We start from the raw sequence: 57,671 nt of genomic DNA on the forward strand, positions 1-57,671 counted from the left end.
CCCATTGCCAAAAAATCTGATGCCTACTTTGCCGATCCACGGTGGAGACATCTGGATCAGCTGGTGTATGCGGGTCATGAAGAAGCCTATGACCTTACCTTCTCCAGAGGAGAGTGGAGCGCCTGCTGGCTTGTATTCGACGAAGACGACGACTGTCACAGATGGGAGCGTGTAGAATTTTATGAGCCCAAAGATCCCTTTGTGATCGGCTCGGGCAATGGTGGGCTAGATCACAACCCACAAGCTGATCCAGCTGGTGATAGAGGCGAATGGGACCTCGATTTTTCTGGCAAAGGAAACCTATATGTGTCGCCCCTTGACGGGAAAATACACCTGCTAGGTGCAGAAACAGGCTACTGGCGAATCGATCAAAACACACTGAGCTACCAGGGCTGGCAAGGCTGGCGTGGCCCTAATATTCAGCCAGAAGATACTGACAATTTTGAACCTACTCGATTTGCTACGGTGCGCTACCAAGACACAGACGGCAATGGCTTCTTTGACGAAATGAGCTTCGACATGGACGGAGATCAGCAGTATGAAGAAAATATTTCTCTACTTGCACTAGGGCAATCAGACGAATCAGAGATACTAGAAACTGCACAGATGAAGTACGAAGACTATTCGGCATTATTCGAAAAAGTAGCTGCTGCTCAAATGAGTCATGCAAGCGACATGATCGCACGAGCAGCCAAAGAGCATCTCTCTACACAATGGTACAATCACTACAAAAATCCTAAAAGTGTCCGAGAGCAATATCACAATGGCTATTGGCTCTCTTATTATATTTATCAGGATTTGATTAGAAAAAACATCAAAAATGAGGAAAATCAGGCTTTGATCAAAAAGGCATATTTGTATTAAACCACACAACTAACAGCAGCATATGGGAGCAATATTAGGAGTCATTTTTCACGCCATTGGCGGATTCGGAGCAGGCAGTTTTTACATTCCGTTCAAACAGGTCAAGCAATGGAGCTGGGAAAGTTCTTGGTTTATCTTGGGGCTCTCGGCCTGGCTCATCGTGCCTTTCATCACTGCTTGGTTTACCATACCAGACCTCTGGCATGTGATCACACAGGCCGATAGCGCTACGCAGGGCTGGACTTATTTCTTCGGCTTACTTTGGGGCATTGGCGGACTCACTTTTGGACTGTCCATGCGCTATCTGGGCGTGTCTCTAGGTATGACGATCGCACTAGGACTATGCACGGCTTTTGGCACTTTGATACCTCCCATTTTCAAGGGCACATTCGCACAGTTGCTACAAACCGATACAGGTATCATTACCCTTTCAGGAATTCTGATTTGCCTGATCGGTATCGCAGTGGTAGGCTATGCTGGCGCACAAAAAGAAAAGGAAACCGAAATGGCTGCCGACGAGGAGTTTAACCTCACTAAAGGCCTGACCGTGGCCACCTTGTCTGGGTTACTCAGCGCTTGCTTTGCTTTTGGCCTAGAGGCTGGGGCTCCCATCGCCCAACTGGCACTGGCCAGCGGTGCAAGTGACTTGTTTCAAAACAATGCCGTACTCGTATGGATACTATGGGGAGGCATGACTACCAACGGCCTCTACTGCCTCTATCTCAACCGAAAGAATCGCACGACAACCGACTATACCAACCCAGACACACCATTGGTCAAAAATTATATCTGGGCGGCACTGGGTGGTCTCACTTGGTATCTACAGTTTTTCTTCTACGGGATGGGCACTACCTATTTAGGAGAATCTTTAGAGTTTGCCAGCTGGTCTATACACATGGCATTCATTATTTTCTTTAGCAATCTGTGGGGTATCATCTACAAAGAATGGGTAGGCGCCTCTCGCAATACCATGTGGGTACTGGCGCTAGGCCTCGCCATCGTCATGATTTCTATACTGATGATCGGGCTGGCCAATACCATCACTCATTAAACCCCAATTAAGTTCCATTTCAAAAAAACAACAGGATGAAGATTACCTCAAAAATATTATCAACGATAGCCGCTACCTACTTTGGGTCTGCTAGCCTATTCGCACAAGAAATAGATGTACTATCGGTAGACTTCGAATCTGCCGCGTTGGGAGTATATGATGAAGATCAGATCAAAAATGACTTTGATACCGTCAGTTGGGCTATGACCCAAAACAGAGGACTGATCCTGAAGGATGGGAAAAAAGGAAACGTACTACAAGTCATTTACCCAGAAGGAGCTGTAGGCCCTGAGCAAGGCGGTATCCAATTTGTGCGACCGATCCCTCCCGCCACGGACTACTACCTGTCCTACGACGTATATTTTCAGGATGGTTTTGATTTTACCAAAGGTGGCAAGCTGCCTGGCCTCACCAGTGGCGGAGCCAACTATACAGGAGGCAAGCACCCAGAAAATGGCGAAGGCTGGAGTGCACGATACATGTGGACAGGTCAGCAGCAGCCCATCGTCTATCTATACTACATAGACATGAAAGAAAAATATGGTGAAGGTGTCTTTCTGAATGCCACGTTCAAAACTGGACAATGGCACACCATCACCCAGCACATCAGACTCAACACACCAGGCAACAAAGACGCACTCATAGAGGTGTGGTTTGACGGCAACAAGGTAGGATGGAAAAAGAAATTCAGACTGCGTAAAGACGACCTTGGCATGATCGATACTTTTTACTTTTCTACGTTTCATGGCGGCGCCACTCCTGACTGGGCTCCAAAAAACAACAGTTTTGTCAAATTTGACAATATCCGAGTCTACACCAAACCTTCGAAAAAGAAGAAATAAAGAATCCGCTTACCAGCCCAAGCGTGCTTGTTCGCGCTGCACATGCTGGGTCACATTCAAAAAAGTATCGATCCAGAGCTTGTCTTGGTTTTGCTTCAAATAGTCGAGCAACTCACGATGCGCCTCGGCAGAGGTATTGAGATAGCCTCCGCCTACACTGTGAAATAAAAAAGTAATCACCGTGCCGTTGGCTTGTGCTTTTTTCACCTCCGCGATCAGCTGCTCACCAGTCAGCTCTGCAGCACTGGTACTCGGCATCAGATATGGATCTACACCCCGGAGCGACTCAGGCACTGGACTCAATCCCCTAGCTGCCACAAAAATATGCTGAATACTATCAGAAAAATCTACCCCCTGTATGGTGTGATCCACACAAGTGTAAGCAAATGTTCTTTCGGACTTGCCGTCCAATGCATGAAGCAGCGAATTGGCCGTGTTCAGCTCATTGATCAATTGTGGAAAGCTATAGCCATCCAAATCATATTCTGGTCTGATCCAATCGAAATTGCGCTCTCCTGGTATCACTTTTCTACAGGGGTGAAACAGCGTATGATTGGCCAATTCGTGATCATTGGCGGCTATGGCACGCCAAGCCTCGGATCTGTTGGCAACGGACTGAGCACTCCCCGTCAAAAAAAAAGTACCCTTGTACCCGTACTCGTCTAGCGCAGGCACTACGATATCCAAGTGGCAATCTATGGCATCGTCATAGGTCAGTACCACGGCGGCCTTTTTGCCTTTCGGCCAATTGAAACTCTGCTGTGCCTGTGTCCCAAAAACAAGACAGACCAAAAGCAACGCAAAAAAAATACTCATTCTGTTCATAGCTGTATGTGTATTACCACTCGATGTGGTTGTTGATAAATGTAATAAGGCTCTCAGCCAATAGCTCCTGTTCGGCTCTATTGGGATGGCCAGGCGTTTCTTTGAAAGGCACGGCATGAGCATAGATACGGTCATCACCCAAAAGTGCCACAGCCTGTGCCACATACCCAGGCCAAGGAGAACCCGCTTGAGTGACATTCATATTGCCCAATAGGCAAACGATATGCGCCTCAGGATATTCGGCTCTAATCTTCAAAACAAACTCCTGATATGCGGCTACTATTTGAGTTTCTCTAGGTTTCTCTTCGCCAAACCGAGCTTTAAATTCAGGGTGTTCTTGTTTTTCGATGAGCCAAGAGTCATTTTGAAACAAATTGATCACCACCACTGCTGGTGTATACGTAGCAAAATCCCATCGCCTCGTGCTATCCGTAGGCACCACTCGATCGTACATCTCTGGCATGATCATCGGAAACCAGCTCAACATCACACCTATTCCACTCCTACAAATACTATGATATGAGGCGTCGAAATGTCTAGCCACCAGCGAGGCATAGCTCACATAGTGGTTGGTATATACACTGTCGGGAGAATCGGCCCCACTCCCATCGTCTACCGCATAACCCGCCGTGATAGAATTACCATAAAACTCCATTTTTCTACGCTTTGCCGCAGGCTTAGATATTTTAGGTGCTATGCCCGTGACTTCAAAACCGAAGAAAGTAGTTTTCCCCCTGATCCATTCGGTGCGCTTGAATAGCTCTACAGTGTGACTACCAGAGGATAAGCCAGCCGCCAATAGATACTTAGTCTTGGTCGTATCTACAGATAAGAGCCTTACACTATCTTGATCTATGATCACATTGAAGTAATTGTCGCCACGCTCATCCTGAAGGGTAGCAAAGAGCGAATCCCCCTCATAGCTCACTCGCACAGCCGCTCCCGACCAATACAGGTCTACTAAAACCGAAGTGGGTTGATCTATATCTATCCTACTTTGATACGATACAGCCTCGTCTAGGGGAGCTATAGGCAGCCGCTGATAGGACTGCTCACAACTCGCCATAGCTAAGGCTAGAAATAGACCAAAAACTAATTGATAGTTGTTCATTTTATTGCTTTCATATCAAAAACGACTATTCTCCTGGCTCACGAATTCGGTCAACCATGGCTTGCACATCGGCTGGTGGTGCAGCATATAGTCTAGAAATAACCAACGACACCACAAAATTGACAACCATAGCAATGGTACCAAACCCTTCTGGAGACACGCCAAACCACCAATCTTCGGAGCCTCCGCCTCCGAAAGCATTGAGTTTGTATTTCATCATATAAAATAGCATCAGCACCGTACCTGTCACCATGCCTGCTACTGCACCTTCTTTGTTCATTCTCTTATCAAAAATACCGAGTAGTATAGCTGGGAAAAATGAAGCTGCCGCTAACCCGAATGCCAAGGCCACTGTAGCGGCGACAAATCCAGGTGGATTGATGCCAAAATAGCCAGCCACAAGTACAGCCACTCCTGCACCCACTCGTGCCCATATCAATTCTTCTTTGTCAGAAATATTAGGTTTAAACTGTTTTTTGATTAAATCGTGCGACACGCTAGTAGAAATGACCAAAAGCAAGCCTGCTGCTGTAGACAAGGCCGCAGCCAGTCCTCCTGCTGCTACCAAGGCGATCACCCAATTGGGCAAGCGAGCTATCTCTGGATTAGCCAATACGATAATGTCCCGATCTATTTGTAGCTCGTTGGTAGCGGGATCAGCTACATACTGAATGGTACCATTGTTATTTTTATCATCAAACTGGATTAGCCCAGTAGATTCCCAGTTTTTGAACCAATCTGGCACGGAACTATACTCCGCATCAGATACCGTTGTGATTAGATTTGTACGAGCAAATGCCGCTATGGCTGGCGCTGTGGTGTATAAGATAGCGATTAGCACCAGTGAATAGCCTGCTGATATTCTGGCATCTTTCATACTGGGCACAGTAAAAAAACGCACGATCACATGTGGCAACCCGGCAGTACCCGCCATCAATGCAAAGGTAATAGCAAACAGATCGAAGGTAGATTTGCTACCAGAGGTGTACTCAGCAAACCCCAACTCCCGATGCAAGCCATCGAGCTTGTCGAGCAGGTAAGTACCAGAACCATCCGCCAGCTGACTACCAAAACCAATCTGCGGCAACCATTCGCCTGTGAGCTGAATAGAAATAAAAATAGCTGGTACCATGTATGCAAAAATTAAAATACAATACTGGGCTACCTGCGTATAGGTAATACCTTTCATTCCGCCCATGACGGCATAGAAAAATACCATAACCATACCGATGATCACACCGGTATTGATAGGCACTTCGAGAAAGCGCGCAAACACTACTCCTACACCTCGCATCTGACCTGCTACGTAGGTAAAAGAGACAATCAAAGCACACACCACACCAACGGTACGGGCAGCATTAGAATAATACCGATCTCCTATAAAATCGGGCACGGTAAATTTGCCAAACTTTCTCAGGTAGGGTGCAAGAAGCAGCGCCAAAAGTACGTAGCCGCCAGTCCAACCCATCAGATATACAGCTCCATCGAATCCCATAAAAGAGATTAGCCCAGCCATAGAAATAAAAGAAGCAGCGCTCATCCAGTCGGCTGCGGTAGCCATGCCATTGGCCCAGGGAGGCACGTGCCCACCCGCTACATAAAACTCCTCTGTACTACCTGCCCGACTCCAAATGGCAATACCGATATACAGTGCAAAAGATATCCCAACGATGAGATAGGTCCATATTTGAATATCCATAATTATTGCTGTTCTTTATTGCCCGACATGTACTTGGCATCCAATCTATTCATCAGAAATACATAGACGAAGATGATGATGACAAAGGAATATATTGAGCCCTGCTGGGCAAACCAAAAGCCTAATTCGAAGCCTCCGATTCTGAATTGATTCAATTGATCTACCCAAAGGATTCCAAATCCGAAGGAGGTGAGAAACCAAATACTTAAAAGGATGGTGAGATAGCGTATGTTTTGTCGCCAATACGCTCTGCCTCTGTCTTTTTCCATGAAATTGTAGTTTTATTCGTTATAGCAACTCTCAATTTACTATCAATATTTGATTTACAAACTGATCGGCAAATTGAATACGTAGTATATACTGCTGGTTTTTCAATTGACTCAAAGGACTAATCCTGACCACACCTAATCCCATGGGCACTACAGACAAATGAGCCTCCACTTCTCGCCCCATCATATCGCTGAGTTGCACAGACAAGAGTTGACTCGTACCAAGATTTAGATACACTTCTCCGGTCTTGGACGGATTGGGATAGATCCGACTCGCCTCCGATTCGACCGCCAATGCAAGTACTTCTCCAGAGCCGTCTGTGACCGTGAGCGATACCACTTGCTCGTCTGTGGCTTGCCCATCGGACACCACCACCTCGAAAGTATAGCTTCCTTCGTCGCCAGGCAAACTGCTGATCACTAGCTGAGCTGTACCATCCTGATGATCTGTAAGTGTCACAAAATCTGGCGCCTCATGGATCGTAAATGACAAGAGATCTCCGTCGGCATCCGATGCGGAGATATTCACTTGAGTGGCTTCTCCTGCCCTTACTTTTTGTGGTGCGATCAGTCCCATCTCAGGGGCAAGATTGGACGATCCGTCTTGATCGAGCTCGTAGGCTCCTACATCCACCGTGCTACTATTGAGACGAGCTCTACCATCCAGATCTGTAGCTGGTAGATCTTTGTTTATCCCGGCGTCGACAGCTGGACTGCCCACTTTGAGATGAAAGTCATGTCCCAAATAGTCTTTGAAATAGGTCAAATAATTGGCTTCATTGCTTTGGTCAATATCGATATTGCCTTCTACCGTAGAGGTGGCATCGAATGAAGACCAGCTCAGGTTGGTACTCAGGTTGTTTCTAATCACATTACTGAAATTGGTCTGACCTGTCTTGGTCTGATCGGTCACCAAAACCTGTGGATTGGTGGTGTTGCTAAAATAGGTCGTGTTGGGGTGATGAACCACCGTGTTGTTTTGCACTCTGCAGTTGCGGGCACCATAGAGCGAAATGCCATGTGCATTGGCATTTACCACCAGGTTGTTTTCCACTATCCAGCCATCGCTGTACCCATCGGTGATGATGATGGCTTGCATTTTTTCACTCACTACAGGTTGTCCAGCCGTTTTTTGTGCCTCCATAAAAGGGGTGATTTCGTCTTCGAACAACAGAAATTTATTGTTTCTAATCACCACATTTTCAATAATAGGATCGGACGCTAGCGAAAAAAACTGAAGTGCATCATCATGATTGACTTCGTAGTCTTCGATGTAAGCATCTCGAATCAGATTGTTTTCGTAGGTCGAGTTGCTCCCCCTCACCTGTAAGGCATCCGCCCCAAAATTATCAATCACATTGTCATGAAAATAAGTGCCATTGCCCCGTAAGGATACGGCATGATAGACATTGGTAATCGTGCTGTGACTCACGGTGATGTCCGTACCTCTGAAATCCATACCTCCAAATGCCTTGGCGTACCAGTCGGCACGAGTCCAGGTGCTCACGTCCTCAGCAGATTTGATGGTGCAGTTGGTCAGGGTGATGTGATGCGTATTCACGTCGCCCGTAATCAGAAATACCCAGTTTGGGTTGGAGTCTGTACGGCTGGTTCCATCCACGAGCAGTCCGTCAATGGTGAGGTGATGGCTATTGGCCAATTGCAAACCCGACACCCAAGGAGTAGCGTCTGGTGCAGCCACTATTTTCAGGTTCGTATCAAATTGATAGTTAGAAAAATAAGGCTTACCATGAGGGCCAGATAGTAGGATCAATTCATCCCCGTCTTGGAGTACTTTGCCCGTAGAGATCACCTCCTCCAACGAGGGCCACGGAGCAGATGCACTTCCATCGTTGTTTCGATGCCCAGCAATAGGATCTAGGTAATACGTCTTGGATTCTTGGTACTCCACATATGCGTGCGCATGGGCTTGCGCCAAAAAAACACCCAACATACACCCTACCCAAACACTCCAAATATTCTTCATCATAGCTGTCAATCAAATCACCCCGAGACTGTGCTCTAGGTCTTCATTTCTTAAAAATAAAAAATGAACAGGCGATACTATACGCCTGTTCAAATTGCTGCTTCTCATATAAAGCGGATGGCCAAACCTGTTTCATTCACCTTCGAATAGAAGACGAATGAGACGGTGTTATTTAACCAAAAGAGTCATCTTTTTTGTGACCTCACCTGCCGAGAACATCATGAGATAATAGCCTGTCGGCAAACTCTGACTTCCCAATACATCAATTTTGTCTCCGTTGTGCTCCAGTGTGATCGACCTCTTGATCATCTCTTGTCCAAAAGCACTGTATATACTGATGCTTGCCTGCGACACCTGAATACCCGCAGGCACTGTCAAGTAAAAACGACCGTCGACAGATGGATTAGGATATACAGTCACTGCATCCCATTGCTCATCACCAATCACCAATACTTCAGCATCTGGTTCCGTCACTATAAGCGTAATCGTTTCTTCGGCTACAAGTGTACCGTCTGAGACTGCGATCGTGAAGGTGTACGTGCCTGCATCTGTAGCAGTGGGGCTGATTCTTATTTTACCCGTGCCGTCTCCATTGTCCGTCAAGGAAACAAAAGCCGGCTCATCCTTGATGCTATAGCTCAACGCATCACTCTCCGCATCTGTAGCCGATAGTGCTACTTCCAAGGCTTGTCCTGCTTCCAGCGTTTGGTCGCCTATGGCGGCTAGCTCGGGTGCTGTATTATCTACCACTGCAGCTGTGACTGTCACCGTGATTTCTTCCTCATCGGTCAGCGTACCATCAGATACTTTCACTGTCAGGGTATAGGTGCCGGCATCTCCACTTTGAGCATTCACCACCAAATCTGCTGTACCGTCCCCATTGTCTGTCAAAGTAATAAACGCTGGCGCGCCTGATAGGCTAAACATGATCCCATCTCCATCCGCATCTGTAGCCGATAGGTCGATAGACTTAGACTCGCCCTCTACTGCTCCCTGTGCGCCGATCGGATCGAGAACGGGTGCATGAGGCGTGGCTTCTCCTGTACCTGTCAGCGTGACCTGACCATTGTCTGGCACGGCTTTTACCAAGACGTACTTATCAGACTCATGTGTGACCAGTGTGGCCTCTACAGGCACACCGTTTTGTGTGGCACTTGCAGCTCCCCAATCGTTAGCTACTCTCACTTTTACCGTCAGCGGAAAATCAAACCACTCGTCTTTCATGTCATCAGTCAATGTGAATTTGATCTCACTGGCTTCTACCTGATCTATCGTGAGGGTATGAGAATCTCTCTCTTGCCCATACTTTGCTGCTTCGCTAAATCCTGCAATCCATAGTTCATCCGCATGATCGTTGATATAGCTCATGTGGTTTTCCGTATTGGTTTTCAGTACTTCATTGCTTGTCACCGAATGGTAATGAGTAGCATACCACCCTCTATAGTAAGAATTGCCAAACAATTTGACCGTTCTTGTTTCGTCTAGGAGATTGTCTATATCCTCATTGCTATTGGTAGCACTACGGCTATCCAGTGCCAAATAGTTGGTACGATTGGCCTGGTTCATGACACCAAATGTGCCTCTCATGGCGATGTATATATCTCTGGCTATATCTGTATCGAACTCTATTCCACATGGATAAGCATAGGTAGTAGCAGGTGCAGACAAGTTGGTAGCGATGTCGTTTTGAATACTCTCCAATGCCGTACGGTACACTTTGTCGTTGCTCGTGTCATTTTCATCCACGTCACTATTGATGTCACAATCGTCGTGTCCATTTACTTCGTTGCCCGCATCCAAAAGCGCTTGGTACTTGTTCCAATCGGTCACCTGATTGTCTATAATAAACCAAGTGAATTTGAGCTGATCGTAAGTTTCTTGCAGGCCGAGCCAAAAGCTATGATCTGCTTCTATATTATCATCTATGGTAATGGTGGTCGCTGCTACTTTATCCTCGTGCCAGAAGCTCACGGCGGCTTCGCCATGACTTGCTGGCCATACCAAATCAGTCACTGCAAATCGATCTGAAGCCACTTCATCCAGATTCATCTGCTGCGAGGGGTCTATCGCTTCGTAGGTAATACTGATCGTCTCCGAACTGCTTAGGCTCCCGTTAGATGCAGTAATAACAATATCTGCATACGCCTGTGGCACTCCTGCCGAGATGATTTCGATACTACCTGTACCATCTCCATAGTCTGTGAAAGTAGCTTCGCTAGGCAAATTATCAGAAGTACTCAAGGTGATGGGGTCTGAGTTTTGAACCGTAGCTTCGATGTCTATTTTCAGATAGCCATATTGTGTGACTGTCTGATTGCCTATAGGCGCAAGTGTGGGATTGCCAGCAGGCACAGGTTCGTCGAAGGTGATAGACAAGGTAGGAGGTGTTGCACTTCCGTCGCCTTCTACTTTGAAATAATGTGCACCTGCCACAGCAGTATTATCTACACTCAACCTTAAAAACACATAATCACCAGCTACTGCACCCGCATCGTACTGTGCCTTCAGATAGCTTGCCAAGTTGGCATCACCACTAGCACTGGTCTCTTCATAGCGCTCAGTATCTAAAGATCCATTGGCCACGTTTTTGGTAAAGTAATCGTCCTCAATACCAAAATCTGACCCGTTGCCAGTACCGTCTCCATATGCTCCCACAAAATGATCTAAAGAAGAAATATCTGCGGCGGCATTATACTCCAAACCATACAAATCGACATTGGTCGTAACCCATTCCCTACCATAGGACACATATACTTTCAAGTTGGCCTTTCTGATTTCTTTACCTTCTGGTATGGCTGGTAGCTCAAAGGGTATAATGGCTGTGGTCAGGTTAGCATTGCCACCTACATCACTCTTGCCCAGTTTCATAAAACCAGCATAATAGGGATTGTTTTCAGTAACTAACGTAGCATCTGAAACATATCCATCTGCAGTTGATGTGATGTCTACGGTCACGCCATTGGTCACGGTAATCGTGATGATCTCGGTGTCGGTATCTTCTCCGTCGCTTACTATGATTTCTACATTGGGGTATACACCCACATGCTCTTCCAGCGGACTGATAGCCAAATCTGCAGTGCCATCGTCGTTGTTGGTGATCGAAGCAAAGCTTGGTAGATTGTTGGCACTGAATACCAGCGCACTATTCTCTCCATCAAGATCTGACCCTGACAAAACCACTGTAGGGCTCTCTCCTTGCTGCACTTCCTGATCGCCCACCGCAGCCAATACAGGTGCCTTGTTTGCATCAGAATCATCAAATGTAAAGACCAGTTTGGCAGGACTATCCCCAGCACCATCGTCTACATTGAAATACTGAGAACCTGTCATCGACACATTATCTATAGACAATCTTAGAAAAACAAAATCGCCTGCTGCAGCACCTGCATCATATTGTGCTTTGATAAAAGCCAGCAAGTTTGTACCCCCTGTAGCATCTGTAGTTTCATCTCTTTCTGTATCAAGATTTCCCAAGTCTACATTTTTAGAAATAAAATCATCTTGAATACCTGTATCCGATCCATTGCCTGTACCGAAGTCGCCAGCAAAATGATCCGACGATGAAATAGTAGCTGTAGAACTATACCCTAGCCCATACAAATCGACATCCGAATTGGCCCACTGTCTCCCATAAGAAACATGTACCGTAAGACTGACTGCTGTGATTTCTTTGCCATCCGGAATGGTTGGCAATTCAAAAGGAATAATGGCCGATGTCAAATTAGGATTCCCTCCTACGTCGCTAGAGCCAATTTTAAGGTCTCCAAGCACATAGGGATTGTTTGCCGTCACCAATGCTGGATCAGACACAAATCCATCGGCTATAGAAGCCAGCACATCCACAGTGGACTGCGCGAATGCCGATCCTACCACGGCAACCATGATGCACATCATGGATATTTTTCTCAAGTAGTGTTTTTGCTGCATATTCATTTTTTTGTATCTAAGGTGTTATTTAATTAGAACCAGAGAGCAGCCTGCACTTTTCATATCCCAAGCAGGCTGCTTCTAGTACAAATACTCAATTTATTTCCCCCGAAACTATTGAGTCCTTATTTGTTGTTGTAGAAATCCTTTCTAACCATTTTCAATTTAGGCCTTCATGATATTCGATTTGTCCTGTCTTGTCCTGCTCAACCGTCCAATTATAAAAAAAGCCCTTTCTGGATCAGAAAGGGCTTAACCTTATATTAGAAAATAATTTACTGTACTGAAACTTTTGACTGATAAGCAGACTTACCATCGGATAGCTGTAGCACATAAAATCCTGATGTGAGAGACTCTAAGCCTGTCATCCTAAAAGTAGTCTCAGACTTCGCCTGATTCAAATTGATCTGATAGACCCGCTGACCGTAAGTATTGAAAATACTTACGGTTCCTCTGCTCGCATCAAAGTTTGAAGGTAATACCAAATGAAGCTCCCCAGACTGTATAGGATTTGGATATACCACCAACTGAGCCTTTGGTTCGCTTACGTTCATCACGGTATGAGCTACCGTGCGAGCACCGCTACCACTGCCGGACACAAGGGTAAGAGTAGGCTTCTTGCTGTTATTCGTATCATCGGCCGTACTCATATTCCAATAGGAATAATTGGCCTCATCTATATCAGACTGGATTTTGAAAAAGACATAATCACCTGCTACTGCCCCTGCATCATACTGGTCGTTGATGAAGTCGGCCAATTGCTGGTCGTCCGACAAAGACACCACACCCGCAGCTGTAGCACTTGTGATAAAACCCGTCTCTACCAGCGAGCTAGACGCTGAATAATCTGCCACCAACACTGCACTGGTGCTTCTGTATGTCACACCAGCTAGATTCATGTTGCCAGTAGGTGTATTCACTTTGCCTACCAGATTCATGGAAAATGAAGCCTCGGCCACTGCGTGTCCTGCGGGCAAAGCAGGTAGCTGAAACGGAATCACCAAACCTGCATCATAAGCAGAACTGGCTCCTCCTACCCTGGCGGTTGTCTGTCCTACCCACTGCGTCGTGCCATTGGTGCGCACTTCCTGGTCATTGGCATGAGCATAGATCGTATACGACTGCCCCACTACTACTGCATGAACCGTGATACTGATAGTTTCACTATCGGTAGCTGTGCCATCCGTCACGCTAATGACAATGCCTGAATAGGTACCTGCATCTCCCGAAGTAGGACTCATGGCAAGGGTAGACGATCCGTTGCTATTGGGCGTGAGCGTAGCAAAAGAGGGCAAGCCCGTAGCCGTGATTGTCATCGTATCTGCGTCTGCATCAGTGGCAGCTATGCTTACATTCGACGTAGCATCTTCGTCTACGCTTTGGCTACCAATCGCAGCCAATACAGGCGCCGAATTGCTAGCTCCAGTCGTTACGGTCAAATCAAACGAGGTTGAGGCATTGGCCAAACCATCATTTGCCGTAAGGGTGATGTTGCTATACACGCCAGCATCTCCTGATGTAGTCACCACACTCACGGTACCAGTACCATTGCCATGATCCATAAAAGTGGCAAAGCTTGGCAGGTTGCTAGCCGATAGTGTAAGGTTGTCGCCATTGCTATCACTAGCCGACACAGACACGTTTAGGCTATTGCCCTCTACCACGCTTTGTGCAGGGATAGCCGCTACTACAGGTGCCTGATTGGTAGGCGCACTTCCCGATGTGTTGATCTGTACTTCCTGATAGTTGTTCCAGGCAGAAGCGGAGTTGCCACCACCTATGATTTTTACATATCTGGCTTGCGTGTCCGCAAAATCAAAATGCTCTAAGCTCAAAGTAGTGCCGCTGCTGACTCCACTATACACTTGCGTGTAATTCTCTCCATCACTAGACAGCTCAATGCTGAAATTGTACGTGCGCTCGTCTCCCAACCCAAAAGCGATATCTACCGAGGTGACGGTAACTGCACTACAGAAATTTTTCTGCAACCATTCGGTTCCTTCCGAAGCCCATTTGGTATTCAGGTCTGCATCCATCGCGCCTGCAGGAGGATTATATCCCCATTGGTCGTCTTGGAAGCTGCTCGCCCATAGTGTGTCGCAGGTGAATTTGAATGTACCTGTATTGCCACTGGCAATGGTATTGCCAGCGTAGTCTTGTACGTTGCTCACGGTGAGCGTATTTACCTGATTGCCTCCCAGTGTAGATACTTCCATGGTCACTGTGCGATTGTCCGCTTCGAGTGTTGCAGATTGTACGGTCACTCCATTGCTGATCGCATAGTTAGCCGTGTTTTGTGCCGTAGTTGGTGTTACGCTTTCGCTAAAGCTAAAAGTGAAAACATCGTCCAAGTAGGAATTGTTGACCGATACCAAAGTAGGCGCAGTCTGGTCTGCTCCAGCCGAATATTCAAAACACCCTGCATCTGGCGAAGGGCCAAACACTCTGATATTTCCATCCAAATCCAAAGTTGCCATATCGGTATTTACTCCGGCATCGATAGCCAAGCTACCCGCTTTCAGATGAAAATCGTGATTGACATAATCGTTGAAATATGGGAGATAGTTGTTGTAGTTCAACTCATCGATATCAATGTTGCCCTCTACGATAGTAGTAGCATCAAACGTCCAGGTGGTAAACTTACCTGCGATGTTGTTTCTGATCACATTGCTGAAGTTGTCTTGTCCTGTTTTGCTTTGTGCCTGACATGAGATCCAAGGCACCAAGTCGGTATCGGTATAGTAGGGATGCTGAACCACCGTATTGTTTTGTATTCTACAGTTTCGAGCGCCGTATAGTGTAATCCCGTGCGTTTGATCATTCATCACTAGGTTGTTTTCCACTACCCAGCCATCGCCAAATCCATCGGTAATGATGATGCCCTGCATCAGATTACCAATGAGCTCATTGTCAATCACAAACTGCGTAATCGGATCTTCGAAGAGCAAGAACTTGTTGTATCTCAAAGTCACGCTTTCGATCTTCAGATCGCCATCTAGCTTATAGGCCTGAAACCCATCATCGTGCTGGATCGCATAATCGTTGATATAGCAGTCGCGTACGGTGTTGTACTCGTAGGTAGAGAAACTACCCAATCCACGAATTGCATCTCCTGCGAAGTTGTCTATCGTACAATTAGTCACATAAGAATAATCTCCTCGCAAAGACAAGGCATGATATACGTTGGTAATGAGTGTATTTTCGAAGGTGATATTTCCTCCACGGAAATCTGCTCCACCCGTCACGTTGGCATACCAGTCATTTTTAGTCCATGTAGAAATGTCGTCTGCTGCTTTCAAAGTGGAGTTTTTGATCGTGATGTGCGTGGTGTTGGCATTGCCCGTCATCATAAACTCATCTCTACCCAGATTGGCCGTAGCGGCATGGATGGTGATGCCATCGAAAACTAAATGCTGGCTATTGTCGATCGTCAGTTTTGAAAACACTGGCGTATGGCCCGACAAAGCCCTGAAGGTGACGTCTGTAGTTCTAGCCATGTTGCCAATATATACCGCTCCAAAATTGCCACTCAATAGATAAACCAAATCGCCATTTTGAATAGACGTGGGCTGTATAGACGCCCATGGGTTGGCCTGACTACCGTCATTGCTATTGTTGCCATTGACTGGATCTATGTAGTACGTATTGCCTGATACCGTGCCTGGTGCATATACGTTGAATACCACCACTTGCTGGTCGGTAGCTGTGCCGTCGGTAGCTGAGATGGTCACATTGGTGGTGCTGGCATCTCCTGTCTGTGGACTGATCACGATCGTGCCTGTACCATCGCCATGATCTGTAAGGGTGGCAAACGAGGGCAAATTGGTCGCCGACAAGATCAATGCGTCTGCATTGGCATCTGTAGCCGATATCGCCAAAGCAACCGTACTGCCTTCTTCTATATTTTGATTGGTGATAGTTGCCAATACGGGTGCCGCATTGGCTCCTCCTTCGGGATTTACGGTGATGGTGATATCTTCGGTATCTGTATCTGTACCATCGCTGGCTGATATGGTCACGTTGTACGTCCCTTCGTCGCCCGACTGAGGACTCACCTGCAAGCTGCCTGTACCGTCACCATGATCCGTAAGGGTAGCGAACGACGGCAAATTGGATGCTGTAAGGCTAATCGCGTCTGCATCTGCATCCGTGGCGCTCAGGTTTTTGGTCACAGTGGCAAGCTCATCGAGCTGCACATTGCCAATTGCCGCTAATACAGGTCTGGCATTGCCTCCCGTACCTGAGTTGTATTCATATGCGCCGGCATCTACAGTGCCATCGGCTATTCTGGCATTTCCATCTAGGTCTGTGCTTGTCACGCCCGTATTCACCCCTGCGTCTATGGCTGCGCTACCTGCTTTCAGGTGAAAATCGAGGTTGGCATAATCTGCGAAATACGCTGAATAGTTGGCCGTATTAGTCGTGATATCCACATTGTTTTGCACAGTAGAAGTAGCGTCGAATGTCCATGTGGTGAACTGACCAGCGATGTTGTTTCGGATGATGTTGCTAAAGTTGGTCTGTCCAGTTTTGCCCTGATCATCGAGGTAGATCCTGGGTACTGTGGTATCTGTAAAATACGGATGTTGGACTACCGTGTTGTTTTGCACCTTACAGTTTCTCGCACCGTAGAGGGAAATGCCGTGCGCTTGCTGACTCACCACGAGATTGTTTTCTACTATCCAGCCGTCGGCATAGCCATCGGTATTGATCACACCTTGCATGAGGGTACCTATCAAATTGTTGCTAATGACAAACGGAGTAATCGGATCTTCGAAAAGCAAAAATTTGTTATATCTCAATACCATACCTTCGATTTTGGGATCAGACTCCAAATTGTATGACTGAAAACCATCATCGTGCTGAATAGAATAATCATCGATATAACAATCCCTTACGGTGTTGTATTCGAAAGTAGAAAAACTACCCAATCCTCTGATGGCATCGCCTGCAAAGTTGTCGATCAGGTTGCCTGTTGCCGTGGAATAAGCTCCACGCAAAGACAAAGCGTGATAGGTATTTTTGATCGTCGTATTTTCTACCGTAATGTATCCGGCACGCATATCGATCCCGCCTTTCACGTTGTTGTACCAGTCTGTTTTGGTCCAGGTGGCAGAGCTCTCTGCCGACTGTATGGTACAGTTTTTAAAAGTGATATTAGAAGAATTGGCATCTCCGGTCACCAAAAATCCATCTTTGGTGATGGTAGAAGTAGTGCCATCTATGCGTACACCATCGAAAGTCCAATGCTGACAATTGTTGAGACTTAGGCTGGTAATCACAGGGTTATGACCAGGAGCTGGTTTTACATAGATGTCATTTGCAAACACATAATTTTGTATATATGGCGTTCCATGGTTTCCGTCCATGAGATACAGCACATCTCCTGCTTGCAAGGTCTGCCCTACATATGCCAATGACGCTAGCGAAGCCCACGGGCTTCCCTGACTGCCGTTGTTGGCCATGTTTCCATTTACTGGATCTAGGTAATACACATTGTTCGCTAGTGGCGTACTCACGATGATCGAAAAGGATTCTTGTGTACTCACAGTGCCGTCCGATACAGCAACCGCAATAGACGAATAAGTACCAGCAGCACCAGCAGCAGGACTCAACGAGATAGAAGCAGTACCGTTGCCATGGTCTGTCAAAGTAGCGAAAGCAGGTAGATTAGATGCAGAAAAAGTAAGTGCGTCGGCATCGGCATCTGTAGCAGATAGACTCACGGATACCGTGGCACCTTCGCTTACATACTGGCTGCCTATGGCTGCCAATACTGGGGCAGAATTGGTCGACGACTGGATGTCTACTGTGAGTATGGGACGATTGGCCGTAGTGGTATTGTTTTGCGAAGCTATGTCCCAATAATTGTATTGCGACCCAGTATTACCGTCCATATTGAGTCTGATGAATACGTAATCGCCACCGACTGCACCGTTGGCATATTGCGCATTCAAAAAAGCTGCAAGTGAGGTATTGGCAGCGCTATTGGATGTGATCGATCCAGTAGTACTATTGCTATCCAAAAAGCCCTGTTGCAAGGCAGTAGCTCCTGCATCACTACCGTATACTCCTCCAAAGTAATCTGAGCTGGCCACTGCAGATGAGGTTTGGTAAGGCACGGCATATAGGTCTATCGCATCTGAGAGTGTGCCTGATTTGCCGATCAGGTAGGTCGTAAAAGACGCCGAGGCGATTTGCTCACCTGCGGCTAACACAGGTAGTTCAAAAGGGATGACCGCACAAGTATATTTGTTGGTGCCGAGTCGGTGCGTAGCATAACCCACCCATTGCATAGAACCGTTATTGCTCACTGAATTGTCGTCGCCGTGAGCTGGTATTTGAGAGACTCCAGTAAGGAGCATAGTCGTTTTGTTGATACTGGCGATGCTATAGTCTTTGGCCCCTAGTAGCATCGATAGTATCAAAATTAATCGTATCAATTTTGTCATATCGCTTGTTTATAGTTTTACATTAATTTTTCTCTTGCTTGTATTGAAATTAAAAATTTGTAACTGGTTGGTTCGATCTGTGATTTCAGGGGAGTGGTATTTGCACCTAACGATAGTCTACATACTCATAACTCCCTCATTAACAAATATTTGCTTTTTAAACTTCCTATGGAATAGACATTTTGATGAACCTTTTGTACAAAATGCTTTTGAAGTAAGGGAAAATTATAAGTAGTTGAGACTTGTGATCAGATACAAAAAAAGCAAGCCCCTGGGAGGGACTTGCTTCATCATTCTTAACACATAAAAAAACAACAGGGACGGGCTCGAGTATCCCTGTCTTTTAATAAAATTTAAACCTTATTTTGATTTGAATGAGACTGCCAAAACAGCTCCTTTACCAGACTCGCTACTGTCGATATCTATTCTACCATAAGTGGTTGCATCTGCTACATTCACATTCACTCTTAGGAACACATAATCGCCTCCTTTAGCGCCATTGGCCACCTGCTGATTGAGATAATCTACGAGCGCGGTGTTGGCTGCTGAACTGGTAGTAATAGCTCCAATTGGTGTCGTATTTTCTGCCCATTTTTGCTGCAAAGCCGTAGCATTAGGGTCTCCGCCATACACTCCTTGGTAATAATCTGTACCCAAGACCAAAGAGGATGATCGATAGGGCAATGCGTACAAATCGTAATCTTGTATCGCCCAGGTCACCACGTTGTTCAGATTGGCCTGTAGCTCTGCTGTAGCAAATTCCTCACCATCAGGAATATTGGGTAGTTTGAACGGCATGACTGCTGCCATGTCGTAGATGTCGTTTGCATCTGCATAATTGACTCCTCCTCCTACTAGCAATTCGGGAGCTGCCAACCATACGAATGGCTTCGCTGGATCATTGGCATAAGCACCAAAGAATACGTCTACATCTGCTGGATCTACTGGGATATCGGTGATCGCAAAAGGATCGACCACTTCTACATTGATCGTCTGTGTGCTGCTCTCTAGACTATTGGTTGCTACTATCTCTATGGCATAATCGCCTAGATCGCACCCATCACAATCAGCATATGGTGAGAACGTCAAAATACCTTTGCCATTGCCTGTTTCCGCGAAAGTGGCAAATCTTGGGAGATTTTGAGCTTCCATCGTCATTACTCCTTCGAGCGGATCGTTGGCCTCGATAGCCACCGTGACTGTTTCTCCTTCTTTCACGCGTTGATCTTCTACAGCTGCAAATGTTGGCTTCTGATTTTGAGTATGCGTTTCCATTTCGATGTTGTACACTCTGTGCGTACCTGGATCATCGAGCAGATAGTCTCCTGCCACAAGTGCCATACTGGTAAGATTAGTCACCTTGTTTCTGAAAATGTAGGCATCGGCAATCTGCACTTCCACACCGTCTGTTCCAGACACAAAAGCATCGAAAGTCATCTGTGCCGCATCTACTTCTAGGCGAACATGGTACTCATTACCGCTGGCATAGTTCATTACATTTTCTGCTGAATATCCTCCATTGTCATAGGCATCTATCACTCCTGTGCGATCGAATCGGATAATTACCGATAGGTCTGCATAAGTAGTATCTGCAGTGAGCGTGGTAATCCCCGTCACAGCATCTATACCGTCTTTCATAGGTACCATATCAAACTCATAGGTGAAGGTTCCTGTTTGCTTGCCATTGGGCAATTCTACTGTTTGCCAAGTATTGACCTTACTGCTATACCCCTCTAACTCTCCACGAAAATTGAAGATAATGGTATCGGCTACGTCTCCTCTTGTAGCAATGAAATAGGTTCTTTGCTCTCCTTCTTCTGTAGCCACAAATTCATAACTCAACGTTTCGTTGAGGACTTCTCCGTTTTCCAGTTGCCATTTGACAGCTGTACCTTCAGCTGGGCTTACTTGAAGATCCATTTGTAAAGTATCTCCTACAAGCACGCCATACCCTGACCAGGCTTCTCCTCTGATGTTTCCTCCTTCTCCCACTCTATAGATAGTCAAGTCGGTATCCTTTAGCTCTGGGTTCGTAAATTCATCTGTACAAGCCCAAATGAATGAGCTAGCAGCGATGATTCCGTATACTATATTTTTTAATTTCATAATAATCTACTTTTAAATCATCAATTATTTCAGGACTCCTCTGTCTCTACTGCCATCCCACCATACTGGTGCGCCCCAGAAGTTGACTCCATCGTCCAAGTGCGCTTCCAGATTCTCTCTGTTGAAGTTCATCTCGGTATTAGGGTATGGAAGCTTTCTTGGGATCAGTCCATTAAGGTTGGTATCTGTATTGGCATGATCAGCTGGTTTCAAGACAGGGAATCCTGTTCTTCTCCAGTTGGCATAGGCCTCGGTACCATTGTAAAAATTGACCATATACTGCTGCATAGCGATCAACTCCAATCGTGACGTGCCAGTAGCCAAAAGATCATCTACATAATCGCTAACCACACCAGAGACGGGTCTGCTATCCATTACATTTTCTAATTCGTCTATGCTTGCAAAAACAGCGTTTTCGAAGTGAGTAGCTACATCAGATACGCCCGTACCTCCCCAGCCTCTAGCGGCCATTTCAGCTTTGTAGAGTTCTACTTCGGCATACGACATATACATAGATGGCATGTCTAGTGCGGTGAGTTCTCTATTGATTTGTAATGATTTGAAATACTTGGTGAGCGTTACATCTACCCCGTTTTTCTCTACTTTGATCGGCGTCCAGGTGATCCCCTCAGCATCTGTATTGTCGAACAAGTAGTATCCTGGAGGATAAGCGGTAAGCTCTCCCTCTTGTGCCAGATACTCCTCGGTCACCTCTATACTGGTAGGGGTCACAGATTTGAATTTGTCATTCGTAGCCGAATTAGAAGACTCTGCTCCATAGATCCCAAACATCATACGAAGTCTTGGGTCATTATTGGCTTTCATGTAGCCAGCATATGTTTCGCAGGCCACTGTGATCTGCTCAGCAAAGTGCTGCACTTGAGAAAATCCATTGCCTCGGATCTCTACTCCTCCCGTGCTCGACAGGATCACATCGTTGTTGCCATGAGTGACATAAGCGGCATCTGTGTAAGACTCCATGACTCCGCCAGTCAATGCTGCGAGTGCTTCTGTCTGAGCCGTAGCGGCATCCACATTGACCAAACGCAAGGCATACCTCAACCGAAGTGAGTTGGCAAACTTTCTCCACTTCTCTACGTCTCCGTTGAAAATCAAATCTCCTTCGAGTGGCTTGGCGCTGTCCAACTGATCGGCAGCTTCTGTCAATTCTTTGAAGAAATCTGTGTAGATGTCTTGCTGCGCATCGTACTTAGGCTTGATGTTGCCTTCAGAAAACGCATTCAAGGCCTCACTGTATGGAATATCTCCATACGAATCGGTGAGCTGTGCAAAAACCATCACCTTCATGATTCGGGCTACAGAATGGTAGTTGATGTTGACTTCATTTTGAGCCGCCGTCTCTATGGCAATTTCCAAATCATTGGCATTGATATAAGAGGCCTTCCATAGGTATTCGAAATAGCTGGCATCTGGCAAGTACACTTGCCCATGTGCGCCTGTCCACCCATCAGACACCATTTGCATGATGGTCATATGGTAGCCAAAATTAGCTCTCCAAACAGTTTCTCTATCTCCACTAAATCTAGTCTGAACAGTAGATATCAGCGATTTGGCGTCGGGTACTGTAGCGGCTGTCGGATCAGTGTTAAGATCACCGAAGTCGTCACAGCCAGATAGGCTAAGTACCAACGCGAATGCTAGAATTATATAATTATTGCTCTTCATTTTCTTAGAAATTTAATTTGATATTAAAACCTAGACTTCTTCTCTGTGGCAATGAACCATATTCGTACCCTTGACCATTACTGATACTGTAGGTAGATTCTGGGTCTATGTTGGGTACGCTAGACCAGATGAGCCATAGGTTTCTTCCGATTGCTGAAATGGTAGCTCCTTTGATAAACTTGCTGTTTTTGAGCAGTTCATTCGGAAGGGTATAAGAAAGTGATACTTCTCTCAGTTTCACGTAAGAGGCATCATATACAAAAGGTGCTGTGATGGCACTATTGGCCACTTGTCCCCAGTACAATCTTGGATCTACATAAGTAGTATTTTCCACGTATTCATATACAGGATTACCACTTTCATCTACTACAGGGTTGTCGTTAGCATCCATGGTTTGTACTTCTACTTTGCCTGCCATTAGATACCCGCCTGTAGCTTCCCAGTCGTTTAAAGCAATACCCGCTTGGTTTCTTTCGAGCTCCGACTGCGTCCAGCCTTCTCTACCTTCGAGCGTCTGTACATGATTACCCCATTGGGTGAGTTTCATGTTGGTCATCGAAAGTATATCCGCTCCAAATCGCGCATCGATATGTGCTCTAAGTGTGACCCCTTTGTAAGAAACCTTATTGGTAATCCCTCCAATCCATTTGTACTGGCCATTGCCAATGACAATTTGTTCGTCTGAACGAATCGGCATGCCGTTAGCTCCTACGATAGGGGTGCCATCTTCCATGCGTTTGAAATCATATCCCATAATGTCTCCATAGGATCCGCCTTCTTCGGCACGAATGAATGAACTCACCCAGTCCGCTCTTGCGATCTCCTGTGTCTTTGCAGACTCATGCAGTTTCACAATTGAGTTTCTATTTCTAGAGTAGTTGAAGGTAAGGTCCCATCTCAGGTTCGAAGTCTTGATTGGCACGATATTCAACATGGCTTCCCATCCTTTATTGTTGATTTCTCCTGCATTTACTAGCATATAATCACGCCCTCCACTAGAAAGCGAAATCGGAAGTCTTACTATTTCATCGTGTGTAGTTTGGTTGTAATAGGTCACGTCTAGCCCTACTCTCCAGTTCAATAATTTGGCATCTATACCAAACTCATAACCTTTGGTCAGAGAAGCTCTCAAGTCCTTGTTGGGAATGAGATCACCAGACTGAGTGGTGAAAGACACGCCATCCAAAGTGTATGGGAAACCATAAAAAGATCGCTGCAAGCCGTAAGGCTCGGTACCATTGCCTACCTCAGCGTAAGATGCTCTCAACTTGGCATATGATAATACTTTCGATTTGATATCTAATGCCTCTGACAGCACCAATGACCCTGTGAATGAAGGATACAATACACTGTTATTGTCGGCTGGCAAAGTAGAGTTCCAGTCCTGACGAGCCGTCACATCTATAAACGCAAAGTTTTTGTAGCCTACATTTAAAAAGGCATAAAAGGAATTGATTTCCAATCGTGGATTTTGTTTGGTCATCGTAAACTCATTGTAGTTATTGATAGACACAATCCCTCTGGCCAATTCACCCTTGCCTAATACATTGGTTGTATTGCTTTCGTACTGTCTAGAGTTTCCGCCTAGCGACAACGAGCCATCGAAATACCCAAAAGTCTTGGTGGCCGTCAAAAGAAACTCAGAGTTAAGTTCTGTAGTTCTGGCGTTGAGTTCAGTCATTTGTCCATCCTCTTGGGTAGGCGTAGTCTTAGGAGCATAGTTATAATACTTGTATGAATAAGTATCCAACCCTGATTTTACTCTCAAATTTAACCAATCTGTAAAGTGGTAGGTCAAAGCCATGTAGCCTTGTACTCTATTCTTTTCAGACTCATTTTTCATGTTGTATAGGGAGTAATAAGGATTGATGATCCTTGTACTGGAGTTCCAATAGATATAATCTCCATTGTCGTCCACACGCCCCTCTCTCAACCAATTCTGATCGATATTAGCAGGCAACTGCATCAAAGGCAAAGCGGAGTTGGCTCCTGAATATCCTAAATAAGGTCTATTGTCTACGTTTTCGTTGGTATAGGTGATTTTAGTATCCAAGTCTAGCTTGTCCCACATTTTCATTGAACCCTGTAGGTTGAAAGTATTTCTTCTCAATCCACTATTTGGTACTATATCTTCCATTCTCACATCTGAGGCTGAGAATCTGAAATTGGCATATTCGTTACCTCCAGAAAAATTTACCGAATTTTGCAGTGTAGTACCTGTTCTGAAAAACGACTTGATATTGTCTGACTTGATACCATAATCTCTGATTTGCCCATCAAATTGCACAAACTCCAAGTTTGGATCTAGCTTAGCGCCCCAGCTGTTCATGAAGGTAGCATCTCCTTGATTTTTAGGAGGAGTACCTCCCCCCTGCCCATAGACACGTTGTACGTCGTCATATTGGCCTACTACTTGGTCGGCAGTGAAGTAAGAAGAAAAACCTACGTCAAATTTGTTGCCTCCGTTTTCTTTCCATTTTTTCGTAGTAATCATAATGACACCATTACCTGCACGCGAACCATACAATGCTGCAGCTGCTGGCCCTTTTAGTACAGAAATAGATTCGATATCATCTGGGTTTACAGAAGATATACCGTCGCCCAAATCCTGACCACCATACTGACCAGCTTCCCCTAGGCTTCCATTGTCCATCGGCACACCATCAATTACATATAATGGCTGGTTCGTCCCTGATATCTTTGAGTTGCCTCTGATAATCACTTTGGACGATCCACCTGCTCCTGTATTGGGCTGGCTAATGTCTACGCCGGCTACTTTACCTGAGAGGCTGTTTACAGCGTTTAGTGATTTTACTTCAGCCAATTCCTCTCCGTCTAGCTCAGTCACGGCATAGCCCAAAGATTCTTTCTTTCGAGAAATACCCAGTGCTGTGACCACTACCACATCTTCCAGCATTTCAGTATCTGGCTGCAATGAAATATCCACCACTGTTCGATTGGATATATCTACCTCCTGTGTAAGGAATCCGACGTATGAAAACTTGAGTGTCTTTACCTCAGTCCCTACCGATAATGAAAATGCGCCATCGATATCACTCACTGTACCTACCCCACTTTCCGAAAGGATAGTAACTCCTGGAAGTGTACCGCCATCTGCGTCAGTCACACTCCCCTTGATCACCCTACTCTGTCCATAGGCAGAGCACACAGCGGATAACAGAACCATGGCTAGCCCCATCATTCTGTAGAATTTTATCTTGTAATGTTTGTTCATACTTAAATAGTTAGACTTATAATTTTCACTAATTTATTAGTGAACAAATACTTCGCTGTGCTGCCCTGTCCTGCCTCGGTACGTGATACAGGAAAAAACAGCTCTGCCAAGTCTGCAAAAGCGCTATTTAGATAGGATTGGAAATGGTAAGGATAGGCAGGTGTTGGGCGTGAAAAACCCAAAAATTTTCATATTAGGATACTATGGTTTTGAAAGCTAATACAAAATATCGGATGTCCAAAAAAGAAAAAGAAAAACCATAGCTGTTTTTTTGATAGCTATTGATCAACGGATTTATACCTTTCATTAAGACACACAAAAAGACTATCCTTTGAGTTCTGCTAATTCTTGTTTTAGCTGCTTGGTAAGACTGGCAGCTACGAGATCATACGAATGATCCACAAGCTCATAAATCAAAGTATCTGATAGGGAACCATCTATATACACCGAGTTCCAGTGTTTCTTGTTCATGTGATAGCCAGGGCAGATGGCTGGATATTGATCCCGAAGTTCGAGTGCACGTTCAGGATCGCATTTGAGGTTGATAAAGTCAAAATTGTCTACACTGCACAGCGAAAACATTTTGCCCATTACCTTGAATACCAAGGTGGTGTCTCCAAAAGGGAGGCCTTCGGACGTGCCCGGTTTCGACAAACAATAGGATCTGAAAGACTCAATATTGACCATTACTGCAGGAATAGTTTTTTGATAATGAAATAGATTAGACCTAAAATAAACGCAATAATTGTAAACTTGTTGATGCCATGCATCATACGCAAGTTGATGTCCTTTTTAACGTTGGGGTCTTTTTTTCTAAAAAAATAACCAAACACCTCTCCAAGTGAGAAAAATTCTTTCAACGTACCTTTTTCTTTCTTTTCTTCCATCAGTCCTGAATTACTTCTATTTCTTCGGGCTCTACCCAGTTGCCATCGTCTTTTATGATTTGAATCAATTCGTCTACGGCATAGTCCGAATGCACCGCCCGCTTCATCACTTCTTGCCCTCTATAGAGAGTAATCTTGTCTTTGCCTGACCCCACATATCCGTAGTCCGCATCAGCCATCTCCCCTGGGCCATTCACGATACAGCCCATGATACCTATCTTCACCCCTTTGAGGTGATCCGTACGCTTTCTTATCATAGCGGTAGTTTCTTGCAGGTCGAACAGCGTGCGTCCGCAAGACGGACAAGAGATATACTCCGTTTTGGTCATCCGAGTTCTGGCAGCTTGCAAAATGCCAAAAGCCGTTGCGTTTTCTACTTTCTTATTCCCGTTTCCTGCTAGCATTACACCATCTCCCAAACCATCGATCAATAGCCCGCCAATGTCTGTGGCTGAGGCCAACTGAAAATCCTCCGTGTCCGAAATCTCTTGGTGCCAATTGATCACAACAGGCAGCTCCACTGCCTTTATGGTGAGCTCAAAAATGAATCTTCGCAGCGATGCCATGGCATGCGTATTGTCTGTGTGCAATAGTAGAATTGCTTTGGGATGCATTTTCAACTTATCGATCTGATCTAAGGCATGGGCCTCCATCTTGACAAAAACCACCTGATCCTGTGCCACCTCCGACAGCTGATCTACCAAAAGCAATGGGTACTTGTTGCGTTGATCACCCAATCCAGCCCAAACCTCATAATCTAGAATCTCTTGCAAGCCATTGGGCAACATAAAGTCTATAGGCTGACTGCCTGAATATACATAGTCGGCACCCGTATCGTTCATTCGCCATTTGTCTGGCTCGGGCAAATAGAAGTGTCCGATGTCTCGCAAATCTTTGATTGTAATTTTAGCCTTCTGGCTAAAGTCCGCAATTACCCGAGGCACATTATGATCACCAAAATTTAATACTTCACCTGTCGCTCGCCTTTCATACACAAAAGGATTGACTGGGATTTGCGCCAATGGAACTATGCCCGCATGCCCGCTTCGGTTGGCATATCTATCGATCAACGCTTGAGCTACTGGTGCTTCAAACTCCGGTTCTTCAGTGAGCGAAACCCTAACTGTATCTCCCAGACCATCTTCTAGCAATGCACCTATTCCTACAGCAGATTTGATCCTGCCATCTTCTCCATCTCCAGCCTCTGTCACACCCAAGTGAAGCGGATAAGCCTTTAGCCCTTCTTCCTCTAGCTTGTGTACCAATAAACGATAGGCCTGTACCATCACACGTGTATTGCTGGCTTTCATAGAAATGACAATGTCATGATAATCCATGTCCTCGCAGATACGCAAAAACTCAAGAGCAGACTCTACCATCCCTAATGGCGTGTCTCCAAAACGACCCATGATTCGGTCTGACAACGACCCATGATTGGTACCTATACGCATAGCTGTGCCGTTTTCCTTACAGATTTTCACCAATGGTTCAAACTTTTCACGAATACGCTCCAGCTCTAGTTGGTAGGTCTCATCAGTATAGGCCAGTTCTTCAAATTTCTTTTTATCCGCATAGTTGCCGGGATTCACTCGGACTTTCTCTACAATTTTAGCGGCTAGTTCGGCTGCATTAGGGGTAAAATGAATGTCGGCCACCAGTGGTACGTCATAGCCTTTGGCTCTTAGCCCTTTTCTGATTTCCTCAAGATTTTGTGCTTCCTTGATACTAGGCGCAGTGATTCTCACGTATTCACACCCAGATTCCACCATACGGATAGATTGCGCTATCGAGCCTTCCGTATCCATGGTGTCGATGGTGGTCATAGACTGCACTCTAATGGGGTTTTCTCCACCTAGTGGCACGCCACCTATATTTACTTCTATGGTTTTTCTTCTCTGATAAGCCGTGAGAGAAGGACAATATTTATGTGAATCAGACATGGTACAAAAATAGTGATGACAGGCTTTTCCAAAGTTGGAAACGATGGAAAAGATCAGTATATGCGTTTAAATATCGCCGAGCTGTGGGCGAATGACTAGCTCTTCAATGACTGAGTTTCTGGACATTTGATATGTACCCCAAATCGCATCTGCTACATCCGATGATTTGATGAATCGCTCCTCAGGGAGCTCCACACCTTCCCAGCTAGCAGTGAGTGTAGCTCCAGGATGTACGGACGTGACCCGAATCCCATAAGGCTTTAATTCTTCGCGTAAGCCCATCGACAAACCATGCATGGCGAATTTAGAAATACTATATGACCCGCCATTGGGATAAGCCTTGAGCCCTGCAACAGAACAGATATTGAAAATGTCGCCCTGCTTGTTTTCAATCATTTGTGGTATTAATCCCCTAGACAAATGATAGGCGCTGTACAAATTGGTATTGATCATCAGGTCCAAGGCTCCTTCAGCTTCGCTATGTATTTCACCTGGAACAAAGGTGCCTGTATTGTTAACCAATACGTCTACGCTAGCAGCAGATTTTTTCACAAACTCAACGAATTGCTTCGTGTCAGCAACCGAAGATAAATCGGCCTTCATGGTATATATTTTGGTTTCAGCGTAAGAAGTCTGGATCGACTGTGCCAATTCCTCCAAATGCTCTTGGTCTCGAGCGCAAGTCACCACATCAAAACCTTCCGAAGCAAATTTTTCAATAATGGCTCGACCAATTCCTTTAGTACCACCAGACACTACAATTGTCTTATTCATAGCTTTCCATTTGATAAGAAGGGCAAATTAAGGGTTTACAAAAATAATTGCTGGTAAAGTGATTTTAAATTCTGAGAGATAGTCTAAAATTGTTATTTTGGTGGCGAAATTGAAAATCAGAATGGGTAGTATAGGACGTTTTATACTTTTTATTGGATCTCTGTTTGTAAGACGTGAGAGTTTTATGACCTATGTACGACTGACCGTGAATGAAAGTATGAAAATCGGGATCAACTCTATTTTCATTGTGTCTATTGTATCTATATTTATAGGTGCGGTGACTACACTACAAACCGCCTACAATTTGGTCAGCCCTTTCATTCCTAACTATGTCATCTCATTGGTCGTACGAGACATGACTATTTTGGAACTGGCACCTACGGTAATGGCTATCGTCTATGCTGGCAAGGTAGGGTCTAATATTGCTGGAGAACTTGGCACCATGCGTATCTCCGAACAGATAGATGCTCTCGAAGTGATGGGAATCAATTCTGCTTCGTACTTGGTCTTACCCAAAATCATTGCTTCCTTTTTTACTTACCCAATGTTGGTCGTAATCTCTGCTTTTTTATGTATCCTAGGTGGCTATCTGGCTGGTACACTCACTGGCGTATTGACTGGCTATGAATACATCTACGGTATCCGATACGAATTTGTAGAATACAATGTGACTTTCGCTCTGGCCAAGTCTTTCACCTTTGCGCTAGTAGTCGCTTCTATATCTGCATACAAAGGCTACTACACGAGTGGGGGAGCTTTGGAAGTAGGCCAAGCCAGCACAGCTGCCGTAACCAACAGCTGTATCGGAGTCCTAACTGCCGATTTTTTACTTACCAATATATTGCTATAAGGATGATCGAAGCACAAAATATCAGCAAGTCTTTCAACGGCAAAGAGATCATTCGTGACATCAGCATCAAATTTGATCAGGGTAAAACCAATCTCATCATTGGTGCCAGTGGCACAGGAAAAAGTGTATTGCTCAAAAACATAGTAGGACTGATCCAGCCAGACCAAGGACAGATTTTATTTGATGGTCGGGATTTTACCCACGCAGACAAAAATCTAAAAACAGAAATAAGAAGAGAGATTGGTATGCTTTTTCAAGGTGGCGCACTTTTCGATTCTATGACTGTAGAAGAAAATGTCATGTTCCCGCTCAATGTACTCACTACATTGAGCAAAGAAGAAAAACTAGACAGAGTCAATCACTGCCTAGACCGTGTGCAGCTGACTAATGTAAACGAGAAAATGCCGTCCGAAATAAGTGGAGGTATGAAAAAACGTGTCGGCATCGCTCGTGCCATTGTAAATCACTCCAAATATTTATTTTGTGATGAACCTAACTCTGGCCTTGATCCTCAAACATCAATCACCATTGATAATCTAATCAAGGAGATCACAGAAGAGCTCAATATTACTACCGTAGTAGTAACCCATGATATGAACTCCGTAATGGAGATTGGAGATAAAATCTCTTTTCTCTACCAAGGAGAAAAACTATGGGAAGGCAACAATGAATCTATTTTTGACTGTGAAGTCAAAGAACTTAGAGACTTCATTTTTGCCAACAACTTGATGAGAAATGTAAAGCGTCAGCGAGGTTGATTACGTATGAAACCAAAGTAGCATTAAAAATGCAGAATAGCTGATCAGTGCGGCTACAAGTTTGAACATTTTCCAGTAGAACTCATCTCCTTTTTTAACTAGATAACTTAATAACATCATAACAGGATAGATTTATTTTCTATTCGAAGTACTCTAATCTGCTGTCCAGATAAAAATTATTTATACCAAGTGCGGGATTAATTCGATAGACTTGTCTAATCCAACGGTTAACGGTTTTATACAAAACATCTAAAACAAGGCCGTAACCTGCATTCTTCCCATGTGTATCGTAGGGCGATCTACGGATTTTCGCCCTTCATAGCCCAAGGTCATTTGGAGACCTGAAATCAGTTTTTGATTGTAATTAAACTGCCACGAATAGTTGACGCCAGGCTGCAGGGCTTCTAATAGTTCGTAAGCAGCCGCATTGTTGAGGTCACCCACAAAGTCGATTTTTGATACTCTAAAATTAGCATTCAAAGCATTTTTGACTCCGTTGGACCAACGAGCATCCCACAAAAATTCATGGATTTCAGAATGTTCTCCATGGTCTGCCACTTGAAGATTGTTTTTGATTGCCAAACGATAAGAGCTACTGAATCGCAAATTGTTGGCGGGCTGCCAAATGAGACTGGGCATCAATTCTTCTGCCTTGATTAGATAATTTCTATTCTCCTGAAACTGCGAGGCGTTTTCTTTTTCAGACCTTTTGAATCCACCAGTAAGAGTGAACTGCTGGCTGAGATGCATTCTCAAATTGAGTGTGTATTCACGATTCGCTCTGGACTCTATACCTCTAGTGATCAGCTGTTTGGAGTGATTGACCTGATAGCCCACATCGCCACCAAACCCTCTTCCCGAGCGATTGAAGAAGAAGACCGTACGCAAAGCATCTCTGACATAGATCAAATCGGCATTGTCTATATTGAGTTCGAAGGGATTAAACCTCGAACTAAAATCATCGTTGGTGTTTTTTTTATTGATATTGACACTCGACCGGTTAGAGATTTTACTCAGCAATTCGGCTATACCTCCTGATTTGACCCATCTCCGTGGCATTTGCGAATTGATCGAAAAGATAAAGACGGTATTATAGGCATTCACAAAATCTGTCGTGGGCACAAATACACGAATGTGCGTGCGTTCATCAAAATTGACCGCATCGAAAAACTCCGTAAGGTCTTGTACTCCATCTTGATTTAGGTCACGCCAAGTATGTGTGCCTTCACCTGCGGCTACTTCCACATAGATATACTCACGCAATAGCTCTCTACTACTCGACGTAGCATAAGACAAGTCCGTTCGGATATGACCATCCAATAGTCCTCCTTGCCAATTGAGACGACCCAATATAGAGTTTTCGTCTTCGAGATAATCGAAACGTTCCTGATAAGCCACTTGACGATAGGTAAAAGTCAGATCTAGCCGATTAGATTTATTGATATACGTAGAAGCATTAGCCGAAGCGGTCTTTGACCTAGCATAAGGTAGCATCAAGCCATCCTGTACATTACGATCCTCACGCAAGGTATAATCTAATCGATAATTTACTTTGAGCGAATCATTATTTCTCAGGTAAAATTGATGTGCGGTATAATTCATGGCTGTGCGATAGAGTGAATCATTTGCCGCCAGTTTTACCTCATTTTCATCTTGCTGAATTTTGTACCCTGGTACTACAAAAAACTTATCCATAAATATTTCGCTGTACCATCGTCTCCATTTTGATTTTTCGGTTAGATTTTCATTCTGTAAATAAAAATGTCCACCAGCCCATTTGAAAGCTCCCAAACTTTTCTTGATATCCACTTCATGCTGGAAACCATCAATAGCATTTTCCTTTTGACGCATAGAAAATCTACCTAATATCTCATTTTGAAAATCACGGTGAATGAGTAGCGTACTATTGAAAATATGATTTGCCGTGCGGAATGTATCATTCTGCGGTTGGTAACTCCAATCACGATCATACTCAATCGACCGATAGCGATCGATGGATTTGAAATCGGCACCATTATACTCAAAATCTACAGCTGCACTCAACGTCGACTTTGGCATCCATTGAAGCGGCACATAATCAGCCTTGAGTCCCACTTTGTAAGCCAAGTCTTGATTGTCTTCATTACCTATAGGCGAATATAAATTCAGGTCTTGATTAGAAAAAGCCATCTCACCAAAGGCCGTGACATGCTTGGTGAGATGGGTTTCTGCTCCTACTACCAAGAGCTGACGCGAATTAGGCGCAGGTACAAACCGTACCGCCTCATACGCACCTTGGGGCAATCCACTACTCGGCGATACCCATTGATACACCCTGCCATTCACATCATTGATCAAGAGCTCATAGGCACCCTGACCAGCACCTACATTCGAATAAGAAACACGATAGAGTTGTAGAGAAGAATCTCTGGAGTAGACGAAAATGCTATGCGCATTTCCATCTAAGTCTAGCGTATCTCGCTTTTCATACAAAACTAGGTTGGGATTATAATCTGCTTCGCTGGCTCCATGTATAGGCACGGGTAAAAGTTCGTCTCCTGCTAGGCTCATTTGCGTCTTGTCAGCATCCGAAAGCACAAAGGCTAAGGGCTTGTTGGCGTTATCTTTTTCCCTATAATATTCCAAATGAAAAGAACTTTTGGCTGTTTTAATTTCCTGTCGGGCACTGATCACGGATCGACTATAGTTTTGATCGGAATATTCGTAGGTTACCCTGATTCTTGAAAACTGCGTAATCTGTACCGTCGGATTGAATGTAATTTCACCCAGATTATAATCAATGACATAGTCATGATTATAACCTCGGGTAAGTGGACGGCCATCCAAATACACTTGTTCTGAATTCGCCATCACCACAATGAACCGCTGACCATCTGGTCCAGGTAACTGATAGGGTCCTTGCAATCCTTCTACTGCTGCTACAGTAACATCCGCAAACTGCCCCTTGGCAGCGGCAATGGCTACCGTAGACCTTGCGCTCACTTTTTCACTGATCTCATAAACGATGTCAAACTGCCCTCCTTGCACGTTTTTATAATATCGCATGAAGTTGGACTTGCCATTGGTGAGTACTACGTCGCCCGCTTTGAGCGAAAGATCTTCATTATAAATTTCGAAAGTAATGTTGTCGAACTCCCGAAGTTGCTGCGTATTGCCTTCTGGCTGAAAAGGCACATTTTGATCGGTGATGTCAGCTCTTATGTTGAGATTGTCGGACAGTTTACCGTCCATCTGAAAATTGAATACTGAGTTGACATTCAAGCTTTGTGAATTGCCAAAGGTGACTCCACGAGACAAGCTACCTGTTTTGTATATTTCTGGCGTGGTAAAAAGTTCTTCCTTTTCATACACATAGTTATTGATCGTGGGGCGTTCGCTAAAGGCTGCTGTAGAATCGTAGAGACTTCTAGACTTGTGTGCATAAGTGGCCTGCTTAGGTAGTGGCAACACGCGGTAGCACACCCTTACTGAAGAGGCGCCGTCAGCTCCCAGCTTCAATGTTTGAGTATCAGCGTCGTAGGAAAATTCAACCTGGGGAGTGAGCACAATCGACTCAGGCTCAATGACCATACTATCTAACAAAACTAAAGACCTACTCCCCCCCTCTATAGATATACATCGCAGAGAAGACTGAGCCTGAAGCCAAGTAGATATGAAGAGTAGTACACTCATCAAAGCCCATCGGTGAATACCCGAAATGGCATAAGCATGAGAGACCATCCTGATCATTAGGCGGGTGGGTATAGTGGCATTTTGATTAAGAATGTCGTACCGAGCCCTTCTTTGGTTTCGAACCAAATGTCTCCTCCTGCATGCTCTATTCCTCTTTTGGCGACAGCCAAACCGATACCCGAACCCGTCTCCTTCGTGCTGAAGTTGGGCATAAATACTTTGTCTTGAATATTCAAAGGTATGCCCTCTCCGTGATCTTGAAATTGGATTTTCACTTGATGATCGTCTGTCTTACGCAATGATACCTTGAGTACGGGATCCTTATGTGCTTTCATTGCCTGAAAGGCATTCAATATGAGATTGTTAAAAATACGACCAAACAGCTTTTTATCACCCATCACATCAAAAGCCCCTTTTTCAAGCTCTTTTTTGATCATTTTATCTACATGTAAATCGATCGATTTTTCGAGAACCTGACGGATATCAAATGGCTCGCTTTCAGGTGTAGGCATTTTAGCAAAGTGACTAAATGATGTCACTATTTCATCCAAGGTATCGATCTGACTGAGCAGAATATCTAGCGATTTTTTGTTTCCCTTCTTCTCCTCCATGATACGCTGTAGATGCTGAATGGTGAGCTTCATAGGCGTAAGCGGATTTTTGATTTCATGCGCCACTTGCTGTGCCATTTCACGCCAAGCGGCTTCCTTTTCGTTTCGAGCCAGTTCTACTTTGGTGCTTTCGAGCTTACTCAGCATGTTGTTGTATTCATTGACCAAAGTACCGATTTCGTCGTCTGTTTCCCACTCGATGGGCTCATTGACCTGCACAAAACCAGTCTGGTGCAAACGGTCGGCAATAGCCACAATCGGTTTGGTGAGTTTAGAAATAATGAAATACGCAATCAGAATCGATAAAATAAAAACGAAAGTAAAAATATTGATGATGTTGCCAAATACCTGTAACTGCTGGCGAGTCAGGTGATCTTTGGATGCAAAATATGGTGCAGCCAGCACTCCCAACAACTCTCCCGACTCTGGCGATAGAATAGACACATAGGATGTCTTGTACCGAAAATTCCCTATAGACTCGTCTAAGATCAAACTCTCCTTGCGTCTGCGCACTAACTGATCCATGGCATCTGCCACCAAATAGTCGGAGACGATATTGGATTCGAAAATCATGGGCGTACTAGATGCCAGCAAGCGCCCTTCCACACTATACACATTCAGATCCATACCTGAGTGATTGGCCAATTCAGAAATACCGTTTTCTAATTGCTCTCGGTTGGTTGTTCTACTATAAAAAGAACTCAAATGATCATTGACATCTTCGGTCATCACAAGCGCTTTTTTCAGATTAGATTTGTCTATTTCTTTCTTATTTGAGGCATCTGTGCTAGTCATCACGGCCAAGCCTACAAGTATGAGTGGGATGATAAATGAAGCTCCTGAATACAGCAGTATCTTAGTAGAAAAATTGAGTTGGATGGTTCTGTCTGGCTGCAACAGGTAGTTGACCGCAAAGGCCAAACTGGCTACACCCAAAAACAAGGCAAACAAAAAGGAAAAGTTTGATATGATGTTGGACTTAGGGTACACGGGGCTAGATATCAAAACTGTCTTCACATCAGATTTTGCACCCCAGTGGAAATACCCGTTCACCTCCATACCTTCAGTATACAAAACAGGACTCGCCAGCACATCCTTAGATACCAAAGACTCATAATCAAAATCCCCAGACTTGTAAATGAGTGCTTCGGACTGAAATATGGCATAATCATAATCGGTAGTCGACCGCTGGGTACGATCGACCAGCACCTGAGGAAGCACGCGCTTACCAGAAAATTTCTTCAAGCGCAATTCGATTTCTAAATAACCAGTCACGTTTTGATAACGCTCTAGCTCTACGAAACAAACGAACTTTTTGCGTTTACGAAGATCCATTTGTCCGTCGTAATAAATTCCTCTGTAACTCGTCGCATATCCTTTAGTTTGATATTTTCTCTTCAGGTCAGTTATGTTTTGTCCCTTGTGCTTAGTAGAAATTGCCTGCCCTTTATCATCAAAAAGTGCGATTTCAATTTCATAATTATTGAAATAGGTATTGAAGTAGGTTCTACGGATACGCTGAACGATACTAGCATGCTGGCTCTGCGGGTTGATCATTTTACTATTGATCACTACATCGTTTTTGATCTGCTTCATGATACTAGAGAGCAAATATTCGCCATCGATATCTCGATCTAGCTGCAAGTAGGTCGCAAATTTTTTGATCTTATTGGTTTCCTTTTTTTCGAAAGATTTGTAGATCAAGAATGAACCTGTAAGTGCCAGCAAAATGGCCGAAAGAATGAGATAATTCAAGCTATCGAACCGCAGTTTTTTGAGATTGGCTGGCAGTCTAAATTGAAATACGACAATCTGATAGATGAGATTGCCCGATAGCACTAGCCACAGATGATCATAGCTCGACAAGACTACCCCAGATAGGAGCAAACAAACCAAATGTATCCGCAAAAAGTGATGTCTATTGCCATCTGCCTGCCTGAATACTTCGAAACCAAAATAAGTGATTAAAAAATAGAGCGTAGCAAAAAGAGAGACCAGCATGTAGGCCACCACTCGATCCAGCGGAAACCGCAGAGATTCGGTGATGTCTAATGTGATCTGAGAATGTGCTAACACAATCTGTATGGTATCTGCAAAAAGGTAAAACACAAAATAGCCAAGCAGCATACTCAGAAAGGCAATCGCATTAATCCACCGCCGACTGATCCAATCTCCAAAACCTGCTTTTTGCGAAAGCATATAGACCATAAATATATTGAGTGCCAGTACATTGAGGACGGCATCGCCAAGGCTAGAATAAAACCACTCAAACCTGAAAGTAGAGCCTGCAAATACACCAAGTTTGAAATAGGCACTTGGAAACTCTGCAAGTACCAATGCCCCCCTCAGGATCAAAAAAGCGCACATCATAAATGCCGCTCCATAGCCAAATCCTTTCTTAAGTTGTATCTCTATGGTCAAATAATAGATGACTAAAAATAAGCCACCAAAGAGTAAGACAATCGTAAATAAGATTAGATAATTAGCCTCTGGCGCATAATTAGACTGCCCACTCCATTGTACATTGATTAGCTCTTTGCCTCCAAATTGAATAGGGATCGACTGTAGCCCATAGCCAATCTCCATGTTATTGGGAATGATGGTGCGGTTATATTCATCAGGAAATGAGCGAAGGGAAGAGTCAAAAATTCTCCGAATGGGGATAAAAGCAATGATTTTGAAAGATTCTCGATCAGAAATTTGGTCATAAGTTTTATAAAGATATTCACCTTGCTCACAGGAGAGTAGTGGAGCCGTAGGTGATAGCAAAAATTGCTCTAGTGGAGGGATGAGCAGGTTGTCCGTCCAACAGACTAATTTGCCTTTTTGGTTATATACCAAAAAATCTACGCCAAGTATAGGTTTAAAGAATGGGATTTGATCACTAGCCAATTCGTAAGCATTATCAAATTTCTGATAATGCTCCGCTATCACATTCTCAATATGATCAACCTCATGGTCTACGTCGATTTTTGAAAAAGCAATGAGATATACCAAGACAGCCAATGCAATAGCTGACAGGCCTAATCCTGAAAATATATATTTTTTAGTCTTGATAATTCTGGTATTAAAATCGCTCGATCAAAATACACAAAATTACGTTAACCCGTGTATTTGGAATCGAATCTGATGCCTCCGAAGATATGCAAAAAGATAGCTCTTGAATATTTGAACATCACTGGCCAGAGAATAGCTACTGCTACAGTCACCACTGCCATATATACCCAAGTATCTGGATTACCGAAAAAATTGTATAAAACAAACCCTGTAATGAATGTGATCGCTGCCGAAAAAGCGTAACTCACAAACATGGCTCCGTAATAAAACCCAGGTTCTGGTTCATAAGTTTGTTTACATTCTGGACATTTTTCGTACATTTCCATACTAAACCACTTTTTGGTCAAAGCATATTTGTACATATCTCCCTGACGGCAACGCGGACATTTACATGCGAATAGCGCTTGATTTGATGTTCTTATTTGCATGATTTCTGCTTTTTTTATACCATAATAATCCTATTACCAAGATGGCCAAATAGGGTGTCACAAAAAGATACATAATACCAAAATTCAACCCTTCGGCCAAACTCAACTCTCCATGGCTCACGTTGTTGACAATTGTGGTTTTGCACATGGCACACTGTGCCAGTACTTCTATAGTAGAAGCTACCCATGCGATGATTATCAATATTGCCTTTTTCATTTGACTACTAATTAGCGTTCAAAAGATTCTACGGAAATTATTGAGGATAGTATGGACTGGCTAAGAAATAAACCAAAACACCTGTGACAGATACAAACATCCAAATAGGCCATGTGTATTTTACTGTCTTTTTGTGCTTTTCTATTTCTCCTGCTATGGCGTAATAAAAGGCAAACAATACAAATGGTACAACCACAAATGACATGGCAATATGCGACAACAGTACCGTCAAATAAAAATATCTCAAATTGCCAATTCTCACTTCTTCGCCATGCTCTAGAATACCATTCAGGTTCGTATCTCCAAATACCGCAGACACGCTGGTAGAATGATACAGTGAATAAGCCAACACGAAGATGATTCCAAGTGTAAGCGCAAATGACATGAAGAATTTATGCCACAAGATCTCTCCCTGCCTAGCATATCGCTTGCCCATCAACAAAAAGATTGCTGTCAATGAATTGATAAATGCATTGAAGGCAGGTATGTCTTTGAGCCAAACATAGTCTGCCGAAATTTTATACGGAGAAAACATAAATACACCGATCAACCCTGGTATGGTAATAGAGATCAACAAGATTACCAACAATGCTACTTTACTATCCTTCATCTTTTTAAATTTTAAGGGATTTACTCCTTATTGCTCACTGAGCAAAATGTATATCTCGGTATTCAAACGATCAATCTCTTTCAGTTCTAAAGGGTCATAATACCCTCTAATCTGTTGCTGCTGATCAACTAAAACCAACCCACTATCAGCCTTGAGTTGGCTATTCAAATCCAAGTGCAATATACATCTTCCGAGGCGCATCAAATTGCTATCTGCTAGATTATATCGCTGCCAAGCATCGTAACGTGTACGAGTAAATATGGTATCGTTCAATGCCTTGATAGACAAGAGTTGCACCTCTTTTTTATCTTTATACTTTTCCAAAAAAGTATACAAATTATTTTTGAGCGACTCCGTATCTGTATTCCCTATTTCATATACAGACACGCTTTGTTGCTGACTGATTCCAAGCAACTGATTCACCGCCGCTTCATCAACGTGATAAGGCTGCCCGTTTGGTAACGTAGGACAACCATCCTTGGCTAACACTCCCTGCTCGTAATACACAGGAATAGCAAATTTATTTTTGCCAAAACTCTGAAGGAAGAGGTAAATCAATACTGGAAATACCAGTATCACAAACAACATAATGATTTTTATCTTATTCATTTCGCACAAAAAAAAATGCCGTCTCTCAACGGCATTTCAAATCAGTTTTTTATGTATTAACCTCCATAGATCGCAGTGAAGATAGCATCTCCTTGGATCAGCAGTGCAGCGATCAGCCACGTCACAAAAATAAGTGGCGCTACGATGCTCCATTTCAGGCCTTTGGTCTCATGGCCTAAGTGCATAAACTCAGACATAATATAGTAGGCTTTCACAATTGTCATCAAAATGAAAACGACCGTTTTAATAGGGCTAGCATCCAAAGTGAAGGCAATTATAAACTCTCCTGCAGTGATCAAAAATAGGTACAAAGTCACCATCCATATGTGCTTGATCTTCGCTTTATCTGCAGGAATTACTGCTACAGTTTTATTTTCTTGTTCCATCGTATGAAATGTTTTTATAACTTAAATGAGGTAGAAGAAGGTAAATACAAATACCCAAACCAAATCGACAAAGTGCCAATACAGGCCTACTTTTTCTACCATTTCGTAATGTCCTCTTTGCTCTAGTTTACCTACTACTGCTTGGTAGAAGATGATGAAGTTGATCACCACACCACTGAATACGTGAAACCCGTGGAATCCTGTGATAAAAAAGAATAGTGCTGCAAAGTTTGGAGGTCCATATTGATTCATAGACAAATTGGCTCCGTAGAAAATAGAGCCGTCCAACAGCGCTCCTCCATCGTCAGTACCTACGATAAAGTGAGTCCATTCCCAAGCCTGACAACCCAAGAAAGTCAAACCACCTACAATGGTCCAAAGCATCCACTTTTCTACCGCTTGCCTGTCGTTTCGCTGGCCAGCTTCTACAGCTAATACCATCGTAACCGAACTCATGATCAAAATAAAGGTCATGATACCGACAAATACCAAAGGCAGATGAATACCGTGCAAAAATGGCATACCATTGAACACCATATCTGGAACTGGCCAATACTCTTGTGAGAATACAAAATTCTCAAGAGCGCCTTCGTATGCCGGATGACTATATCTAATCAATCCATATGCTACCAATAATGAAGAGAATGTGAATGCATCTGAAAGCAAGAAAAACCACATCATTAGTTTTCCATAACTGGCCTTCATGGGTTCTGTTCCACCCTGCCACAATTTCTCGTTATTTTCTTCTACTACAACTGCTGAACCAGCCATGATCTGAAATTTTAATTTTAATGATTAAGTGTCAAAAATAAGTATAAATACAACCAAAGTCCACCCAAAAAATGCCAATATGTGGCACACATTTCGAGTTGGTCTAAACTTTTAGAATGTACTTTATACTTGAAAGCGGCAACAGCCACTACTGCAATAAATATCAATGCACTGACGAGGTGAAAACCATGCAATCCTGTCAACACATAAAGAAAAGATCCTGCAGGATTCCCTACAAAATATACCCCTTCTGCCACCAATGCTTGCCATCCTAAATACTGGCCTATCAAAAAGCCAACCCCTGTCAAGGCAGTCAAAAAAAGCATCAAACGCATCTTAACAATTTCGTCTTTTTTAGCAAAGTAGTATGCCAACTGCATCACTACACTACTCGCAATGATGATGATACTAGTCAGATCGAATACCACTGGCAATTCGAAGTCTAACCATACGCCATCTGACTGTTTTACCACATAGGCACTCGTCAGAGCAGCAAACATCATCACTATAGACACCATAAATAGCCAAAGTGCAAACTTCTTAGGGTGCATTTTGAACTGAGTCCCTTTATCTTTTTTAAGCATCATTGCTGCGTTCATATCAAATTTTGTCTAACATATAAGCGATCTGCACAATAGGCAGATACAAAAAAGAACCAAACATGATCTTCAGAGCCGTTTTGTCCGAATTGTCTCTCATCAAACTAAAGGTCTGCGCTAAAAATCCACAGCCGCAGATAGTCGCTATGACTGCCGAATTGAGCCCTGTCACCCCAAAGTAAGTAGGCAATAGCCCCAAGGGTAACAAAAACAAAGTATAGATCATAATATTGATCGCAGTGTTTAGGTCTTTGCGCCCGTTGTTTGGCAACAGCTTAAACCCGGCCTTTTTATAATCTTCATCTCCTACCCAAGCAATCGCCCAAAAGTGCGGAAACTGCCAAATAAACTGAATACCGAAAATAATCATCGCCTCAAAAGAAATCACCCCTGTAGCTGCTACCCATCCCAACAATGGAGGCAAGGCCCCTGGGATGGCTCCTACAAATACGGCAATAGGCCCTACTCGCTTCATCGGTGTATATACAAAACTGTATAATAGCAATGATACGAATGATAAGATGACCGTGAGCACATTGGTAGATAAATACAAAATGTATAATCCTACCATAGCTACAACCACACTGTAAATGGCCGCTTCTTTAATCGAAATACGACCAGTGGGCAATGGTCTGGTTTTCGTACGCTTCATGAGCGCATCGTAGTCTATTTCTATGATTTGATTGATTGTGACAGACGCCCCAGACACAAGCATACCTCCCAGAGAAAGTAATAGGAGGTTGGCCCAATTGAGTGAGCCTGTACTAGCTAGAATATATCCAAAACCAGACGAAAAAGCCACAAGAAAGGACAACCTCGGTTTCAATAGCTCAATATAAGCTCTTGTCTTGGCTCCTGCACTCAACGTGCCTACATTATAGTTTTCTACCTCACCCATTCGCCAATTCATTTGTGGAAATTTCCTTTTCCTTTATAATCAAATACAAGAAATACTGAATACCGAAAATCATCAAAGCCAATAATAAATGAACGGGCTGTAAGATGTAAGGCAAAGCATATTTTGCCAAAACGGTCCCTGTCAATATTTCTAATATTACTAAAATCAATAAACCCCAAACCAAGACTTTTGAAGTTTTGAAATCCTTTATGCTTTTTGTCAATCGATAGATCAGATAACCATGTATCACTAGCAAGATCAATGAATATGACCTATGCATATAAAAAATAATACCCAAATTTTCGACCCAACTAAAACGTAAATCTTCACCTAATGTAGTCGCCAAGGTATCTATAGCCTCTCTCACCTGTGTACCCATCACAATCTGAGCAAAAAACAACAACATACACACCACCAGTAGTCTCCTTACCTTATATGGTTTGTATGATAATAAACCTTGTAGCCTGTCCTTGGTCACTATCACTCTTACTTTGAGCAATAAGGCAATCAACCCAATAGCTAATATCATATGAAAGGTAATCATCCCTGGTAGCAAATTGGTAGAAACGACCAAAGAGCCTATCCATCCTTGAAATATCACCAACAGCAAAGCAGCCACAGACAGGAAGAAAACCTTTTTGTTCGTATGTATATAGCTATAAGACAATACTGTACAAATAATGATTAAAAAACCGACCGCAACACCCACCAAACGGTTTATGTATTCAGTCCACGTGCGAGCGAAGTTGAAGCCATGAGCTTCCTCTACATTTTTACCTTTCCTAATATCATGAGCAAGACCAGGGAATCCTAATACCTGAACCAAACTTGCCAATCTATCATTCTTTTGCATCCGCTTTTCAGCGTAACGCGCTTTGTAATCCTCGGGCAACTCACTTTCCGTAGTAGGTGGGATATAAGATCCGAAGCATTTGGGCCAATCAGGACATCCCATGCCAGACCCCGTACTACGAACAATGCCGCCTACTAAGATTAAAAAGTAAACGGCAATGATCGTAATGCTATTAAATTTTATAAATAAACCTTGTTTAGGTTCTTTAGTCATTTCTTTGGCCTCAATCTACTTGCTCGTTCTTAGCTTCTTCAGCCTCGTGAGGTAGGTTAGATTCAGGTGTCTGAGACAATGGCACAGTCTGAGGAATGAAATCACCCTCAGCTCCTGGCTTACTGTAATCATATGGCCATCTGTATACTGTTGGGATCTTGCCAGGCCAGTTGCCATGTCCAGGTTCTACTGGAGTTGTCCACTCTAGCGTGTTTGATTCCCAAGGGTTTTCAGATGCTTTTCTACCTCTCCACATAGAATAGAAGAAGTTGAAAATAAACAAGAACTGCGCGCCAAAGGTAAGGATAGCTGCTACAGTCACAAACATATTCAAATCGCCAAATGAGCTAAATGCATCAAAATTGGTAAATGAATAATATCTTCTAGGAAATCCTGCAATACCGATGTAATGCATAGGAAAAAACACCATATATACACCCACAAAAGTCAGCCAGAAATGAATGTATCCTAATTTCTCATCCATCATTCTGCCAAACATCTTAGGATACCAATGATAGATACCTGCTACCATTCCGAAAAATGCCGAACTACCCATTACCAAGTGAAAATGAGCCACTACGAAATAAGTATCGTGAAGGAAAATATCTAAAGCAGAGTTACCTAGAAAAATACCTGTCACACCACCCGAGATAAACAACGACACAAATCCCACAGAGAATAGCATAGCTGTAGTAAATCGAATATTACCCTTCCACAGTGTAGTGATATAGTTAAAAGCTTTGATGGCAGAAGGTACTGCAATCACAAGCGTCAAAATCATAAATATAGATCCCAAAAATGGGCTCATACCTGTCACAAACATATGGTGTGCCCATACTACGAACGACAATACCCCAATACCCATCAATGAACCAATCATCGCTTTGTAGCCAAAAATTGGCTTACGTGAATTGGTAGAGATAATTTCTGATGTAATACCAAAAGCAGGCATGATAATAATGTATACCTCAGGGTGTCCCAAAAACCAGAAAAGGTGCTGAAATAGAATTGGGCTACCTCCTGTATTAGGCAATGCCTCTCCTCCAATGTATATGTCTGACAAATAAAAACTTGTCCCAAATGATCTATCAAATACCAACAACAAAGCAGCGGCTACCAATACTGGAAATGACAACAAGCCTAGGATAGCTGTTATAAAGAATGCCCAGATAGTCAATGGCAGTCTAGTGAAAGACATGCCCTGTGTTCTCAAGTTGATGATAGTGGTGATATAGTTAATACCACCTAACAAAGTAGAGGCAATAAAGAATACAATCGATACCAACCAAAGTGTCATACCTAATCCAGAGCCTGCAATCGCCTGAGGCAATGCACTCAATGGAGGATAGATCGTCCATCCACCACCTGCAGGCCCAGTCTCTATAAATAGAGAAATAAACATGATCACACTAGACAAGAAGAAGAACCAATAAGACAACATGTTCATAAAACCTGATGCCATATCTCGTGCTCCAATCTGTAATGGAATCAAGAAATTACTAAATGTACCACTCAGCCCTGCTGTCAATACAAAGAATACCATAATGGTACCGTGCATAGTGACCAAAGCCAGATAAAATTCGGTATCTAACTGACCAGATTCTGTAATCCAGTTGCCAAGTAATGGTCTCATCCATTCCAAATCGATACCAGGAAAGCCTAGTTGCAATCTGAAAATGATAGAAAGTCCTCCACCTATAATTGCCCATAAGATACCTGTGATTAGGAATTGCTTACCAATCACTTTGTGGTCTTGTGAGAAAATATAATTTGTTACAAAATTGCCATGATGCTCGTGATCGTGATCATCGTGACCTGCAATATGTTCGTCTAATTGTACTTCAGTAATTGCCATGATTTCTTTTATTATAATGAAGTATTCACTTCCTCACCACTTACATTTTCTTCTGCAGCCATTTGTACTGGGCTACTTACGCCAATATTAGCTAAATAATCAGGGTTTTTAGACAACCATGATTTTTGCTCAGCCTTCCACTTTTTGTAATCTTCTTCGCTATCTACAATCACCACACCTCTCATAGAGAAGTGAGCCTTTCCACAGATCTTGTTACACACCAACTCGTACTGAAAATCAGGATTACCAGTCTCGGCCCTCATTTCTTCAGTGGTCTTGTTTGGTACAAACCAAAACTGAGTAGGCAAACCAGGTACTGCATTCATTTGCAATCTAAAGTGAGGCATATACACACTGTGTATTACATCTCTAGCTCTGATTTTCAACAATACTGGCTGATTGACTGGGATATGCAATTCTCTAGGAATAAAATCATCCTTAGCATTTGGATTTGAAAAATCAACGCCCAATCTGTTATCTTCATCGATTAGCTTATAATCGAATGGGCCAAGTTTTCCGTCAGGCCCTGGGTATCTAAATGCCCAAGCATACTGATAACCAAAAACTTCTATCACTTCTGCATTTTCAGGTGCTTGCTCTGTGATTTTAACCCAAGCTTTCCATCCAGAAAAAATCAACAAGGCCAACACAATGGCAGGAATGAATGTCCATATCAGCTCAAGTGTCGTATTGTGTGGGTAGAAATGTGCTTTTTGATCTTTTTTGTATCTATACCTCCATGCGAAATAGAACAAGGCTGCGTTTGTAAGAATAAAAACAGCAGTTGTGATCGCAGTAGTAATCCAAAATAAATTGAAGGTGATCTCACCGTGCTCTGAGGCTACTGGTACTGTATATCGATCAAACTCTGTGTAAGAATAAACGAAGAACAATACAGTCCCAAGAACTAAGAAGACCATGAATAAAGCACCATTCACTTTATTGCTGGTACCCATAGGGTCGCCCTCTTTTCCTCTCACGACTTGCACCAAGGTATGTGCTCTGAAGATAGTGACCAGAATGGCTACTATCAATACCACGGCTAACAAGATTACAATATTCATCATGTCTTTAAATGTCTATTTTGTAATTAATTTCTTAAATATGATGATGCAGTGATTCTTCCATCATTGGGTGATTCTTAGCTACCAATGGGTGCTTAGCCAAAGAATGCAACACCGTATAAACGAATGCAGATGCATATACCATGATCAAACCTACTTCTAGCAATCCAAAACCGCCGTTTTCTTTTAGCGTACCTGGAGTGACCATCAAGTAGAAATCTATCCAGTGTCCAAACAGGATGATTGGAGGAACTACCTTCAAGAACCTTGTATGTCTTTTAGCCTCTCTTGGCAATAGCAATAAGAATGGCAAGAAGAAATTTAAGATCAAGTTTAAGAAGAAGTATGTCACATATTTGTCACTTCTCCATCTCTCCACAAAGTAGATGGTTTCTTCAGGAATGTTAGCATAATAGATCAAGAGGAACTGAGAGAACCAGATGTATGTCCAGAAAATACTAAAGCCCCAGATGAATTTTCCAATGTCGTGTAAGTGGTTTGCGTTGACTATAGACAAGTAACCTTTGTCCTTTAGGAGAACCGCAATAAAAGCGATCAATGCCAAACCTGATACCCACCAGCTAGCAAATACATACCAACCAAACATGGTACTAAACCAGTGAGGATCGATAGACATTACCCAATCCCAAGCAGCAATACTTGAAGAGTATCCAAAAAATACTAAAAAGATCGCAGATAAGGTGACATTCTTCTTCCAGTGACTCACACCACCATCAATATCTTCAGCAAGCATCTGCTTTCTGATTTGTGTAAACAACAGATACCAAACAGCAAAGAAACCTACCATTCTAGCCATATAGAACCCAAAGTTTAAATAGCCTTTCTTATTATATAGAATCTCGTCGAATCTAGCATCTGCTTTGTCGTACAAGTATTCGTGTGTCCAGTGAAACAGGTCATGATTAGCAATCAAGAAAACCACAATCATCAATACCGCACCAATAGGCAACCAACTTGCCATAGCCATAGCAATTCTTTTGAATCCTACCGACCAGCCCGCTTGTGCTACATACTGAATCGCAATAAAGAAAATACCAATGGCTGATAGACCTGTGAAAAACAGGTTGTTGATCCAAAGGTTGGCATATAGACGCTGTGTCCAACGGAAACCGTGATGACCTGCATCTGCGGCAGCTTCTGCACCGTGGGCATCATGATGTCCACCCATATTCATCATCACTACGCCGATAGCAGCCAACACCAAACCTACCACCAAAGTGATGAGAATGTTTCTTTTGGCTCCTGCTGAGAATATATATTTTTCGTCGCTCATAATAAGATCTCCTAAGAATTATTGGTTTTGAAGGGTTTGAACAAATCGAACTATTTTCCAACGATCATTTACGCTTACTTGTGAAGCGTGTGATCCCATTCTTCCTTTACCCATGGTAATTACGTGGAAAATGTGGCCTTCTGGCTTGTCTTTTACCGCTCTAGAATTGTAAGGAGTAACTCCTTTAAATACTTTTCCTACCGTACCATCTCCCAAGCCTTGATCACCATGACAGTGCAAACAATATCTACCAAAAAGGACTTTACCTTCTGCTACTACTTCTGCGGTAGAGTCTAGCGGGTTTTTCAAGGTTCTAGCTGCCAACTCCAAAGAGTCTTTAGGAATTCTGTATGGCAAAGCCTCTCCTCTTCGTACAGTATTCGGTACTGCTTCCCTCATATTCATTTCATGTGGGTTGTTAGGATTGGAAGTGTAGAATTCAGCCGCGCCGCCTTCCTGAGAAGTCAACCATCGACCAGCTTCTTTATCTTTAATTTGAGCAAGTCCTTCATAAGGTACTGAGTGATACATTTGTGGTGCATATTCTACACCCGTATCATTGCCTCTGGAAGCGCAAGACGCTACAACAAATCCTGCTGCAACAATGACGATCCCGTTGATATATTTATTAAAATTCATTTTAATATTTTTTCCTAATTAGAATCCTAAGATTTAGTCGAACTGCTTGTTATTCACTTCCTGAGCACCTGCATCTGCCAAAGCTTTTTTGATATCTGCTTCGCTCATATTATTCTTATCCAAATCCACAGCTACGATGTGTTTATCGTCCGTGATGCGTAAGTCAAATATTCTTGGCTTTGCCCAAGGTTTCAAGTCACTCACTACGAAGAAAGTACCTACCATACCAAAGGCACCTAGAAGAACGGTCAATTCAAAAGTTACAGGGATAAATGTGGGAAAAGGAAGGAAGTCCTTACCACCTACGATCATAGGCCAGTCAACAGTCATCATCCCAATTTGCATGGTCAATGCTAACGTAGTTCCTAATAATCCGAACAAGAATGCAGCGATAGACAATCTTGATCTCTTATAGCCAAGTACATCGTCGATGCCATGCACTGGAAATGGAGAGAACACTTCATGAATCTTCACACCGCCTTGACGAACCTGAGCGATTGCTTTTAGCAATACATCCTCATCGTCGAATACGCCTAATACAAAGTTTTTATTACCGTCGCTCATCTTATTTCTTTTTTTCTCCGGTTGCCTTAATTATACTTTTAACCTCTGCCATGTTAATCACTGGGAAGAATTTCGCAAAAGCGAAGAAACAAGTGAAGAACAGGCCAAACGTAAAGATGTACACTCCTACATCTACCCATGTAGGATAGAACATTGCCCAGCTTGAAGGCAAGAAGTCTCTATGCAGGGATGTCACAATGATTACAAATCGCTCAAACCACATTCCGATGTTCACAATGATCGAAATTACAAATGTAGCTGCGATACTTGTTCTAATTTTCTTGAACCAAAATAACTGTGGAGAGATTACGTTACAAGTCATCATCGATGCGTACGCCCACCAGTAAGGTCCTAAGGCCCTGTTAAAGAAAGCATATTGCTCACCTTCTACACCTGAGTACCAAGCGATGAAAAGCTCAGTGATGTAAGCCACACCTACGATTGATCCTGTCACCATGATAATGATGTTCATCAGCGAGATGTGCTCGATAGTGATATAGTCTTCTAATTTGTAAACTCTTCTGGTCACAATCATCAGTGTCAATACCATGGCGAATCCTGAGAAGATCGCACCAGCCACAAAGTATGGTGGGAAGATCGTGGTATGCCACCCTGGGATAACCGAAGTAGCAAAGTCAAAGGATACAATAGTGTGTACTGAAAGTACCAGTGGAGTAGCCAAACCAGCTAGCACCAAGGCTACAGTCTCGTATCGAGACCAAGTTTTAGCAGCACCGTCCCATCCAAGGGCAAGTGTACCGTATATTTTCTTACTCAATCCAGTGGCTCTATCTCTAATCGTAGCAAAATCAGGAACCAGGCCGATGTACCAGAAAACAAGAGATACTGAAAAGTATGTTGAGATCGCAAAAACGTCCCAAAGGAGAGGAGAATTAAAGTTTACCCAAAGTGAACCGTAAGTGTTAGGTAGTGGCAATGCCCAGATGGCTCCGATCCATGGTCGTCCCATGTGAAGAAGTGGAAACTGCAAAGCACAGATAACGGCGAAAATGGTCATCGCCTCAGCGGCACGGTTAATCGACATTCTCCATCGCTGTCTAAATAGCAACAAAATGGCCGAGATCAAAGTACCAGCGTGACCGATACCTACCCACCATACAAAGTTTGTAATATCCCAAGCCCAACCTACGGTTTTGTTTAGACCCCAGCTTCCGATGCCTTCCCAAACAAGGGTAAAGACTGCGTATGCTCCATAGCCCAAGAGTGCCAATGACACAGCCATAGCCGCATACCATGACTTGGCAGGTGCTTGCTCTACTCTAATACAAATATCCTCAGTGACGTCGTGTACCGTTTTGCCTCCTGTGACGAGAGGTTTACGAACTACTGCTTCTGCGTGCATATTGATTTTAATTTATAAATTAAGCGTTCGCTTCGTTTTCTTCCTTATTTCTAATCTTAGTGAAGTACCAGACATTAGGCTTCACCGATAGCTCTTCCAATACATGGTAAGCTCTTTCTTCTTTTACTTCTGGCCCGTTTTCACCATTCTCTAATTTCAACATTTTTGAAATTCTTGAGTTTGGATCTTTCAAATCACCAAATACGATGGCCTCTGATGGACAAGCCGAAGCACAAGCCGAAGTAATCTCACCATCTACGGGTCTTCTGCCTTCTTTCTTAGCTTCTAGTTTGCCATACTGGATTCTCTGAACACAGAATGAACATTTTTCCATTACCCCTCTAGATCGAACAGTAACATCTGGGTTCAATACCATTTTACCCAAATCGTTGTTCATAGAAGTGTTTTCAGGGAACTGATCGTTGTCGTGATATTTGAACCAGTTGAATCTTCTTACTTTATATGGACAGTTGTTTGCACAATATCTTGTACCAATACATCTGTTGTAAGCCATTTGGTTCAACCCTTCGGTAGAGTGGTTGGTCGCAGCGACAGGACATACTGTCTCACAAGGTGCGTTGTTACACTGCTGACACATCATAGGCTGGAAAGTAACTTCTGGATTTTCCGCTGAAGGAACTTCCATGTCTACCAAATCTTCTTTAGCATCACTGCTGTAGTATCTATCAATTCTCAACCAAGTCATTTCTCTTCGGTTGAGGACTTCTTCTTTACCTACTACAGGTACATTGTTTTCTGCCTGACAAGAAACCGTACACGATCCACAACCTGTACAAGAGTTCAGGTCTATCGTCATTCCCCAATGGTGATTTGGATACTCATGTCCTGACCATAGAGAAATGTTTCCAGGCTTAGATTTACCAGCGTAGGTAGTAATCATCGGGTGATGTCTACCTGCTCCAGCATCTTTTTGATATTTTGATAAAATAGATTCTTGGATCACATTTTCTCTACCCATATAAGTATGGTGAGTCTGTGTCTGAGCTATTTTGTATTCTTCTCCGCTGAGTGTGACAGATACGCCAGTAGTCACTGCCTTGCTCTGTGCACCAGATTTGTAGTCCATCAATGGATAAGCATTCACGCCCACACCATCAGCTACTTTACCAGCACTTGTCCTTCCGTATCCTACTGCCAATCCCACTGTTCCGTTGGCCTGACCTGGCTGTACCATTGCTGGCACTTTCACTGTTTGATTGCCCACAGTCAAGGTCACCAATTGAGTAGTCATATCTCCCAATTTCAAGCCAAGCTCTTGTGCCATCTTAGGCGAAATAGTCAGGTAGTTGTCCCAAACAGCCTTAGTGATCGGATCTGGCATTTCTTGCAACCAAGGGTTGTTGGCCTGAGAGCCATTGCCTATTGCTGCTTTTTCGTACATCACCAACTCTACACCTGAGGCAGTAGACTTGAGACTAGATGCTGCAGCAGATACATCTCCGTTGAATGTAAAAGTTTCTTCTGAAGCAGAGTTTTCTAAAAGACCTGCTTGTATTGTTTGATCCCAAAATGTTTGCTTGTCACCAGTAGCATTTGCTGTCCATCTGGCTTTCACAAAATCAAAATAAGACTCAGAGCTACCAGACCATACCAAGAAAGACTGACCAGCCTGACGGGTATTGAATAGGTTTGAAATGGTAGGCTGTGAGAAGCTAAATTTACCTGTCACTGGCTCAAAATCATTCCAAGACTCCAAGAAGTGATTGTCTGGTGCAATGGCACTGACTAAACTAGTCGTTTCGTCTTTTCTATCAGAAGTAGAAAGAGAGAATTTTGTTTTCTTCAATCCTGCTGCAATCTGAGCGCCAAGAGCGTGATCATAAACAGGGTTGCTATTAAAAAACAAAACTCCATCAATATTACCTCCGTTGAGATCTTTGATGAAGTTAACCATGGCTTTGTCGTCACCTTTTCTAGTGTTGACCGCTGATGCTAAATCGATGGTAGTACCATAACAACCTAACAGGTCGTTGATCGCATTCACAAGCATTTGTACATTCTCGTCGTTCGAGCCTGAAACTACCAATGACTTCGCCTTGCTTGCCCAAAGGTCGTTAGCTGCTTTAGTCAATACTGCCGTATCTCCAATTTTAGGAGCAGCTACTGTAGCAGCACCAGCTTTAGCTGCCAGCATGTTGTATAAGTTCGCTACATAAGCGCCTTGCTCAGACGGCTTAATTGCATTTCTATAATCTGCATTTGAACCAGTCAAAGAAAGGTTAGACTCAAATGAGTACAACCTTGACATGGTTTTCTTTTTATCGTTCAATCTTCTGGTATCTGCAAACTGTTTGCTATGAAGCGTATGGTTCAACCAGTTGCCTAAGAAGTCAGCATCGAATGACACAATCGTGTCTGCTTTGCTAAAGTCATAAGAAGGAATAGCTCTTTTTCCGAAAGACTTTTCATTGGCAGCCAAAGCACCGCTGAAAGAAATTTGGTCATATTGGATATGCTCAAGACCTGTATATTTTGCTTTTAAAGCATCGATGGTAGCCAATGTAGATGGACTAAATACCGAAGTACTAACCAATGCAACCTTATCAGCAGTAGCCAACTGTTTCGCTACTTCTTTGTCTAGTTCTTCCCAAGAGACAGCTTTACCAGCCAATTCAGGGCCTTGTAATCTTTGTTTGTCATACAGAGACAAAACAGAAGACTGTGCCTGAGAAGAAGTACCACCACCACTTACAGTAGACAGCTTGTTGCCATCTATTTTGATCGGACGACCTTCTCTTGTTTTGACTACTACACTGCAATAGTCATTGCCGTTGACATAAGACGAAGCATAATAATTAGGAACACCTGGATCTACATCCACAGGTTTGTTCAAATAAGGAATAGCTTTTCTAACGGGCGTCTCACAAGCGGCCAAAGAGGCTGCTGCTACACCAAATCCCATCAATTTCAAGAAGTCCCTTCTGCTGGCGCCATTACCTTCGGATTCGCCACTGATAGGCAAATACTCAGGAAACTCTTTGTCAGCATGCTTTTCGAATTCCGGGTTTTTGGTCAATTCCTCTAACCCTTTCCAATATTGCTTTTTGGTCTCTTTCATCTGTTTATTCTAGACTTTCTTAGTCCCATGCCTACCGAAGTAGACAGGAAGCCGTTTGGCTTAATTTATTCCCAAATTTTTTAAAAACTATTAGTAGTGACACTTAGAGCACTCTAGTCCTCCAATGTCTTCTACCTTCATTGGTTCTTTGCTATGCTCGCTATGCATCTCTACCAACTTGTTATAATAATCGTTTCCTTTTGTATTCACGTCTGTCTCTCTGTGACAGTTGATACACCAGCCCATAGTCAATGGTGCATACTGCGATACCTTTTCCATCTCTTCTATAGGGCCATGGCAAGTCTGGCATTCTATTTCCCCTACTTGCACGTGCTGAGAGTGATTGAAATAAGCAAGGTCTGGTAAGTTATGTATTCTCACCCACTCGATAGGCTCGTTGTTTTCTATCGCTGCATAGATCTTTTGAATCTCTGGAGATTCTGTCTTGATAGATGAGTGACAATTCATACAAATGTTTGGCGAAGGAATGTTGGCATTTTTACTTTTTCTTACGCCTGTATGACAATAATTACAATCGATTTTATAATCTCCTGCGTGAATTTTATGAGAGAATGCGATCGGTTGATCTGGCTGATAGCCCTGCTGAACTCCAATAGTGAATATACCATCGATAGCGGACTTCATAATAATAGCAGTGAATATGAATGCTGCCAGTCCTAAGAAAGCGTTGCTTTTCACCAATGCTCCCATGTCGAATGTTTGCTCAGCAATTTCTCTATCCTCTTCAGACAAATCCTCTTTCTGAGACAAATATTTTTTCAACATCGTAATGATCATGGCCAATACCGCAAGTATCAACACAAGCACGATAAGCAGTACAATCATGATCGTATTCACAAACTGAGAAGGCTCTTGCTCCGTAGACGCGCCGCCTGCTGCTGCAGTGCTTTCTTCAGCAGCTACCACTACTTCTTTGCCCGACTCCACTTTGATATAACCAACGATTGAAGCAATTTCTTCATCTGAGAAATCGAAGGCAGTCATCTCCGTTTTGTTGTATTCATTGTAGAGGTTTACTGCGTATTCATCACCACTCTTGATTACCTTTTGAGAGTTTTTGACGAATGCTTGTATCCAAGCCAGGTTACGTCTCTTATGTACATCTCTCAATGCTGGACCGATCACTTTGTCATTTACATCATGACAAACTGTACAGTTAGCTTTAAATAATTTTTCTCCAGCTGAAATGATCGCCTCATCTGTGGGGATTCCATCCGCATCTTGCGCAACGGCCACATTTTGAGTGAACAAAACTGAAAAAATCAAGGAGAGGAATAGAACGGTTTTAGTGCTTAAAAATCCCGCTCTTGAGTGTAAACTATATTTTTTTGACATCAGTTTTAGCTTTCCTTTTTGTAAAGTGGTGCAAATGTAACATCGGGTACTTGTATTTCAAAAACATAATAATGCCTTCTACGTAGTAGATACCCACACCCCCCACTGTAAGCGCTATATATCACTGTATATCAATATTTTACAATAATAAAATCAATGAAAATCCCTTCTATTTAGAATTAATATAAATAAAAAGAGCCTCAAGCAGCTTTCACTACAAACAAAGAGAACTCCATACATACACTATATAGTACCCTTTTTTAAACTCGCCCCTTTTTTAGATTTTTATATTCAAAATATCTAATACATAATATACTTATGTATATTTGTCCTATGTATTCAAAGGAATTACTCAAAGGAACACTAAAAACGATCATACTCAAGTTACTCTCGGCTAACGGTCAGATGTATGGGTATGAAATCACACAAAAGGTCAAGGTATTAACCAATGACAAGATACAGCTCACTGAAGGAGCATTATACCCTACGCTTCACAAGCTAGAAGCCGATGGGCTGGTCATCACTCATACGGAAAATATCAATGGAAGGAAGCGAAAGTACTATCGAATCACCGCTCATGGCAGCGGAGAGGCAACAGCAAGATCCAATGAGTTTACTGAGTTTGTCCAAACCATGCTACTCTTGCTCAACCCCCAATTAGGCAAGTAAACATCAAATCATAGACTGATGAAAACATTATCTAAAACCCAATATTTATACATATCCAACGATTTAAAATCCAAAGGACTATCGAAAGGCTTTCGGGTAGAATTATTAGATCATATCTGCTGTCTAGTAGAATCTGACATGAATAATGGCGCTGACTTCTCCTCTGCCTATGCTCAGGCACTAGAGGTATTTGGAAATGAAGGGTTTGAAGAACTCAAACAAACCTCTGCCATAGTCAAAAAGCAAAGATGGCATACAGTGAATCGGATACTGATCTCGGGTATCGCAGCTTGTGTTTTCATGATGGTATTCGGAGTAGATGCGCAAGAGCCACCTACCATATCTCCGCTGGATCACTACAAACGCATCACTTCCAACTTTGGAGAGCGGTACAATCCTATGAAGGGTAAACGAGATTTTCACAAGGGCATTGACTTTGCTGCACCAAGCGGCACGCCTGTAAAATCAACTGCTGCTGGAACGGTGATTTTTGCCGAGTCAAAATTCAGTGGATATGGTAAAAATATTAAAATTGAACATAGCGATGGGTTTGTCACTAAATACGCACACTTATCTGAAATAAGAGTACAAAAAGGGGATCTGGTCACACTCGGCCAAGTCATTGGTCTATCTGGAAATACAGGCGCATCTACAGCACCTCATTTGCACTATGAAGTCCTCAAAGATGGAGCGTATGTGGACCCACTAAATTACTTCGCAATACAAGGACAATAAAAGTAATCCTAAACGACAGCAATGATTAAACCCTTGATCAATTATAGCAAACCTTAGTTCTTGTCTTGAACTTCGTCGGCCTGAACTGATGTCCTAAACAAAACTCACGTCGGGGCAGCCTCCCAATGGCTTTAGTTATAGCTCAACGAGCTTGCACAAACCATTAGCACTAAATCATTTTATCTCTTAATTTTAGCACACGGTTTATTCGGACGCTAGTTCTACAGTATTTTTAAAAAAATTAACTTGAAAAAGACAAAATACATACATCTCTTTTTTTCTCTTGTAGGATTCCTATTTTTTTCTTCTTGCTCTACTGAGCATCCCTTGAATGTTGATTATTCTTTCGAAGTAGCTAAAGACGTTGAGCAAAGCATCGACGATTTTGATCGTGTGAAATTTGAATCTTTTGATGATTTAAACCTAGGTTTCTACAGAGGCAACTTATGGATAAAGCTAGAAATAACGAATGAAGAAAATGAGGATAAATCATACATGTTTGTTAGTAATGATAGGTTTAACAGGAATTATGTTTTTTATAAGCTAGACACACTGAGCCATTCGTTAAAACTAGTGAATCAAATAAAAGACACATTAAGGCATGACTACAGAACTTTCAACAACCCTAACCCAAATCTCAAGATAGATTTAGAAGCAAATGAACACGCAACTTATCTCATCACATCAACTAGTGATGGTAGAACAAAAGATGCCACCCCGAAAATAATCTCTATAGAAAGCTATTTTGATTTTATTAATGAGAGCACCATCTGGAGTATTGTTTTTTATGGAATAATCATTTGTCTACTACTCATCAATATATATCAATGGACTATTTATAGGAAAGAGATATTTCTCTATTACAT

The 57,671-nt window shown here is 43.2% G+C and carries 41 protein-coding genes and 1 pseudogene (2 of these 42 running past the window's edge); 8 read left to right on the forward strand and 34 right to left on the reverse strand.

Annotated elements, in window-relative coordinates; translation table 11 throughout:
- The 3 genes in view from N7E81_RS02110 to N7E81_RS02120 are tightly spaced (at most 35 nt apart) and all read left to right on the forward strand, a layout consistent with a single transcriptional unit that may run on beyond the window.
- A protein-coding gene (locus N7E81_RS02110) for a hypothetical protein (RefSeq protein WP_263051630.1) crosses the window boundary here: on the forward strand, positions 1–864 show its 3' end. Its footprint begins 915 nt before the window's first position; only the last 864 of its 1,779 coding nucleotides appear in the window; its start codon lies off the left edge, out of view; it ends in the stop codon at positions 862–864.
- 22 nt (positions 865–886) lie between these two features.
- On the forward strand, positions 887–1,915 hold the full coding sequence (locus tag N7E81_RS02115; protein ID WP_263051631.1) for an L-rhamnose/proton symporter RhaT: 1,029 nt from the start codon (positions 887–889) through the stop codon (positions 1,913–1,915).
- Positions 1,916–1,950: 35 nt separating this feature from the next.
- Positions 1,951–2,757 carry a polysaccharide lyase gene (locus N7E81_RS02120; protein ID WP_263051632.1) on the forward strand — a complete coding sequence of 269 codons (807 nt, stop codon included), beginning with the start codon at positions 1,951–1,953 and terminating at the stop codon, positions 2,755–2,757.
- Between the two features lie 9 nt (positions 2,758–2,766).
- On the opposite strand, the gene N7E81_RS02125 is transcribed toward N7E81_RS02120, so the two are convergent.
- The 15 genes and pseudogenes from N7E81_RS02125 to N7E81_RS02190 all read right to left on the reverse strand — a co-directional run bounded on the left by N7E81_RS02125 (position 2,767) and on the right by N7E81_RS02190 (position 29,655).
- Positions 2,767–3,573, reverse strand: coding sequence for a polysaccharide deacetylase family protein (locus N7E81_RS02125; RefSeq protein WP_263051633.1), 807 nt, complete (start codon positions 3,571–3,573; stop codon positions 2,767–2,769).
- 22 nt (positions 3,574–3,595) lie between these two features.
- Entirely contained in the window at positions 3,596–4,693 is a 1,098-nt protein-coding gene (locus N7E81_RS02130; RefSeq protein WP_263051634.1) for a GDSL-type esterase/lipase family protein, read from the reverse strand.
- Positions 4,694–4,718: 25 nt separating this feature from the next.
- Positions 4,719–6,392, reverse strand: a complete 1,674-nt coding sequence (locus N7E81_RS02135) for a sodium:solute symporter family protein (RefSeq protein WP_263051635.1) — start codon at positions 6,390–6,392, stop codon at positions 4,719–4,721.
- Positions 6,393–6,394: 2 nt separating this feature from the next.
- The gene (locus N7E81_RS02140) at positions 6,395–6,661 is read right to left on the reverse strand and encodes a DUF4212 domain-containing protein (RefSeq protein ID WP_263051636.1); all 267 of its coding nucleotides are present in this window, start codon (positions 6,659–6,661) and stop codon (positions 6,395–6,397) included.
- Positions 6,662–6,692: 31 nt separating this feature from the next.
- Positions 6,693–8,651, reverse strand: a complete 1,959-nt coding sequence (locus tag N7E81_RS02145) for a choice-of-anchor Q domain-containing protein (protein ID WP_263051637.1) — start codon at positions 8,649–8,651, stop codon at positions 6,693–6,695.
- Positions 8,652–8,816: 165 nt separating this feature from the next.
- Complete coding sequence (locus N7E81_RS02150) at positions 8,817–12,575, reverse strand: Ig-like domain-containing protein (protein ID WP_263051638.1); 3,759 nt, start codon at positions 12,573–12,575, stop codon at positions 8,817–8,819.
- Between the two features lie 275 nt (positions 12,576–12,850).
- Complete coding sequence (locus N7E81_RS19445) at positions 12,851–15,463, reverse strand: discoidin domain-containing protein (RefSeq protein WP_407692721.1); 2,613 nt, start codon at positions 15,461–15,463, stop codon at positions 12,851–12,853.
- A 1,086-nt stretch (positions 15,464–16,549) separates the two neighbouring features.
- Positions 16,550–19,027: pseudogene (locus N7E81_RS19450) on the reverse strand (choice-of-anchor Q domain-containing protein); the annotation flags it as partial.
- Positions 19,028–19,387: 360 nt separating this feature from the next.
- Positions 19,388–21,133, reverse strand: coding sequence for a hypothetical protein (locus tag N7E81_RS02160; protein WP_263051640.1), 1,746 nt, complete (start codon positions 21,131–21,133; stop codon positions 19,388–19,390).
- 24 nt (positions 21,134–21,157) lie between these two features.
- Entirely contained in the window at positions 21,158–22,819 is a 1,662-nt protein-coding gene (locus tag N7E81_RS02165; RefSeq protein ID WP_263051641.1) for a SusD/RagB family nutrient-binding outer membrane lipoprotein, read from the reverse strand.
- 4 nt (positions 22,820–22,823) lie between these two features.
- Entirely contained in the window at positions 22,824–26,054 is a 3,231-nt protein-coding gene (locus N7E81_RS02170) for a SusC/RagA family TonB-linked outer membrane protein (RefSeq protein ID WP_263051642.1), read from the reverse strand.
- 324 nt (positions 26,055–26,378) lie between these two features.
- Positions 26,379–26,741: an MmcQ/YjbR family DNA-binding protein gene (locus N7E81_RS02175; RefSeq protein ID WP_263051643.1), complete on the reverse strand. Its 363-nt coding sequence runs from the start codon at positions 26,739–26,741 to the stop codon at positions 26,379–26,381.
- Positions 26,741–26,941: a DUF6728 family protein gene (locus N7E81_RS02180; protein WP_263051644.1), complete on the reverse strand. Its 201-nt coding sequence runs from the start codon at positions 26,939–26,941 to the stop codon at positions 26,741–26,743. Before N7E81_RS02180 ends, N7E81_RS02175 begins: the two co-directional genes overlap by 1 nt.
- Positions 26,941–28,881, reverse strand: coding sequence for a (E)-4-hydroxy-3-methylbut-2-enyl-diphosphate synthase (ispG, locus tag N7E81_RS02185; protein ID WP_263051645.1), 1,941 nt, complete (start codon positions 28,879–28,881; stop codon positions 26,941–26,943). The genes N7E81_RS02180 and ispG overlap by 1 nt, the downstream gene beginning before the upstream one ends.
- Before the next feature lie 66 nt (positions 28,882–28,947).
- The gene (locus N7E81_RS02190) at positions 28,948–29,655 is read right to left on the reverse strand and encodes an SDR family oxidoreductase (RefSeq protein ID WP_263051646.1); all 708 of its coding nucleotides are present in this window, start codon (positions 29,653–29,655) and stop codon (positions 28,948–28,950) included.
- 121 nt (positions 29,656–29,776) lie between these two features.
- On the opposite strand from N7E81_RS02190, the gene N7E81_RS02195 reads away from it, so the two are divergent.
- Both N7E81_RS02195 and N7E81_RS02200 read left to right on the forward strand, forming a co-directional pair.
- The gene (locus N7E81_RS02195) at positions 29,777–30,505 is read left to right on the forward strand and encodes an MlaE family ABC transporter permease (protein WP_263053116.1); all 729 of its coding nucleotides are present in this window, start codon (positions 29,777–29,779) and stop codon (positions 30,503–30,505) included.
- 2 nt (positions 30,506–30,507) lie between these two features.
- On the forward strand, positions 30,508–31,263 hold the full coding sequence (locus tag N7E81_RS02200) for an ABC transporter ATP-binding protein (protein WP_263051647.1): 756 nt from the start codon (positions 30,508–30,510) through the stop codon (positions 31,261–31,263).
- A 249-nt stretch (positions 31,264–31,512) separates the two neighbouring features.
- Here N7E81_RS02200 and N7E81_RS02205 read toward each other — a convergent pair whose 3' ends face one another.
- From N7E81_RS02205 to N7E81_RS02295, 19 genes are all read right to left on the reverse strand, one after another.
- The gene (locus N7E81_RS02205; RefSeq protein ID WP_263051648.1) at positions 31,513–34,992 is read right to left on the reverse strand and encodes a hypothetical protein; all 3,480 of its coding nucleotides are present in this window, start codon (positions 34,990–34,992) and stop codon (positions 31,513–31,515) included.
- Entirely contained in the window at positions 34,992–38,552 is a 3,561-nt protein-coding gene (locus N7E81_RS02210) for a sensor histidine kinase (RefSeq protein ID WP_263051649.1), read from the reverse strand. Before N7E81_RS02210 ends, N7E81_RS02205 begins: the two co-directional genes overlap by 1 nt.
- A 95-nt stretch (positions 38,553–38,647) precedes the next feature.
- Complete coding sequence (locus N7E81_RS02215) at positions 38,648–38,929, reverse strand: DUF983 domain-containing protein (protein ID WP_263051650.1); 282 nt, start codon at positions 38,927–38,929, stop codon at positions 38,648–38,650.
- Positions 38,930–38,990: 61 nt separating this feature from the next.
- Complete coding sequence (locus tag N7E81_RS02220) at positions 38,991–39,248, reverse strand: hypothetical protein (protein WP_263051651.1); 258 nt, start codon at positions 39,246–39,248, stop codon at positions 38,991–38,993.
- A gap of 37 nt (positions 39,249–39,285) precedes the next feature.
- Positions 39,286–39,858 carry a DUF420 domain-containing protein gene (locus N7E81_RS02225; protein ID WP_263051652.1) on the reverse strand — a complete coding sequence of 191 codons (573 nt, stop codon included), beginning with the start codon at positions 39,856–39,858 and terminating at the stop codon, positions 39,286–39,288.
- 27 nt (positions 39,859–39,885) lie between these two features.
- A complete protein-coding gene (locus N7E81_RS02230; protein ID WP_263051653.1) occupies positions 39,886–40,467 on the reverse strand; it encodes a hypothetical protein in 582 nt (193 codons plus the stop codon).
- A 56-nt stretch (positions 40,468–40,523) separates the two neighbouring features.
- Positions 40,524–40,853, reverse strand: coding sequence for a cytochrome C oxidase subunit IV family protein (locus N7E81_RS02235; RefSeq protein WP_263051654.1), 330 nt, complete (start codon positions 40,851–40,853; stop codon positions 40,524–40,526).
- Positions 40,854–40,874: 21 nt separating this feature from the next.
- Positions 40,875–41,624 carry a cytochrome c oxidase subunit 3 gene (locus tag N7E81_RS02240; RefSeq protein ID WP_263051655.1) on the reverse strand — a complete coding sequence of 250 codons (750 nt, stop codon included), beginning with the start codon at positions 41,622–41,624 and terminating at the stop codon, positions 40,875–40,877.
- A gap of 17 nt (positions 41,625–41,641) precedes the next feature.
- Complete coding sequence (locus N7E81_RS02245) at positions 41,642–42,223, reverse strand: cytochrome c oxidase subunit 3 (RefSeq protein WP_263051656.1); 582 nt, start codon at positions 42,221–42,223, stop codon at positions 41,642–41,644.
- Position 42,224: 1 nt separating this feature from the next.
- A complete protein-coding gene (gene cyoE / locus N7E81_RS02250; protein WP_263051657.1) occupies positions 42,225–43,121 on the reverse strand; it encodes a heme o synthase in 897 nt (298 codons plus the stop codon).
- Positions 43,114–44,187, reverse strand: a complete 1,074-nt coding sequence (locus N7E81_RS02255; protein ID WP_263051658.1) for a COX15/CtaA family protein — start codon at positions 44,185–44,187, stop codon at positions 43,114–43,116. The genes cyoE and N7E81_RS02255 overlap by 8 nt, the downstream gene beginning before the upstream one ends.
- Before the next feature lie 10 nt (positions 44,188–44,197).
- Complete coding sequence (locus N7E81_RS02260; RefSeq protein ID WP_263051659.1) at positions 44,198–46,042, reverse strand: cytochrome c oxidase subunit I; 1,845 nt, start codon at positions 46,040–46,042, stop codon at positions 44,198–44,200.
- 11 nt (positions 46,043–46,053) lie between these two features.
- Positions 46,054–47,109, reverse strand: coding sequence for a cytochrome c oxidase subunit II (locus N7E81_RS02265; protein ID WP_263051660.1), 1,056 nt, complete (start codon positions 47,107–47,109; stop codon positions 46,054–46,056).
- 31 nt (positions 47,110–47,140) lie between these two features.
- Positions 47,141–48,400: a quinol:cytochrome C oxidoreductase gene (locus N7E81_RS02270; protein WP_263051661.1), complete on the reverse strand. Its 1,260-nt coding sequence runs from the start codon at positions 48,398–48,400 to the stop codon at positions 47,141–47,143.
- 18 nt (positions 48,401–48,418) lie between these two features.
- Positions 48,419–49,039, reverse strand: coding sequence for a c-type cytochrome (locus N7E81_RS02275; protein WP_263051662.1), 621 nt, complete (start codon positions 49,037–49,039; stop codon positions 48,419–48,421).
- A 33-nt stretch (positions 49,040–49,072) separates the two neighbouring features.
- Positions 49,073–49,603: a DUF3341 domain-containing protein gene (locus tag N7E81_RS02280; RefSeq protein ID WP_263051663.1), complete on the reverse strand. Its 531-nt coding sequence runs from the start codon at positions 49,601–49,603 to the stop codon at positions 49,073–49,075.
- Position 49,604: 1 nt separating this feature from the next.
- Positions 49,605–50,966 (reverse strand): NrfD/PsrC family molybdoenzyme membrane anchor subunit, encoded by a 1,362-nt coding sequence (gene nrfD, locus N7E81_RS02285; protein ID WP_263051664.1) that lies wholly within the window; start codon positions 50,964–50,966, stop codon positions 49,605–49,607.
- 19 nt (positions 50,967–50,985) lie between these two features.
- Positions 50,986–54,045: a TAT-variant-translocated molybdopterin oxidoreductase gene (locus N7E81_RS02290; protein WP_263051665.1), complete on the reverse strand. Its 3,060-nt coding sequence runs from the start codon at positions 54,043–54,045 to the stop codon at positions 50,986–50,988.
- A 90-nt stretch (positions 54,046–54,135) separates the two neighbouring features.
- Entirely contained in the window at positions 54,136–55,401 is a 1,266-nt protein-coding gene (locus N7E81_RS02295) for a c-type cytochrome (protein ID WP_263051666.1), read from the reverse strand.
- Positions 55,402–55,734: 333 nt separating this feature from the next.
- Between N7E81_RS02295 and N7E81_RS02300 the strand changes: the two genes are divergently transcribed.
- The 3 genes from N7E81_RS02300 to N7E81_RS02310 all read left to right on the forward strand — a co-directional run.
- On the forward strand, positions 55,735–56,070 hold the full coding sequence (locus N7E81_RS02300; RefSeq protein ID WP_263051667.1) for a PadR family transcriptional regulator: 336 nt from the start codon (positions 55,735–55,737) through the stop codon (positions 56,068–56,070).
- Positions 56,071–56,088: 18 nt separating this feature from the next.
- Positions 56,089–56,805 carry a M23 family metallopeptidase gene (locus N7E81_RS02305; RefSeq protein ID WP_263051668.1) on the forward strand — a complete coding sequence of 239 codons (717 nt, stop codon included), beginning with the start codon at positions 56,089–56,091 and terminating at the stop codon, positions 56,803–56,805.
- 246 nt (positions 56,806–57,051) lie between these two features.
- A protein-coding gene (locus tag N7E81_RS02310; RefSeq protein WP_263051669.1) for a 7TM diverse intracellular signaling domain-containing protein crosses the window boundary here: on the forward strand, positions 57,052–57,671 show its 5' portion. The gene runs 898 nt beyond the window's last position; 620 of the gene's 1,518 nt are visible here — the first part of the coding sequence; its start codon is at positions 57,052–57,054; the stop codon falls past the right edge of the window.

Origin of the sequence: Reichenbachiella carrageenanivorans, assembly GCF_025639805.1 — a bacterium.
GTDB classification, from domain to species: Bacteria; Bacteroidota; Bacteroidia; order Cytophagales; family Cyclobacteriaceae; genus Reichenbachiella; species Reichenbachiella carrageenanivorans.

Excerpts from the sequence above, each read along its gene's own strand:
- N7E81_RS02115 (WP_263051631.1), top strand. The coding sequence starts at position 887 with ATGGGAGCAATATTAGGAGTCATTTTTCACGCCATTGGCGGATTCGGA.
- N7E81_RS02120 (WP_263051632.1), top strand. The coding sequence starts at position 1,951 with ATGAAGATTACCTCAAAAATATTATCAACGATAGCCGCTACCTACTTT.
- N7E81_RS02125 (WP_263051633.1), bottom strand. The coding sequence starts at position 3,573 with ATGAGTATTTTTTTTGCGTTGCTTTTGGTCTGTCTTGTTTTTGGGACA.
- N7E81_RS02130 (WP_263051634.1), bottom strand. The coding sequence starts at position 4,693 with ATGAACAACTATCAATTAGTTTTTGGTCTATTTCTAGCCTTAGCTATG.
- N7E81_RS02135 (WP_263051635.1), bottom strand. The coding sequence starts at position 6,392 with ATGGATATTCAAATATGGACCTATCTCATCGTTGGGATATCTTTTGCA.
- N7E81_RS02140 (WP_263051636.1), bottom strand. The coding sequence starts at position 6,661 with ATGGAAAAAGACAGAGGCAGAGCGTATTGGCGACAAAACATACGCTAT.
- N7E81_RS02145 (WP_263051637.1), bottom strand. The coding sequence starts at position 8,651 with ATGATGAAGAATATTTGGAGTGTTTGGGTAGGGTGTATGTTGGGTGTT.
- N7E81_RS02150 (WP_263051638.1), bottom strand. The coding sequence starts at position 12,575 with ATGCAGCAAAAACACTACTTGAGAAAAATATCCATGATGTGCATCATG.
- N7E81_RS19445 (WP_407692721.1), bottom strand. The coding sequence starts at position 15,463 with ATGCAGGGCATCATCATTACCGATGGATTTGGCGATGGCTGGGTAGTG.
- N7E81_RS02160 (WP_263051640.1), bottom strand. The coding sequence starts at position 21,133 with ATGAAATTAAAAAATATAGTATACGGAATCATCGCTGCTAGCTCATTC.
- N7E81_RS02165 (WP_263051641.1), bottom strand. The coding sequence starts at position 22,819 with ATGAAGAGCAATAATTATATAATTCTAGCATTCGCGTTGGTACTTAGC.
- N7E81_RS02170 (WP_263051642.1), bottom strand. The coding sequence starts at position 26,054 with ATGAACAAACATTACAAGATAAAATTCTACAGAATGATGGGGCTAGCC.
- N7E81_RS02175 (WP_263051643.1), bottom strand. The coding sequence starts at position 26,741 with ATGGTCAATATTGAGTCTTTCAGATCCTATTGTTTGTCGAAACCGGGC.
- N7E81_RS02180 (WP_263051644.1), bottom strand. The coding sequence starts at position 26,941 with ATGGAAGAAAAGAAAGAAAAAGGTACGTTGAAAGAATTTTTCTCACTT.
- ispG (WP_263051645.1), bottom strand. The coding sequence starts at position 28,881 with ATGTCTGATTCACATAAATATTGTCCTTCTCTCACGGCTTATCAGAGA.
- N7E81_RS02190 (WP_263051646.1), bottom strand. The coding sequence starts at position 29,655 with ATGAATAAGACAATTGTAGTGTCTGGTGGTACTAAAGGAATTGGTCGA.
- N7E81_RS02195 (WP_263053116.1), top strand. The coding sequence starts at position 29,777 with ATGGGTAGTATAGGACGTTTTATACTTTTTATTGGATCTCTGTTTGTA.
- N7E81_RS02200 (WP_263051647.1), top strand. The coding sequence starts at position 30,508 with ATGATCGAAGCACAAAATATCAGCAAGTCTTTCAACGGCAAAGAGATC.
- N7E81_RS02205 (WP_263051648.1), bottom strand. The coding sequence starts at position 34,992 with ATGATCAGGATGGTCTCTCATGCTTATGCCATTTCGGGTATTCACCGA.
- N7E81_RS02215 (WP_263051650.1), bottom strand. The coding sequence starts at position 38,929 with ATGGAAATGTACGAAAAATGTCCAGAATGTAAACAAACTTATGAACCA.
- N7E81_RS02220 (WP_263051651.1), bottom strand. The coding sequence starts at position 39,248 with ATGAAAAAGGCAATATTGATAATCATCGCATGGGTAGCTTCTACTATA.
- N7E81_RS02225 (WP_263051652.1), bottom strand. The coding sequence starts at position 39,858 with ATGAAGGATAGTAAAGTAGCATTGTTGGTAATCTTGTTGATCTCTATT.
- N7E81_RS02230 (WP_263051653.1), bottom strand. The coding sequence starts at position 40,467 with ATGAATAAGATAAAAATCATTATGTTGTTTGTGATACTGGTATTTCCA.
- N7E81_RS02235 (WP_263051654.1), bottom strand. The coding sequence starts at position 40,853 with ATGGAACAAGAAAATAAAACTGTAGCAGTAATTCCTGCAGATAAAGCG.
- N7E81_RS02240 (WP_263051655.1), bottom strand. The coding sequence starts at position 41,624 with ATGGCTGGTTCAGCAGTTGTAGTAGAAGAAAATAACGAGAAATTGTGG.
- N7E81_RS02245 (WP_263051656.1), bottom strand. The coding sequence starts at position 42,223 with ATGAACGCAGCAATGATGCTTAAAAAAGATAAAGGGACTCAGTTCAAA.
- cyoE (WP_263051657.1), bottom strand. The coding sequence starts at position 43,121 with ATGGGTGAGGTAGAAAACTATAATGTAGGCACGTTGAGTGCAGGAGCC.
- N7E81_RS02255 (WP_263051658.1), bottom strand. The coding sequence starts at position 44,187 with ATGACTAAAGAACCTAAACAAGGTTTATTTATAAAATTTAATAGCATT.
- N7E81_RS02260 (WP_263051659.1), bottom strand. The coding sequence starts at position 46,042 with ATGGCAATTACTGAAGTACAATTAGACGAACATATTGCAGGTCACGAT.
- N7E81_RS02265 (WP_263051660.1), bottom strand. The coding sequence starts at position 47,109 with ATGATGAATATTGTAATCTTGTTAGCCGTGGTATTGATAGTAGCCATT.
- N7E81_RS02270 (WP_263051661.1), bottom strand. The coding sequence starts at position 48,400 with ATGAGCGACGAAAAATATATATTCTCAGCAGGAGCCAAAAGAAACATT.
- N7E81_RS02275 (WP_263051662.1), bottom strand. The coding sequence starts at position 49,039 with ATGAATTTTAATAAATATATCAACGGGATCGTCATTGTTGCAGCAGGA.
- N7E81_RS02280 (WP_263051663.1), bottom strand. The coding sequence starts at position 49,603 with ATGAGCGACGGTAATAAAAACTTTGTATTAGGCGTATTCGACGATGAG.
- nrfD (WP_263051664.1), bottom strand. The coding sequence starts at position 50,966 with ATGCACGCAGAAGCAGTAGTTCGTAAACCTCTCGTCACAGGAGGCAAA.
- N7E81_RS02290 (WP_263051665.1), bottom strand. The coding sequence starts at position 54,045 with ATGAAAGAGACCAAAAAGCAATATTGGAAAGGGTTAGAGGAATTGACC.
- N7E81_RS02295 (WP_263051666.1), bottom strand. The coding sequence starts at position 55,401 with ATGTCAAAAAAATATAGTTTACACTCAAGAGCGGGATTTTTAAGCACT.
- N7E81_RS02300 (WP_263051667.1), top strand. The coding sequence starts at position 55,735 with ATGTATTCAAAGGAATTACTCAAAGGAACACTAAAAACGATCATACTC.
- N7E81_RS02305 (WP_263051668.1), top strand. The coding sequence starts at position 56,089 with ATGAAAACATTATCTAAAACCCAATATTTATACATATCCAACGATTTA.